The organism is Polaromonas sp. YR568, assembly GCF_943369675.1.
In the GTDB taxonomy this organism is placed as follows: Bacteria; Pseudomonadota; Gammaproteobacteria; order Burkholderiales; family Burkholderiaceae_C; genus Polaromonas.
Window position 1 is genome coordinate 1 of record NZ_CALROB020000033.1, and the last position, 56,569, is coordinate 56,569.

The following is a 56,569-nucleotide window of genomic DNA, read 5'->3' on the forward strand; positions in this document are numbered from 1 at the left end:
CTGCCTTGCCGTGCTGGTGCACTGTCTGCGGCAGCGCGCCTAGCCAGACGGGCTTTTGCGAACGCCCTCCGCGCTTTTTGCTTGTGGTGGGGGCGGGGAGCAGCCCTTCCTTCGCGGGCTGCGGACTGTCTGCGGCGGCGCGCCTAGCCCTGAGGCGTTTTGGGAGAGCGGCCTCCGCGCTTTTTGCTGGCTTTGGGGAGGGGGGAGCAGCCCTTGCTTCGCGGGCTGCGGGGAGGGCTGCGGCAGCGCGCCTGGCCGGACGGGTTTTTGCGAATGCCCTTTGCCCTCGCTGCGCGGGCTAGGGCGGGGACGGTTCGCGGTTGCGGCCTGGGTTGCCGTCGCCGCGGGGGTTGCGGGGATTGGCGGCGTCGCGGGGTGGCTGCTGCTGGCGGGCGTTTTGCTGGTCGCGCTGGGCTTGCTCGCGCAGGGCGCGGGTGCCTATGGATTCTTCGCCTTGGCGGCGTTGCTGTTCCAGCTGCGGGGCCTGCAGCTGTTCCTGCTGCGCCCTCTGCTGGCGTTGCTGGTCGCGCTGGACTTGCTGCTGGTTGCGCTGGGCCTGTTCGGCGGCGTGGCGGTTGGCGGTGGCGCGGGCATCGGCACTCGCGGCCTGGGCGCGCGCGTCGCGCTGGGCCTGTTCGCGCAGGGCGCGGGTGCCTATGGATTCTTCGCCCTGGCGGCGTTGTTGTTCCAGCTGGGGGGCTTGCAGTTGCTCCTGTCGTGTCCTTTCCTGGCGTTGCTGTTCGCGTTGGGCTTGCTGCTGGTTGCGCTGGGCCTGTTCGGCGGCGTGGCGGTCGGCGTTGGCGCGGGCATCGGCACTCGCGGCCTGGGCGCGCGCGTCGCGTTGGGCCTGTTCGCGCAGGGCGCGGGTACCTATGGATTCTTCACCCTGGCGGCGTTGTTGTTCCAGCTGGGGGGCTTGCAACTGTTCCCGCTGCGCGCGCTGGCCGTCACGTCGCTCGTCACGGCTGCTGACCGCCGGACGCAGCACCGCGGCGGGCGGCGGCAGGGCGCCGGCGGCCGCAGGACGCTGCCATTCGCGCAGCTCGGCCGGGCTGGGGCGCTGCGGCAGGGCGGCGCGGTCGGCCACCAGCTGGGCGCGCCCCAGGTCGGCGCTGCTCAGGGCGTGCGGATTGCCGCGCACCGGCCGGCCGCGCTCGAAGTCTTCGCGGCTGACGGCCGTCACGGCGCCGGGCTGGCGCTGGTAGCGGTAAACGTTGGTGACATTGATGGTGTTGTGGACCACCATGTTGTGGTTCACCTGGGTGACGTAGCGCGGGCTCACGCGGTAAGCGGGGCGGAAAGCTTCGCCGGGCGCCAGCGGGAACCAGCCCACGCCGGGGCGCGCGGCGCCGCCGACCGAAATGTTCCAGCTCATGCCGCCGCTGCCGCCTACAAAGGCGACCAGCGCGGGCGCGTACACCGGGCGTGGCGCGAGCCGGCCCGGCACCCAGGCCCAGCGCGGGCCGATCTGCGCCCAGCGGCCGTAGTGAAAGGGCGCAAATCCCCAGGGCGCGTCGTCCACCCAGGTCCAGCCCCAGGGCGAGACCCAAGCCCAGTGGCCCACGCGGTAAGGCGCCCAGTTGGCGGGCACGGCATGCGGCATCCAGACGGCGCCGTAAGCCGGGTCCTGGCTCCAGTTGCCGTAGCTGTCGAGCTGCTGGTAGCCGACGGTTTCGCGCGGTACGTAGCGCGCCGACACCGACTGGTCCTCGAGCCGGTCGCGGTTGGCGGCCCACAGGTCGAAATCGTCTTGCCGTGTGGCGCCGGGGCCGGCCGGCGCCAGTTGCGTGCCGGTGAAGTTGGCCTGCTGCCCGCCCGCCAGATTGACGGAGGCCTGGCCGTCGCCGTAAATCACGCCGCTGCCCGACTGCGCGACCACGCGCGTGGTGTTGCCGGCCGGGTCCACGTCCAGGCGGTAGTCGCCGGGCTGCGACACCACAAACGCCAGGTTGGGTGTGTCGACTTCGAGGCGCTGGCCTTCAAACAGGGTGCGCACGCGCAGCTTGAGCGTGCCCTGGGCCAGGCGAAACTGGGTGCTGTTGTCGTCCAGCGCGATGAAGTCCAGGCTGGTCTGCGCGTTCATGCGCACGGCGGTGGAGCCGGCATAGACCTCGGCGCGGGCCAGGGGCCCGGTCCATAGCCTGTCGCCGGCGGTCAGCGGCCGGTTGGGTTCCGCGAGCGACCAGGCATCGCTGGCATCGCCCGGTGCAAAACTCACGCTGCCTTCGGCCAGGTTGAGCCGGGCCACGCGGCCGGGCGGGTCCGGCGCATCGCCTTGTGGCGCGGACTGCGCCCAGACGACGGGCTGCAGCAGCGCCAGCACAAAGGCAAGCGCCAGCAGCGCGAGGTACCAGTACAGGTCGGAAAGGCGAAAGCCCCGGAACGCGGGGCCGGGGGTATCGCTGTGTGGATGGATGCCGTTGCTGGTCATGGTGCACGCCCTCTTCATGTCGTTATGACCACCATAGCCACCCGAAAGTGCCGGAGGATGGAGGGAGTGCTAACAGGCGGTAAAGATTGCGTGATTTTCGGAGGTGATGAAACCGGATGTAATGCGCGCCTGTGAATGTGCGCCTGTGTGTTCAGTCGCTGCCTTCCACTTCCACCACCAGCACACGCGCTTCGCCCACCGGCGAGGCGACGTGCTCGGTGCCGGCGCTGGCGAAAAAGATGTCGCCGGTTTCCAGCATCACCGAGCATTGGCCGCAGTTGTCGCGGTAGCGCATCTCGACGCGGCCGTCGAGCACGGCAAACACTTCTTCGCCCTCATTGATGTGCCACTTGTAGGGCTTGTCGGTCCAGTGCAGCCGGGTGGTGATGCCCTGCATATTCGCCACCGTCATCGCGCCCCAGGCGCGTTCGGCAGTGAAATCCTTGCTTCGAATGATCTTCATGTCGGTCTCCATCGGGTGGGCGCGTCGCGCAATGAAAGCCACGCCATGCTACGTCGCGGGGCGGCCGCCGACATGAATTCTTCGGCGTGGATTGATTCCATAAGCGCATCACTGAAATGAAGCTGCCCGGGCGCTGCGGCGCTAACATGGCTCCCATGAAAAGCATCTTGTTGCCCTGCGGCGAAGCCGTTCCCGCCCTGGGCATGGGCACCTGGAACATGGGCGATTCGCCGGCACGCCGCGCGGACGAACTCGCGACCTTGCGGCTGGGCCTGAACCTGGGCTGCACGCTGGTCGACACGGCGGAAATGTATGGCGAGGGCCTGTCCGAGGAACTGGTCGGCGAGGCGCTGCAAGGGCGGCGCGACGAGGCTTTTGTCGTGACCAAGGTGTATCCGCACAACGCCTCGAAGGCCGGCGTGGCGGCCGCCTGCGAACGCAGCCTGCGCCGGCTGCGCACCGACCGTATCGACCTGTATTTGCTGCACTGGCGCGGCTCGGTGCCGCTGGCCGAAACCCTGCAGGCTTTCGTGGCGCTGCAAAAGGCCGGCAAGATCCGCCACTACGGCGTCAGCAACCTGGACATCGCCGACATGAAAGAGCTGTGGGCCCAGCCCGGCGGGCAGGGCGTGCAGACGAATCAGCTGCTGTACAACCTCACGCGCCGCGGCATCGAGTGGGACTTGCTGCCCTGGCTGCGCGAGCGGCGCGTGCCCGTCATGGCCTATTCCCCGATCGAGCAGGCGCGCCTGCTGCGCCATGCGGGTCTGGCCGGTTTCGCCAGGCGCCACGGCATGCCGCCGGCCCATGCCGCGCTGGCCTGGCTGCTGGCGCAGGAGGGCGTGATCGCGATTCCCAAAACCGGCCATCCGGACAGGCTGCGCGAGAACGTCGCGGCGGCGGAGATTGAACTCAGCGCCGGGCAACTGGCGGAGCTGGACGAAATTTTCCGGCCGCCGGCGAGGCCTGTGCCGCTTGAGATGCTCTAGCCTGGTTGGCGGCCCCATCGCCGGCCGCGAAGCCGCTCACCTCGGATCGCGGCCCCGGCATAACCCGCGCCTCTGTCTTGTACAGACAGGCCGGGGAATAAAATCATGGGTCAATCCGGCTGCGGCGGGCGTGTCTTTCCTTCACGCCTTATGCTTGCAAGCCCCATAAGGAGACTTTTCCCCATGCTTCGCAAGATTCTGTCCTTCATCGCCCTCGCGCTGGTGCTCTGCGCCGCGCAGGCCCAGACCTACCCGGCCAAACCGATTCGCCTGATCGTGCCTTTCCCGCCCGGCGGCGGCACCGACATCCTGTCGCGCCTGGTGGCCAACAAGCTCACCGAGGTGAGCAAATGGACGGTGATTCCCGACAACCGCGGCGGCGCCGGCGGCACCATCGGCATCACCGAGGCCGTACGCGCCGCGCCCACGGGCTACGACATGGTCATGGGCCAGAAGGACAACCTGGTCGTCGCGCCCTGGCTGTACAAAAACCTGAGCTACGACCCGACCAAGGACCTGGTGGCCGTCGCCCACGTGGCCTACACGCCCGTCGTCATCGTCACGGGCGTGCAGTCGCGCTTCAAGACCCTGGCCGACGTGGTGGCCGCCGCCAAGGCCGCGCCTGACAGCATCACCTACGGCTCGCCCGGCAACGGCACGACGATTCACCTGGCCGGCGAAATCTTCAACAGCGCCGCCAACATCAAGCTGCGCCACGTGCCTTACAAGGGCTCCAACCCGGCCATGATGGACGTGCTCGCCGGCAACGTCGACTTGATGGTGTCCTCGCTGCCTTCGGCCATTGCCCAGATCAAGTCGGGCAAATTGCGCCCTCTGGCCGTCACCTCGGCCCGCCGCAGCACCTCGCTGCCCGACGTGCCCACCGTGGCCGAACTGGGCTACAAGGACTTTGACGTCAGCACCTGGTACGGCCTCTTCATGCCGGCCGGCACGCCCAAGGACATCGTGGCCACGGTCAATGCCGAGGTCAACAAGCTGCTGGCCACGGCCGATATGAAGGCCGCCATCCATGCCCAGGGCGCTGAAGTGCAGAACATGACGCCGGACCAGTTCTCCAGCCTGCTCAAGACCGACTACACCAAATGGAAGAGCATCGTCCAGGCTTCCGGCGCGACCATCGAATAAGCGCTTTACGCTTTCTCCGCATCAAGGCGGCGCCCAGACGGGCGCCGCCTTTTTTTCTGGGTGGCTGGCCAACGCCCGTGAAAACCCCGAGTGCCCGAAGCGTGGTGCCATGCCATGATGAAGTCATCTATAGGACTAGATCAATCATCGCCACTTCGCCTGCCCCCTCCCTGACCGTGGTGCCCGCCGAGCCCGGCCAAAGCCGCTATGCCGCACTTGCGGCCGCCCTGCGCGCACGCGTGGTGGCGGGCGAATGGCCACCCGGCAGCGCCCTGCCGGCCGAGCAGACCCTGGCCGCCGAACACGGCGTGGCGCTGGGCACTTTGCGCCGCGCGCTGGAGTTGCTGGCCGACCAGGGGCTGATAGAACGCATCCACGGCCGCGGCACCTTTGTGCGCGCCGGCATGACGGGCGCCACCATGATGCGGTTCTTCCGTTTTGGCAAAGGCACGGGCGAAATCCCTGTGTCGCGCATCGTCTCGCGCGAGGTGCTGGCGGCGCCCGCCGAGGTGGCACGCCGCCTCGGCCTGGCGCGCGGCGACTCTGCGCTGCGCTTGCAGCGTGTGCGCTCGCTATCGGGCCAGCCCTGTGTTTATGAGGAGATCTGGCTGCCGCTGGCGCTGTTCGCCGGCCTGGCCGAGGGCGATGCCGAAAGCTGGGGTGACCTGCTCTACCCGATGTTCGCCGAGCGCTGCGGGGTGCACGTGGCCCGCGCGGTCGATGAAATCGCCTTCGGCGCGCTGACGGCGGCGCAGGCGAAATTCCTGGCCCTGTCGGCCGACCACCCCTGCGCGCTGGTCACGCGTTACGCCTACGACCTGGCCGGCCACTGCGTCGAAGTGCGCCACACGCGCGGCGATGCGCATGCCTTTCACTACACCGTCGCGATCACCTGATACATCACCAAAAAACCGGAGGAAACCATGCAACACAACGCCAAAAACATTCCCGCCGCGGTCCGGCCGCTGAACCGCTCACGCCGCCTCATGCTGCAGGCCACGGGCGCGGCCGTCGCCGCGCCCTGGGCCTTCGCCGCCCACGCGGCGGGCCAGATCGCCGGCGGCAAGCCGATCACGCTGGTGGTGTCCTATGCCGCGGGCGGCGGCGCCGACCTGATGGCGCGCATGATCGCGCCGCGCATGGCGGAGTTTCTGGGCCAGAGCGTGCTGGTCGACAACAAACCCGGCGCCGGCGGCCAGATCGCCGCGACCCAGGTGGCGCGCGCCGTGCCCGACGGCACGCAGCTGCTGGTCGACGCCTCGTCGTTCGCCGTCAATCCCGCGCTTTACCCCAAGCTGCCCTATGACACCGAAACGGCCTTCGCGCCGCTGGCCGTACTGGCGCAGTTTCCCAACGTGCTGGTGTGCACGCCGGGCTTTGAGGCCAAAAGTGTCAAGGACCTGATCCGCATGGCCAAGGCCAGGCCGGGGCAGATCGCCTATGCCTCCTCAGGCAACGGCTCGGCCCAGCACCTGGCCGGCGCGCTGTTCGAGGACCTCGCCGGCGTCAAGCTGGTGCACGTGCCTTACCGCGGCGGCGGCCCGGCCATGAACGACGTGATGGCCGGCCAGGTGCCGCTGTTCTTCGCCAACGTGGCTTCGTCGCTGGGGCAGATCCAGTCGGGGCGCTTGCGCCCGCTGGCGGTGACCAGCCGGCGCCGCACGCGCTCGCTGCCCGACATGCCGACCATGGAAGAGGCCGGCGTGCCGGCCTACGAGGTGCTCGAATGGAACCCGGTGCTGGCGCCCGCCGGCATAGACCCCAAATCAAAGGCCGCGCTGGTCGCCGCCATCCGCAAGACCATGGCCGACCCCGAAGTGCTGGGCCGCATCCGCAGCCTGAGCGGCGAGGCCTTCCCCGAGGGGCCGGAGGGGCTGACCCAGGCGTTCCTCAAGGCGCAGCAGCTCAAATGGGGCCGCATCGTCAAGGACCGCAAGATCACCGCGGGCTAAGCCATGGATGCGGCGATCAACCAGGTGGCGCCCTGCTGGGACAGCCACGTCCACGTGTTCGACGCCCAGGCGGCGGTGGCCGAGGGCCATTACCGGCCCGCGCACAGGCCGCTCGCCGACATCGAAAAACTGGCCCGCGCCAACGGCTTCGGCCACCTGGTGCTGGTGCAGCCCAGCGTGTACGGCACCGACAACAGCGTGCTGCTCGATGCCCTGGACGCCGGCCAGGGCCGGCACCGCGGCGTGGTGGTGCTGCCGCCGTCCGTCGACGACAGGGCGCTGGAGGCCATGCACGGGCTGGGTGTGCGCGGCGTGCGCTTTAACCTGGTGTCACCCGTCGGCGACAGCCTGAAGGCTGGGGAGGGCCAAAGCGCGCTGGACCGTTTCAAGGCCCTGGCGCCTCGCCTGCGCGCGCTGGACTGGCATGTGCAGTGGTATGCCTCGCCCGAAGACCTGCCCGCCATCGCGGCCCTGCATGCCGGCAGCCCGGTGCCGGCGGTGCTGGACCACCTTGCGGGCATGCACGCCGGCGTGCCGGCCGGCCACCCGGCCTGGCAGGCGCTGGAACAGCTCGCCGCGCAGGGCGCCTGGGTGAAGCTCTCGGGCTGGTACCGCCTGGGCGCCACGGAGCCCTACCAGGCGCTGGACGAGACCCTTTACAAGGTGGGGGGGCTGTTCGGCCGGCATCTGGTCTGGGGTTCCGACTGGCCGCACACCACTTTTGCGCCCGATGCGCTGCCGGCTTATGCCAGCACCTGGGAGCCCCTGGTGCGCGCGCTGACCGCGGCCCAAAAGCAGGACGCCTGGGAGCAGGCGCCGGCCGCCCTGTATGCCTGATTGGCCCTCATGGCGGGCCCCAGGCCCGGAGTGGCTTAAAATCCCAAGTTACGCCATTTTTAACCGGAGTCTTCCATGCCCAAGAAAATCAGAGTCGAAGCCGACATCTGCGCCCCAAAGCCAGTCCCTCCCAAGGGCTACACCATCACGACCGGCCGCGGCCAGAAGATCAGCCTGGAGCGCGGTTCGCACACCCGCAGCAAAAAGAACCCAGGCAAGCGCCCTCACCAGGGTTGAGCCGTGCTGCCGATGCGGCCCCGGGCCGCATCCATGAAAAAAGCGCCTCTTCAGGCGCTTTTTTCATGGCCGGAATGGCCGCCGTCCGTTGAATCGGGTTCAATGTGGCAGCCCCTCCGGACCGAAATTCCTGCCGGCAAGAGCCGGCCGTGATGTTTAATCCATTTTTGATGTCACCGGGGCTCTTCAACATGTTGTCCAGAATTGCGGCTTTTCTCGTCCTGGCGCCGTCCCTGGGACTCGGATGTCTTTCCATTTCAAACGCCCAGCCGGCCGCAAAGCGCATGGCGGCGGTAGGGACAAGAACGCTGCACGCATTTCCTGTCGCCATCTACAGCAACATCAGCGTGCAGGATTTGAACCGGCTGCTGATCGATTCATTCAGGGAATCGAACTTTGCCCTGCTGGCCGCGAAAAAGGATGCGGACGGCGCCACGGCCTACCAGTTTTCCTATCCCATCGAGAACAACGGCAAATCGGGAAGCCTGGTTTTTGCATTCAAGGTCGATGGCACCGTTACCAATGGCAAGTGCATGAACTGTTTTTTGCGGTGGGGGCAAATACAGGACGAGAGCGAGATGGCGAAACTGCCTTGGATGGCCCGGTACGACTTGAGCAGCAGGCTCTACCAGGACATCGACCGGGCGTATGCGTCCATCAAAACCAGATCGCGTGACTACCTGGATCCCCAGCACGGCTTTGATTACAAGGCCCTATGGAGCGGCGAGCGCAATCGCCCCGGTTACGACAACTCCTACGTCAAGGTCAAACTGCCGGACCTGAAGCGGGAGATGGTGCGCGCCTTCACCGATTCCGGGTTCGTCCTGCTGCGCGACAGCAATCCCGCCGCGGATGCGGCCGATTCCGTTCTGGCATTTTCATTTCCGGTTGATGCTGATAAACCCGCCGGGGTGGTTTATTCGATTCAAGTCGCGAGCCAGTTTGACGCCGACGGCCTTTGCTACCCCTGTGAGACGAGGCCGGTGTACGACCCCTACCAGGCATTGCCGCCCGCGGGTTTGTCCGCCATGTCCGGCCGGCTGACGCTGGCGTCGCGGTTTGAGGCCGGCCTGGGCAGCGCCTACGACCAGACCAAGGCGGCCACGGAACGGTATCTCCGGCCCCGAACCCAGTTCATCCGGCCGCCAAAATCAGCTCCGCCGGGCTCTCCGCGGCCGCCTCCAGTCCCCATGGTCGTGACATGAGCCTGCGCTTGCCGGCCGGCGCCCGGATTCAGGGCCCGTTTCTCTACGGGCCGTGGTTTGACAGGCTGTTCATCTTCGGCACCGCCGGCATCGCGCTGGTTCTGGGCGCTTTGGCGATGATCTCGCCGGCGATGTTTGTGGCGGTGGTGCTGGTCGACATCTGGCTGTTTGCCAGCCCCCACGTCATCGCCACCTATACGCGGATCGGGTCTGGCAAAGCCCAGCTCAAAAAACACTGGTTCCTGATTTTTGCTTTGCCGCCCATCGTGCTCGTGCTGGTCACGATGGTGGCGCTGGCCTATGAACTGGGCGGCCTGTTCACCCTGTACTTCATCGCGCAGACCTACCACGTCACCCGGCAGTCCTTCGGCATTGCCCGGGCGTACCAAAGGGCCGGCCCGCAGGCAGCGGGGCCTGACCGCCTGTCGGAGAGCCTGATCTACCTCTTTCCGCTGTGGGGCTTGATGCACCGCTGCACCACGGCGCCCGAATCTTTTTATGGTTATCCGATTTACCTCCCGCCGATTGACGCCGCGCTCACAGGCGCGACAGGCATGGTCGCCGTCTTTCTGTGCGCGTGGTGGGGCTACCGGCAGTTGCGCCTTGCGCTGGCCGGGAGGCTCAACGCGGGTCATAGCCTGTTTGTGGCATCGCACCTGCTTGTCACTGCCGTTGCCTATCTTTGGGTCACCGACATCACCTCGGGGTGGCTGGTGGTCAATATCTGGCACAACCTGCAATACCTGCAGTTTGTCTGGCTGCAAAACGTTCGCCGTGATGCGCAAGGGCGCCTCGACACCCAGGAGTTTCACCGCCTCGTGAAGCCATTCAAAAACGCGGGCAAATACCTCGCCCTTTGCCTGGTGCTGGGCGCGGTGATGTATGAAGCGCTGTCGGTGGCCGGCCGGCAACTGCTCTGGCTGGGCTTGCCCACCGTGTTCATCCTGCATTTCACCGTGAACTTCCATCACTACCTGGTGGACGGCGTGATCTGGAAAAGGCGCAAGACCGCGGCTTGATGCATCCGGCGCAGGAGCGCCGGGCTTGCCTTCGCGCGGGCTCAGGCGTGGCGCACCCCCGCTGGGCCTGCATGAAGTCCTTGCCTGCCGGCTCAGCGCCGGCGAAAACGCGCAGGACTTGCGCAACTGGGTGTTCAGTTGAGCGCCCGGCAAGCTCGCCACCGCCGCAGTGTCCCTCTTCCCTCAGCGCCGTCCCGCTGCGAATTTCGTGGCGGAAGCGGATTGGCAAAAAATTATTCAGAAAAAGAATAGCGCCTCGCCGTTTGCACATACTTTTTCAGCGCGCCTATTTGCCTCTCCGGCGTTCCCGAATCAGAGGACTCTTCTTCGTAGACCATCAGAATTCCGTTGATGAGTAACACCGCCTGCTCCGGCCATTGCCGGGACGGGACAGTGTTGCGAACTTTCTCGATGTTTGCATCCAAAGGAAGAGAGCCAAGAAGTTCAATCCAGTCATCCATAATCTTCGGGGCACTTGTGGCGATCGCAAGCTGCGCGATCAGCGCCTTGTATTCGCCGGCCACGAGTTCATTCAGGGGCCGCCCCGCCAGTCCGGCCTTGATAAGCCGGTAGACGTTGACGAATCTCACTGCACGCCTCGGGGAGCCGCCGGCAAAAGGAGCCATCTTTTGAAGGTATCGCGCCTCTTCGGCAGATACCTCCAGCGTGGCAACGTTGGCGCCGACGATTTGTGGATGATCCGGCGCGCCAGCGTAAATGGTATTGGGTTGATCTTTTCCCGCCGATCGCGATAGCCGGGCCTCCATGAATGCGCTGCTGCTTGCCGGGTCCATCGGCCGCACCCAGTACGGAATCTGAAAAATCTTTTCCAGATAGTCGAGCGGACTTGCCGTGTCGCTGTTCTTGCCGCCGGAAGCATCCAGCAATGTGGAATATTGCTTTTCCAATGCGCGCTGCACCCATCTGACGTCCACAGCGACCATCACAACGAAGATGGGAAATGTCAGTAAGAGGTGAACCGCCTGCAGAACATCGACAACCTTGTCGGGCGGGCAGCGATCGAGGTCATCGATATAAAGAACAATGCGCTCAAATCCAATGTCCTTTGGCCCCTGCGTTTGATCAGGTTGACTGAGTTTTGCAATTTCCTCTTTCGTGAGAAAGTCACGATTCGCATCGACGACGGTGACAACGCGCTTCCTGAATGTTTCCCGCTGTTTGTCCAGGAGTTCTTTTTCCATGGAACGCCCGGGCAATATATTGGAGGACAGTTCCTCAAAATCCTTGCGAATACTGGCTATCAAGCCAAGGTGTTTGGCGTAGTGCCCATCTGCCGCCCTGGAGCGGATGAATTTAATCAGACGATCCGCGCCGGAGTTTCCGGCGTGTTCAAGGGTTGCTCGGGCCAGCCGATTGCTCGCCTCGCTGACCAGTGCTTTGGCTTCTTCAACCTCGGCAGTGATTTTTACCAGTGCATCAGCCTTTTCCGCGACATCATCGGCAGTCTCGGTACTCTGCTCTCTGATTGCCAGGTCCATTGCCGTTTTTGCTTTCTCCAGTTTTGTCAAAGCGGAGCGAACGACGGTCAGAACCCTTGCCGCAAGAGCGGTACCGGCAACAATGCCTATGTTCAGTGCCGTGAATCCCTTCTTGAGACTCTCAAAGTACGGCGGCAGCAGGCCCAAGAGGTGGGAGGCCAATGCGGCGACCGGAACTGCCAGGAAAACTATCCCGGAAAACAGCAACAGGTAGCGCTTCTTCTGCAACTGTTTCAGCAGCCCGCCCGAAAGCAGACTCATTCGCCGCTGTTCGTTTAAAAGTGCGGCAGAAACGCTTCGGAGCTGAATGGTGGATTCCGTGAGCTCGCCAATGCCCAACTCCTTCGTGGCCTCCCTGAAATTTTTGGCGGCATCGACGATCTTGGGATCGGTGTTGGCCTCATCAAGCGCGGCCCGAAATGCCGCCCAGTAAGCTCCGGCGGAAATGCCGGCTTCCTGTTGCTTTTCCTTCAGTGCCGATTCCGCTTTGCTCAGGCGATCTGTTGCATCGCGTTGCTCGCGTCTTCGCATGACCAACTGCTCAACCGACTCCAGGGTAAGTGTTCGCGCCGTGGAAAGATTCTCCAGAAGCTCGTTGGGTTTGTCTGAGCCATTGCGTGCTCGCAGCCAGGCGTCAAGCTCGGTAAACATGTGGTCAATAAGGCTTGCCCACAAGTTCGTTTCGGCATAGTGCCAGGCATTAAACCGGATCTGTACAACTTCCTTGTGAAACACGCCGAGGTTCGCTTCCGGCGCCTTTGTAGACGGATCCCCCTTCGATAGTTGCTCTATATGTGTGTGCACCAAACGCATGAAGAACGATTTACCGGTCCCCCAGTTGCCGAAGACGCCGATTGCCAATGGAGGCGTAAATTCCTTGGCGATGGCCAGGCGCGCAAACGCTTTGGCTTCATCAGTGACGCCCAAGCCGTCATCGAGATTTTCTGACCATGGGTCGTCATTGTGCGGCGTCGCGACAGTGACAAAGGTGGCGTCTGGCGCCGCTTTCCGCACGCGTCGCTTCTTGGTTGGCGAGGAGGTCGATCCGCTTGAACTAGCGCGATTCTCCTTACTTTCAGGCCGGCCTCGTGAAGATGCGAGTTCCTTTTCATATTCTTCGGCTTCTGCCTGCGCAATGCCTTTCGAGTAAAGATATTCAGGGTCTGGATGTACGCCGTATCCGGTTGACGCGCCCGGTGCATTGCTGTTCACGGAAGGAGCTCCGGCAGGGCCGAGAGGTGCCTCTACAGCCGCCTCGTGCCTGGCGCCTGTGTTACCGGCTTGCCGTGATCCAGTGCCGACCGCCGGTTTGCCGTCAGATGGTGGCACGGGCCTGGTCGTGTTGGCCGGCGAAGACGAAGTTGGAGGCGCCTTTGAGGAGGGCGCTGGTGGGGGAGGCGGCGCATTGCTTTGCATACTGTTTTCTCCACTTCCGGCCATAGCCTCACGCACAGTTTGCAGCGCCTGACAGGTATCGCTGTCCCGCGAGTTTCGTTTTCCAAGTTTATGAGGGTGTTGGTAAATTCGCGTCCTCCGAATAGAGGGTTCTTCAGTGCCAGGGCCAGGCCATGCCGCGGCAGGGGAGGTGCGTGACGCAGCGCGCCGGCGCGCTGGCGTCGCCGGGAGCGCGGGCCTTGATTGCGGAGATTCGGAAGGTGGTGGTGGAGCGGGAATTGCCGGGTAAAGACATTTGGCTTTAGGTGGTTGCCGGTAAGGCATGTAAGCCATTGCATTAATTGAATAGTGCCAAAATTATGGCAATTAACTTTTTATATGGATGAAATATTGACTTTTCAGTTGATTTTTGCTGTGTGATCTTTAAAGGGTAAATATTTTGGTCTTAATTTGGCAAAATACATAAAATATCAACCTTATGGCCAAAAAAACTGCTCCTCTTCTCCCCACCTCAGCCGAACTGTTGCATCAGCTCGGTGATCGCTTGCGCCTGGCGCGGCTGCGCAGGCGGCTGCCGGCCAAACAGGTGGCGGAACGCGCCGGCATGGCCCCCATGACCTTGCGTAGCCTGGAGCGCGGTGGTTCCGGTGTCACCATGGGTGCTTACCTTGCCGTGATGCAGGTGCTCGGTATTGAAAAGGATCTCAATCTGGTCGGCCAGATGGACGCCGTTGGCCGTGAACTGCAGGACGCGCAGTTGCCCGCACGCAGCAAGGCAATGCGGCCGAAGACGGCCAGCGCGCCGATGCCGGAGGGTGAGCTCACAGCGGAGCTACGCCGTGCGATCGAAAACCTGCCAGTGGATCAACTGCACAAATTATTCAGTTCCTTGCCCGGTGAGCGAATGCAAAAGGCACTTGCCGCAATGCCATCCTCCCCAGCGAGTGAGAAGGATGACGGGTTGGAGTCTCTGCCCAAGGAAGGCCTGGCCTCGCCGATGGCGTCGGAAGATGTGCGTGACTGGATCAGCAAAGGTGACTTCGCCAGTTCTGAGGCGCTGGCCGGCCTGATTGATCCCTTGGCGCCGCAGAAGAAGGTGCGTTGAGCGCATGCCCGCAACCATCGCCGTCTACGCACACTGGATCGGGCTCGTGCAGCCGCTACGCCTGGGATTGCTGCACGCCAGGCGTGGGGCGGGCCGGGAAGTCTTCGAATTCGAGTTTGACGCCGCCGCGCTTGCGCACCCCACCACCCGGAATCTTCACCTGGATCCCCGGCTTGGCCTCTTTGGGGGCCGGCAACATCCGCCGCAAGGGCACGAAACTTTCGGTGTGTTCGCCGATGCGAGCCCCGATCGTTGGGGCCGTTTGCTGATGCGTCGCCGGCTGGAGCGCGCGCAGCGGGCCGGCCAGGTCGCCAAGGCCGCGCGCCTGCACGAGTCCGATTACCTGCTGGGTGTGCACGACGCCTACCGCTCCGGCGCCCTGCGTTTGCGCCTCAACGATGACGGCGATCTTCTTGACAACCAGGGTGGCACGGCCGCGCCGCCATTCGTACAACTGCGGGAACTGGAAGCGGCCAGCCTGGCGCTGGAGCGGGACGAAGACAACACCTCGGCCGCGGGTGACGACTGGCTGCGCATGCTGATCGCGCCCGGCGGCTCGCTCGGCGGTGCGCGTCCCAAGGCCAGTGTGGCCGATCCGCAGGGGCAGTTGTGGATTGCCAAGTTCCCCAGCGTGCGCGATGAACACGACGTGGGCGCCTGGGAACTGGTGGTGCAAACCCTTGCGAGGGGATGCGGACTGGCTGTGCCGGAAAGCCTGGCGCGAAAGTTCGCAAGCCCCCACCACACTTTTCTTGTCAGGCGGTTTGACCGCACCCTGGAGGGGCGGCTTCATTTCGCTTCGGCGATGACGCTCACCGGCCGCCTGGATGGAGACGATGCTTCAACCGGTGCGAGCTACCTGGAGATCGCCCGGGTGCTGATCGAGCAAGGCGCACAAACCGACGCCGACCTGCGTGAACTGTGGTCGCGCATCGTGTTCAACATGCTGGTCTCCAACACCGACGACCACCTGCGCAACCACGGCTTTATTCTTGTGCCCGGCAAGGGCTGGCGCTTGTCGGAGGCCTACGACGTGAATCCCGTACCCGGGTCGCATGGGCTGAAGCTCAACGTCAGCGAGGCGGACAACGCGCTGGACCTCGATCTCGCGCGATCCGTCGCGCCTTTTTTCCGGGTCTCGAAGAAGCTTGCGGACGACATCATCGAGCGCAGCCGGGCCGTGGTGGCGCAGTGGCCCAAAATCGCCGGCAGCCTGCATATCCCTCCCCGGGAGCAGGAGAGGCTGGCTGCGGCGTTCGGGCTCGCCGGCTGAATATGCTTTACGTCTCTGCGCGTGGTGGCCGTCAGGCGGGCTAGATGTCCAGCCTGAGGATGGGCGTGTGCGAACGCGAGCAACACAGCGTCATCTGGTCGTTCAGCGCATGCTCTCCATCCGTGAGGAACATGTCCCTGTGATCCGGTGTGCCGGCGATGACGCGGGTCAGGCAGGTGCCGCACACGCCTTGTTCGCACGACACCGCGACCTCGATGCCGCGCTGCCGCAAGGCTTCGACGATGGTGACGCCGGGCGCGACCTCCACCATCAGGCCGGATTTCTCCAGCACCACCGAGAACGCTGCGTCACCCGGCGCCGGCGCAATCGGCGCGGCCGAAAAGTACTCGCGGTGCAGTTGTGAATCGCTGAAACCCTGGGCGCGCGCGGCGGTGAGCGTTGCATCGATAAAACCGCCGGGGCCGCAAACATAGATCAGCGAGTTTCGCGGCGTGCCGGCCAGCAGCGCCGTGAGGTCCACACGCCGCGCCGCATCGCCGCCGTCGTGGTGGAAGTGCACCTTGCCCGCCATGTCTTCGGCCGCCCAGCGTGCCGCGAAGGGCGTGTGCGACTGTGAGCGGGTGCACAGGTGGATGTCGAAATCCGACCCGTCCAGCAACAGCTGTTCGGCCATGGACAGCAGCGGTGTGACGCCTATGCCGCCGGCCAGCAAGGTGGTGTGGGACGCTTTCACCAAGGGGAAGTGGTTGCGGGGAACGCTGATGTCAATTTCATCGCCCGCCTTGAGGCCGTGCACGGACTCGGATCCGCCACGGCCGGCGGGGTCCCGCAACACGCCTATCACGTAGCGGTGGCGCTCTGCCGGTGAGTTGGACAGGGAGTATTGGCGCACCATGCCGTTGGGCAGGTGCACGTCGATGTGTGCGCCGGCGGTAAACACCGGCAGCTCGGCACCGGTGGCATGGACCAGCTCCAGCCGGACGATATGCCCGGTTTCCAGGGTCCGGTCGTGGATTCGCACGCGCAGGCTGGCGCTTGTCATAGGGTGGCCAGTCGGAAAAGAGGGGTGGTTTGGCAGCGCAGCCGGGCGGCCATCCATGGATGGGACGCCCGGCGCGGCGTGGTGCTTTATTTGGCGTTGCCGGTCTTCATGAACTCGGCCCATTTGTGTTTTTCGGCTTTGTCAAAAGCCGGAAAGTCGTTTTGCGCGGTGCTGGTGAGGTCCATTCCCATGTCCATGATCTGCTTTTGCACCGCCGGTTTCGCCAGGGCCGCGCGCACCGCGGCGATGATTTTGGCCTGGATGTCCTTGGGCAGTGCCGACTGTGCATACAGGGCATACCACTGGGTCACGTCGTAATCCTTGAAGCCGCTTTCGGCCATGGTGGGCACGTCCGGCAGCATGGCCGAGCGCCTGGCGCTGGTCACCGCCAGCGGCGTCAGGGCGCCGGCCTTCACATGGGCCAGGGCCACCGGCAAACCCGCGGCCATGAAGTCCAGGTGGGCGCCGCGCAGGTCCGTGATGGCCAGTGCCTCACCCTTGTAAGCCACTTCCACGATCTTGATGCCGGATTGCCGGACCAGCATCTCCCCGGAGATTTGCCCGGTGGATCCCGGGCCCATCGACGCCACGCTCAGGCCTTCGGGGGCTTTTTTGGCCGTGTCCACCAGTGCCCGCATGGACTTGATCGGCGAACTGGCATTCACCACAAACACATTGGACAGCGACGCGAGGTGGACAAGCGGCACAAATTCGGCGGGCGAATAAGGCAGCTTGCTGGGCATGGCCGGCGCGATGGCCATGATGCCGGAACTGCCGACAAACAGCGTGTAGCCGTCCGCGGGGGATTTCGCCGAATATTCGGCGGCAATGCCGCCCGCGGCCCCAAGCTTGTTCTCGACGATGACCGGCTGCTTCCATTGGGTGTTCAGCTCCTGCGCCACCAGCCGGGCCAGCAGGTCGGGGCCGCCGCCGGGCGATTGCGCCACGATCAGCCTGACGGGGCGCGAAGGATAGGGCTCTTGCGCAGCGGCCAGCAGCGGTGCGCAGGCGGCCACAGCGGCCATCACGGCGCCGAGGCCGCGTCTGGTGAATGGGAAGTTCAGCATGGTTTGTCTCTTGTCTCTTTGGTTGTGGGGAAATCATGGGCGCCGCCGGCTCTGCAGGCCGGCTATGGCGCCTGGCTTATTTGTTGAGCACAAAAATCGGCTGCGCCTGCGGCTCGGTCTCCGCCTTGATCAGTTCCTTCATCATCCGGCGCACCCGCACGGCGGCCACGTCGGACGCCAGCAGCACGGGTTTGAGCGAATCCAGGTCGGTCGTGCCCATCATTTTTTGCACCGCTTCGAGCATGGGCTTGTCCTGTTCGTGGAAGCCCACCTGCTGCCAGTTCCTGGTTTCCAGGTCGGCCTTGGGGTCGTCCAGCAGGTAGTTGCGTGAGCTGGCATAAAAATAATGCGTGGTCGTGTCGGTCTCGGGCGTCACGATGTGTGTGCCTTGCCTGCGTATGCCTTCCGCGCGCGGGCGGCCGACGGGCACCACGCCGACCTCCAGCTGGCAGGCCCCCGGCGCGTGCCAGCGAATGTTGAGCCAGTAGTCCACCGGCGCGGCCGGGTCATCCAGAAACGGAACGAAGGAAGGCGGCGCGGTCGTCGACGGGATGGAGCGCAGGCTGTCCAGCATCCTGCCTTGTTGCACCACCTCGTGTTTGGCGGCCAGGAAGTCGTCGTTCTTCTGGTACGGTGCATGCAGGTAGTTCACATGCGTGAGGTCCATCAGGTTGTCGACGACCAGTTCGTAGTGGGCCTGTTGCAGCATGAGGTCGCCGATCGTCTTGAGCCTGGGGTCCACGAGGTGGCTGTAGTCTGGAATGTCCGCGGGATTGGCCAGTTCGGGCTTGCCCATCCAGATCCAGACCAGGCCGTGCTGTTCCACCAGGGGATAGGCCTTGACCCTGGCCGCGGAGGGGATCTTGTGGTCGCCGTGCGGATTTTCCACACAGCTTCCCGTGCAGTCGAACTTCAGGCCGTGGTAGCCGCATTCGACGACGTCACCCACCAGCTTGCCGAGGTGCAGGGGCGCGAACCGGTGCGGGCAGCGGTTGCCGATGGCGGTCGCCTCGCCGTTTTCCTTGCGGTAGAAAAGCACCGGCTCGCCCAGCAAGGTGCGCGGTGTCAGTTCACGGGTAATTTCGCAGGCCCAGGCGCCGACGTACCAGGTGTTGCGGAGAAATGCCATTGTTTTCCTTCGTGGGGGCTCGGCCTTTGCAGGCCGTTGAAGTCCCCGATCTTAGGAAGGAGGCGAGCCACGCACAAACGAAAGCTTGGCAGCTCAGAGTTGAGAAAAGCTCAACTCCGGCCGGTTTGCGGTGTGAACTCGCTCAGCAGCCATTCACGAAAAGCCAGCACCTTTCCGGCCAGTTCATGTTCTTCAGGGTAAACGAGGTAATAGGCGCCGGGCCCTTTCGCGGCCAGCGGCCACGGCTGCACCAGGCGGCCGGTTTCCAGTTCCTTGGTAACCATCTCGGGGTCAACGACCGCAAGGCCCAGGCCGGCCTCGGCGGCTTCAATCACCAGGTTGCGGCTTTCCAGTGTCAGCAGCCGCGGCAAGGGGTCCGGCGCAACACCGGCTTTTTGCAGCCACAACTCCCAATCCTGCGGCCGGGGCTTGGCCTCCAGCAGCTGGTGGCCGTGGATGTCTTCGTAGCGCTCAAGCGGCCGCTGCGCCAGGACCGCGGGCGCGCACACCAGCACCAGGTATTCGTCGCGCAAAAAATCCGCCGTCAACCCGCGCCAGCCGCCGTCGCCATAAAACACGGCGCAGTCCACGTTGTCGCGGTCGAAGTTCGCATCGACGCGGGACACCCGGATTTCCGTATTCGCCACCTGCGCCGGGAAACGCGAGAAGCGCGGCAACAACCAACGCGAGGCGAACGTGTGCAGGGCGCTGACCACCAGCGGCCTGTCGCCAGGCTGGCTTGCCGCGTCACGCAGCGCCAGCGCAAGCTGGCTGAGGCTTTCATCCACCTGCGCATGCAGCTTGCGCCCGACGTCGGTGAATTGCAGCCCGCGGCCGTTGCGCGCAAACAGCTTGGTTCCCAGCCGTTCTTCGAGCTGGCCAAGCTGATGGCTCAAGGCAGAGGGCGTCAGGTGCAGTTCTTCAGCCGCGCGGGCCAGGCTCAAATGCTTGCCGATGGCCTGAAAGCTGCGCAGGTGGTTGAGCGGAGGGGTTGGCGTGCGGAATGCCATGGCGAAGGGTGATGACGGAGGTCTCCGTGCTGCCTGAACGGTCAGCGGCTTACGATCATCCGCGCACCCAGCCCGACGAATACGGCGCCGGCCACGCGGTCCAGCCATGCGGCGGCACGGGGCGTGCGGGTCAACCACGCGCCTATGGTGCCGGCGAAGTAGCCCAGCAGGCCGAACACCACGGCTGCCTGCGCCGTGAAGACAAGGCCCAGGATCCCGAGCTGCCACTCGACGTGTCCCTGGGCCTGGTCGACGAACTGCGGCAGGAAGGACAGGAAGAAGAGCACCACCTTCGGGTTGATGGCGTTGACCGCGAGGCCCTTTGCAAAAAGCTCACGGGCCGTTCCCTCCCGGGAATTGGCGGCGGCCGCGGTGCCGGCCCCGGCGTGACGGATAGCCCGGACGCCGAGCCAGACGAGGTAAGCGCCGCCTGCCCATTTCAGGAGCAGGAAGGCTGTGGGGGAGGCCGCGACGATGGCGCTGACGCCAATGACTGCCAGCACGGTATGGCTCAGGCAACCCGATGCGCAGCCCAAGCCGAAGGTCATGCCCAGGCGCCGTCCCTTGGACATGCCCAGTCCCAGCACCATCAGGTTGTCGGGCCCCGGCGTGATCGTGATCAGGAGGGCTGTGAGCAGGAAGGGGAGGAGTTGGGACGCAGTGACCATGGTTTTGATGATACTTCCAGGCGGTACATCGCAAGCCTGGACGCGGTACGCGGGCCGTTCACATATTCCGCCGGTACTGCCCACCCACCTCAAACAGCGCATTGGTGATCTGCCCCAGCGAGCAGACGCGCACCGCATCCATCAGCACTTCGAAGACGTTGAGGTTTTCGATCACGGCCTGTTGCAGGCGTTTGAGCATGGCCGGGGATTCGGCGGCGTGGCGGCGGTGGAAGTCGTCCAGGCGCTTGAGCTGGTTCTGCTTTTCTTCTTCGGTGGAGCGGGCCAGTTCGAGCTTGTCCTGCACGACTTCGCCGTGCGGGTTGCGGAAGGTGTTGACGCCGATGATGGGCAGCTCGCCGGTGTGTTTGAGCATCTCGTAGTGCATGGACTCGTCCTGGATGCGGCCGCGCTGGTAGCCGGTTTCCATGGCGCCCAGCACGCCGCCGCGCTCGGCGATGCGCTCGAACTCCAGCAGCACGGCTTCCTCGAGAAGCTCGGTGAGCTCCTCGATGATGAAGGCGCCCTGTGAGGGGTTCTCGTTTTTGGCCAGGCCCCATTCGCGGTTGATGATGAGCTGTATGGCCATGGCGCGGCGCACTGATTCTTCGGTGGGCGTGGTGATGGCTTCGTCAAACGCGTTGGTGTGCAGCGAGTTGCAGTTGTCGTAGATCGCGATCAGCGCCTGCAGCGTGGTGCGTATGTCGTTGAACTGGATTTCCTGCGCATGCAGGCTGCGGCCGGAAGTCTGGATGTGGTATTTCAGCTTCTGGCTGCGCTCGTTGGCGCCGTACTTTTCCTTCATGGCCACGGCCCAGATACGGCGCGCGACGCGGCCCATCACGGTGTATTCCGGGTCCATGCCGTTGCTGAAGAAGAAACTCAGGTTGGGCGCGAAGTCATCAATGTGCATGCCGCGCGCCAGATAGGCTTCAACAAAGGTGAAGCCGTTGGACAGCGTGAAGGCCAGCTGGCTGATGGGGTTGGCGCCGGCTTCGGCGATGTGGTAACCGCTGATGGAGACGCTGTAGAAGTTGCGCACGCGGTTGTGCACGAAGTACTGGGCGATGTCGCCCATGACTTTGAGGCTGAACTCGGTCGAGAAGATGCAGGTGTTCTGGCCCTGGTCTTCTTTCAGGATGTCGGCCTGCACCGTGCCGCGCACGTTTTCCTGCACCCACTCGCGGATCTTGGCGGCCTCGGTTGCCGTCGGGTCGCGGCCGTTGTCTTTTTTGAATTTTTCCAGGTTCTGGTCTATGGCCGTGTTCATGAACATGGCCAGGATGCTGGGCGCCGGGCCGTTGATGGTCATGGAGACCGAGGTCGACGGGTGGCACAAATCAAAGCCGTCGTACAGCACCTTCATGTCGTCCAGCGTGGCGATGGACACGCCGGAATTGCCGACCTTGCCGTAGATGTCGGGGCGCAGGGCCGGGTCGTTACCGTAGAGCGTGACCGAATCAAACGCAGTGGACAGGCGCTTGGCGGCCATGCCTTCGCTGAGCAGCTTGAAGCGGGTGTTGGTGCGGAAGGGGTCGCCTTCGCCGGCGAACATGCGGGTCGGGTCTTCGCCTTCGCGCTTGAAGGCGAAGGTGCCGGCGGTGTAGGGGTAGCTGCCGGGCACGTTGTCCAGCATCAGCCACTTGAGGATTTCACCGTGGTCTTCGTACTGCGGCAAGGCCACCTTGCGGATGGTGGTGCCCGAGAGCGACTTGGTGGTCAGCGCGGTGCGGATTTCCTTGTCGCGGATTTTCACGACGTATTCGTCGCCGGCGTAGGCGGCCTGCATGGCTGGCCATTGCGTCAGCAGGGCGCGAGCGTCGCCGTCCATGCGGGTGTTGCGTTGGCCTGCCAGGTCCAGCGCGGCCTCGGCGGCCGTGGCGCGTTCGGGCTTGCCTTCCGTGAGCATGGCGGCTGCCGCCTTGAGCTGCTGAACCTCGCGCGCCAGCTGGGCCTGGGCGCGGGCACGCTTCTTGTAGCCGCGCACGGTGTCGCTGATTTCGGCCAGGTAGCGCGTGCGCGCGGCCGGCACCACGGGTGTCTGGTTGGTGCTGTGGCGCACTTCGGCGGCGGGCAGTACGCCGGCTTCAAGCGCCAGGCCCAGCGCGGCCAGGCGCGGCTTGAGCGCCTGGTACAGCGCGGTCACGCCGTCGTCGTTGAAGCGCGCGGCCATGGTGCCGAAGACCGGCATTTTGTCGGCTGGTGTGCCCCAGGCTTCCTTGTTGCGCTGCACTTGTTTGGAGACGTCGCGCAGGGCGTCTAGCGAGCCCTTGCGGTCGAACTTGTTGATGGCGATGAACTCGGCGAAGTCCAGCATGTCGATTTTTTCGAGCTGGCTGGCGGCGCCGAACTCGGGCGTCATGACGTACATGGGCACGTCCACATGCGGCACGATGGCGGCGTCGCCCTGGCCTATGCCCGAGGTTTCGACGACGATGAGGTCAAAGCCCGCGCATTTGCAGGCGGCGATCACGTCGGGCAGGGCCTGGCTGATTTCGGAGCCAAAGTCGCGTGTGGCCAAGCTGCGCATGAACACACGCTGGCCGCTGTCGGCGTTCTTTTGCCCGGCGAGCGGCACCGTCCACGGGTTGATGGCATTCATGCGGATGCGGTCGCCGAGCAGCGCACCGCCGCTCTTGCGGCGCGAGGGGTCGATGCTGATGACGGCCACGCGCAGCTTGTCGTTCTGGTCCAGGCGCAGGCGGCGTATCAGTTCGTCTGTCAGCGAGGACTTGCCGGCGCCGCCGGTGCCGGTGATGCCGAGCACGGGGATCTTGCGGGTGGCGGCTTGCGTGCGCACCTTGTCGACCAAGGCTGAATCTGCTTTTCCGTTTTCCAGCGCAGTGATCAGCTGGGCCAGCGCCCGCCAGTTCATCTCGCCGTGGCCTTCAATGGCCTTGACGGTTTTGGGCGCGAAGCCGGTCAGGTCCTTGTCGCAGCGCATGACCATCTCGCCGATCATGCCGGCGAGGCCCATCTTCTGGCCGTCTTCGGGGCTGTAGATGCGCGTGACGCCGTAGGCATGCAGTTCGCGGATTTCGGGCGGCACGATCACGCCGCCGCCGCCGCCGAAAACCTGGATGTGCTCGCCGCCGCGGCTTTTGAGCAGGTCGACCATGTACTTGAAGTATTCGACGTGCCCGCCCTGGTAGGAACTGATGGCAATGCCCTGCGCGTCTTCCTGCAGGGCGGCTGTCACGACTTCGTCGACGCTGCGGTTGTGGCCCAGGTGGACCACCTCGGCGCCCATGCTTTGCAGGATGCGCCGCATGATGTTGATGGCGGCGTCATGGCCGTCAAACAGGCTGGCCGCCGTGATGAAGCGCACCTTGTGGGTGGGGCGGTAGCTGGCGAGCGCTTTGTATTCAGCGGACATGTCGGTCATGCGTGTCTCCGGGCGGGCGATGGAGCCCGCTGATCTGTGATCTGTTAAGTTGACGTTTACGTAAACGTCAATCTTAGCCGGTAAGCCGGCACCGATCAAGTGTGCGCCCGCAGGCCTTTTTCCGCCAATGCGGCGGGGATCAAGGGGGAAACCGGGAAAAGCAGGCTTGCAGCGCCTCATCCGCCTTGGCCCTGCCTTTGCCCGGTGTGCCGCGCGGCGGCAATGGTGCTTCCGCCTGGCGCCTGCGCCTGCCGACTGTGCCGGCGCAAAACCAGTTGGACCTGGCCCTGGGCATCGCGGTGTTTGCGCCGGGGATTTCGGCCACCTCGTTTGTGTTGTCGCTGGGGCCGGCCCTGCTGTCGGGGCTGCTGCATGTCGGCAGTCCGCTGGCGGCGGGCGGCACGGTTTGCTTGATGTTGATGAGCGCGACCGGCGTGCAGTTCGCCGTCAAACGCCTGTCCATCCGTACGGTATTGCTGCTGGGTGCGGCGGCGACGGCCCTGGCGATGGCCGCATGGTCGTGGCTGTCCAGGCCGTGGCGCCGGCCATGCTGCTGGCCGCCGCCGTCTTTGCGGGCATGGGCCAGGGGCTGGGCCAGCTGGGCGGGCTGACGGCGATCGGCATGAAGGTGCCGGATGGGCAGCGGGCCCAGGCCAATTCGCTGCTGAACATCGGCGCCTACATTCCGGCGGGCTTGCTGCCGGTGGCCACCGGTTTCCTGGTCGACCGGGCCGGGCTGGCGGCGGGTGCGACGGCCTTCTCCATGGTGCTGGCCGCCGCCGCCGCCGCAGCGGCAGCGTGTTTTGTCACGGCGCGTATGCCGCGATGAACCAGATGAAATCCCCACATTTTTTGAGGACGCCATGAACAAACAGGATTCAGTGAAGATCGTCGAGGCCTTCTGGGCCGCGGTATGGCAGGGCAAAGACTTTGATGCCATAGACCGGTTTTGCGTTGAGGACTTCGTCATCACCTCTGGCGGCGTGGACGTCGTCTCACGGGAAAGCTTCAAGGCGTGGGCGAAACAATTCAACCGCCTTGTCGGCGATCTTCAATTCGACGTCATCGAAACCTTCCAGAGCGAGGATGGAAGCCGGGTCGCTTCGCGCTGGCGCGAGAGCGGCCGGAACAACGGCATGTTCGGCCTGCCGGCGGCAGATTCGCGAGGACGGCAAGCTCATGCACAACTGGGTCGAGCGCGACGGCTGGGAGGCGTACAGCGCGCTGGCCAGGGCGCCGGCGTGACATAAAAAAAGGGGCGCCATGCGCCCCTTTCCTTGCGTTCACAGCTTCCGCAAGGTCAGCGGCTGTACAGCAGCTGCGGCAGCCACAGGCCGATGCCGGGGAACAGGTACAGCATCACGATGGCCAGGATCTGGATGCCCATGAAGGGCAACATGCCGAGGAAGATCTGGTTCAGCGACACGTGCGGCGGACTGACTCCTTTCAGGTAAAAGGCCGCCATGGCCACCGGCGGCGACAGGAAGGCGGTCTGCAGGTTCAGCGCCACCAGCAACCCGAAGAACAGCGGGTCCACGCCGAAGTTGTCCAGCAGCGGGATGAAGATGGGCATGAAGATCACGATGATCTCGGTCCATTCCAGCGGCCAGCCCAGCACGAAGATGATGACCTGCGACAGGATGAGGAACTGGGTCTTCGTCAGGTCCATGGACAGCACCCAGCGCTCCACCAGTTCCTGCCCGCCCAGCAGCGCGAAGGCCGCGGAGAAGATGGCGGAGCCGACGAACAGCCAGCACACCATCGCCGAGGTTTTCGCGGTGAGGAACACGCTTTCCTTGACCACGCTGAAGGTGAGTTGCCGGTACGCGATGGCCAGCAGGAAGCCGCCAAGCGCGCCGACGGCGGCCGCCTCGGTCGGTGTCGCCAGGCCCATCACGATGGAGCCGAGCACCGCCAGGATGAGGACCAGCAGGGGGAAAAAGCTGGTCAGCAGCATCTTGAAGATTTCGAGCCGCGTGAAGCTCAGCAGCGCATAGAACGCGACGAGGACGGCGGCGCCCACCCCGAGGCTGATCCAGTAGGCGGCGGGCGCCGGCACCTTTTCGGCGGCAAGGGTTTCGCCGGCCTGTACCGCGGGTGCGGCTGCGGGCGCGGCGCCCGGGGGCTCTTTCACGCCCTCGGCCACGGGTTCTTTCACGCCTTCGGCGGGAGGCGCGTTCAAGGCGCCTTCCACCGGCGGTTCCTGCAGGCCGCTTTCGGCCGGCGGTTCTTTCAAGCCTCCTTCGCTGGGCGGCTCGGCGAGCCCGCCGCTGCGTTCCGCGGCCGGCGCGTCGCCGATGCGCTGCAGGGTGGACACCTCCTCAACCACCGGGTTGGTGACGCCCTGGTAGCTCCACAGGGCGACAAAAGCAAACAGGATGGCCGGCAGCGCGACGACCAGCAATTGCCTGAGCACATAACTTGTCGGCACATCGGCGTTGCGCTTGCCTTTCAAGGCCTTGAGCAGTGTGGGCAGGGCCAGGCTGGCATGCGAGGGCGCGATCTTCTCGGACAGCGGCGGCAAGGGCACGAAACGGTCTTCGGCCGAAAGAGGCGGGGCCATGGAGGGCCGCAGCTTGGCGATGATGATCACATAGAGGATATACAGCCCCGCCAGCATCAGGCCCGGGAAGAACGCGCCGGCGTACAACTGCACCACCGAAACGCCGGCGGTCGCACCGTAGACGATCAGCAGCACCGACGGCGGAATAAGAATGCCCAGGCAGCCGCCGGCCGTAATGGCGCCGGCGGACATCTGCACGCTGTAGCCCGCACGCAGCATGGCCGGAAGGGCCAGCAAGCCCATCAGCGTCACGACCGCGCCTACGATGCCCGTCGCCGTCGCGAAGATGGCGCAAGTCACCAGCGTCGCCACGGCAAGTGCGCCAGGGAGGCGCGACATGGCCAGGTGCAGGCTGCGAAACAGTTTCTCGATCAGGTTGGCGCGCTCCACGAGGTAGCCCATGAACACGAACAGCGGGATCGAGATGAGCACGTCGTTGCTCATGGTCTTGAACGCGGCCTGCACCATCAGGTCCAGCGTGTGCGTGGTGTTGCGGTCGTACGCCAGCCACGTGAAAATCATGCCCATGCCCATCAACGTGAACGCGGTGGGGAACCCCAGCATGATGGCCACGACCACCAGTGAGAGCATCAGCAGGCCGATGTGGCCGCGCTCGATGACCGGCACGGCAAAAAGCATGTAAATGGCGGCGAGGACGATCAGCGCCATCAGGCTGAAGCCGAACCACAGTTCCTTGCGGATTTTCATCGGGGAGCCCCTTCCTTGACCACGTACTTGTCCAGTGCCTGGATGTCTTCATCCCTGACGTTGACCATCGCCTTGAGTTTGCCCACATCCACTTCCTCGACGTCCTCGCCCCGGGAGGGCCAGTAACCCTGGCGTATGCAGATCACGCAGCGGGCGATCTCCACCAGGCCCTGCATCAACAGGATGAGGCCGGCGAACGGGATGAAGAATTTGAACGGGTACAGCGGGATCGGATCCGCGTTGAAAGTCTGCTCGCGGATGGCGAGTGAGTCGGTGAAATAGTTCCAGCCGGCCCAGGTCAGCGCGACCACGCCGGGCAGGAAGAACAGGATGTACAGCGCCAGGTCCAGCGAGGCCTGCGTGCGGGGGCGAAAGAAGCCATAAAGCACGTCGCCGCGCACGTGGCCGTTCTTGGACAGCGTATAGCCGCCGGCCATCATGAACAGGATGCCGTACATCATGATCTGCGCGTCCAGCATCCAGCCGTGCGGCTTGCCCAACACGTAGCGGGAGAAGACTTCCCAGGAAATAGCCACCGTCAGCACGACGATCGACCAGGCGAACAGCTGGCCTATCCAGGTGGACAGCCGGTCCACCGCCAGCAGGAGTTTTTGCATGTTATGTATTTCCAATCAAAGAAAAGGGCGGCTGTCCCTTCAGGCAGCCGCCCCAGCCTGTCAATCCGTCATCAGGCTTTCTTGGCGCCCTTGCCGAAATAGCGGTCGTACGCCATGCGGAAGTTGATGTTGTAGTCGTTGTCCCAGGCCACGGCGCGTTCGGCGAAGGCGCGCTGCGAATCCAGCACCTTCTTGAACAGCGGGTTCTCCCCGGCCTTCTTGCCGATCACCTTGTCCCACGCGTCCAGCTGGGCCTTGAGGATGGAGTCCGGCGTCTTGTAGAAGTTGACCTTGGCCTTTTTCAGCTCGATGTAGTCGCTGGAATTGCGGTCGATCATCTTCCAGCTCATGTCGGCGCTGGCGGCCTGCACGCCATAGGTGATGATGGCCTTGAGTTCGGCGGGCAGCGCGTTGTACTTCGTCTTGTTGAAGAGGATCTCGAACTGTTCGCCCGACTGGTGGAAGCTTTGCAGCATGCAGTTCTTGGCCACGTCCGGGAAGCCCAGCACACGGTCGGAAGATGCGTTGTTGAACTCGGCCGCGTCGATCAGGCCGCGGTCCAGCGCGGGGACGATCTCGCCGCCGGGCAATGGGTTCACCGCGGCGCCCATGTCGTTGAACACGTCCACGGCCAGGCCGACGGTGCGGAACTTCAGGCCCTTCATCTGGGCAACCTGCGACACAGGTTTCTTGAACCAGCCCAGGGGTTGCACCTGCATCGGGCCGTACAGGAAAGAGACCACGTCCATGTTGATGGACTTGTAGATTTCTTCCAGCAGGGCCTTGCCGCCGCCGTACTCGTGCCAGGACAGGACCATGTTGGAGTTCATGCCGTAGGCCGGGCCGGACCCCCACAGGGCCAGCGCCGAATTCTTGCCGTAGTGGTAGGCCACCACACCGTGGCCGCCGTCCAGCGTGCCCTTGTTTACGGCTTCCAGCAACTGGAAGGCCGGCACCACCGCGCCGGCCGGCAGCACTTCGATCTTCAGGCGGCCGCCGGCCATGTCATTGACCTTCTTCGCGAAGTCGTTGGCGTACTCATGAAAGATGTCCTTGGCCGGCCAGGTGCTCTGGAAGCGCAAAGACGTTGTCTGCGCCATGGCGACCATGGGGGCGGACATGGCGCCCGCGGCGATCGCGGCGCCTTTCAGCAGGCCGCGCCTGCGGGGGCTTTTGCTCTCGGTCATGACTTGTCTCCTGTTGTTGAAAAACGTAAGAGCACTCATCATTCCGCCTTGCCCAAGGCTTACAAAGAGGGTTTCCACCAACGCACGCCGCTGATTGCCCGTTCGATTACCCCTGCTCAGGGTGAAACAGTTTTTGCAACCCAAGCAGGAATCGGCTGCAACTTGCCCGACGCGGTGTCGGACTCCTTGCAATCTTCTGGACCAGCAGACGCGGGCGAACCGGCTCCGCCGGGCGCCTCGCGTCGCCCCCTGCAAGGGGGGAGGGAACTACACGAAGCGCAGCGAAGTGAGGACGACGGGGGTGTGCGGCGTACTCCCCTGCAAGGGGGGAAGGAACTACACGAAGCGCAGCGAAGTGAGAACGACGGGGGTTATTGAAATTTCAGTCCATTGAGCGAGGGATCGCCGAGTGGAAAGCGCAGGCCCAGTTGCACCAAGGTGGCGCGCACCACGGTGGCGATCATCAGGTTGCGGTGGGTTTTGGAGTCGGACGGCACGACCGTCCACGGCGCCCACGGCGTGCTGGTGGCGCCCAGCAGGTCTTCGTAAGCCTGCTGGTATTGTTTCCACTGCTTGCGCGCTTCGAGGTCGTCCATGTTGAATTTCCACTGCTTGGCCGGATCGTCCAGCCGCGCCTGCAGGCGCTCACGTTGCTCGTCTTTGCTGATGTGCAGCATGAACTTGAGGATGACCGTGCCGGTCTGCGCCAGCAGGCGCTCGAAGTCGTTGATGTGGCGGTAGCGCTCGGCGGTCTGCGCCGGCGTGATCCAGCCCTTGACGGGCGGCACCAGCACGTCTTCGTAGTGGCTGCGGTTGAAGATGGTGATCTCGCCGGACGCCGGCACCTGCCGGTGGATGCGCCACAGGTAGTCGTGCGCGCGTTCTTCCTCGCTGGGCGCCTTCCAGCTCACGGTGTGCACGCCCAGCGGGCTGATGCGCCCGAACACGCCGCGCATGGTGCCGTCCTTGCCGGCGGTGTCCGTGCCCTGCAGGATGACGAGCAACTTGAAGCGCTTGTCGGCGTAGAGCAGGTTCTGCAGTTCGTCGAGCTCCACCGCCAGGGTGTCGACCACGGCCTTGTCGCGCTGCTTGTCGCCGTTTGAAAAAGGTTTGGCCGCCGGGTCGAAGCCGGCCAGCGACCAGGCCTTGCCGGTTTTTTTGCCTGCCGGCGCAAGGCCGTCCGCGCCGGTTTGCGGTGGCTGCCATTTGGCCAGCATTTTGGCCAGGGCCTTCAGCGCAGCCTTGCCGGCCGGGGTATCGGGCGCCGCAGAGAAGTCAACGGGGTCAGTGGGCATGGGGGTCTCCGGTTGTGGGCGGGCTTGCCGGACTGATTGTGCATGCGCGGCGGTGCGGCCGCGTTGGCTTTTCCCCTGATGGTTTCGCGGAAGGCGGCGGGGGAATAAACTTGGATTTTGAGGGGGCCGCGTTCGCGCGCCGGCTCCCGGTTTCACATTCCTTCACGCTCACATGACAAGGTGCCGACATGACAAGCCCAACTCCCGCGAATGATTCCTCCCCGCTTCAGGTCCGCCCGGCCGCCGGCTACGCGGGCGATGTTCCCGCGCGCCTGGCGCTGGCGTGGGTGCAGTCGGGCGAGGCCGTGCTGGTGGACGTGCGCACGGACGCCGAACGTGAGTGGGTGGGCTACGTGCCCGGCGCGGTGCCCCTGGCCTGGAAGCAGTGGCCGGGCATGGCCATGAATGCGGGCTTTGACGAAGGCTTGAAAGCGGCCGTGCCGCCCGGCAAGAAGGCGGTGCTGTTGTGCCGTAGCGGGGTGCGCTCGGTGGCGGCCGCCAAACGCGCTGCTGAATTGGGCCTGGAGGCCTACAACATCCTCGAGGGCTTTGAAGGCGATGCCGATGAACAAGGGCAGCGCGGCCGCAAGGGTGGCTGGCGTTTTCAGGGCCTGCCGTGGAAACAGGGCTGAATACCGCAAGCCCTGTCCAGGCCCGGTAATTTCCTGGCTTTTCCGTACCTTTGGTAACTTGAGTATGTAAGTGAATAGCCTAAGCAGTTTTAAAAATGAAGTGAATAGTTCACACCACGTAGGCTGAATTTTGGTGTATTGGCGCACCCCCTGTCAGAACTGACAGGGGGTTACACGTATCAATTTGTTTGAGCGCTTTCAATGGGGGTTCCTCTTTCTAACGGAGCTTCCATGCAAGTACTCGAACGCGAACAATCCCCTGCCGCCAAGGCGCCTTCCAACCCCGCCCTCGGCTCCCGGCTGACCCAGCGTATCGCGCGCGATTTCAAGCCGCGCTGGGACCAGCAGTGGGGCGGTAAGTTCATGCTCCACGGCCGCACGCCGGACTCCAATGCCATACGCCTCGACGGCAACGACTACCTCAGCGTGACGGGCCATCCGCAGATCGTCCATGCGCAGGTCGAGGCCTTGCGCAAGGAGCAGGAGTTTGTCGTCCAGTCCGGCGTCTTCCACCTGAACCAGCACCCGACGCACACGCTGGAAATGGCGCTGGCCGGCTGGGTCGGCAAGGACGACGGTTTTATCTGCCAGTCGGGCTACGCGGCCAACGTCGGCCTGCTGCAGGCGATCGCCGACGCGCAGACGCCGGTCTACCTGGACACCCTGGCGCATGCCTCGCTCTGGGAAGGCGCCCACGCGGCGCGCGCGCCGGCCTTCGCCTTCCGCCACAACGACCCGGGCCACCTGGCGCGCATGATCGCGCGCAACGGCCCGGGCATCGTGGTGGTGGATTCGGTCTACAGCACCACGGGCGCCGTCACCCCGCTGGTGGAGATCGTGGACGTGGCCGAGCAGAACGGCTGCATGATCCTGGTCGACGAATCCCATTCGCTGGGCACGCACGGGCCGCAGGGCGCGGGCCTGTGCGCCGAGCTGGGCCTGACGGACCGGGTGCACTTCATCACCGCCAGCCTGGCCAAGGCTTTCGCGGGCCGCGCCGGCTTTTTCACCGCGCCGGCGCACATGCGTTACTACATCCTGTGCTCGAGTTTTCCCAATATCTTCAGCTCCAGCCTGCTGCCGCACGAGATCGCCGGCCTGGCGGCCACGCTGGATGTGATCCGAAAGAGCGACGATGCGCGCGTGCGCCTGCATGCGAACACCCGGCGCCTGCGCGGCAGCTTGAGCGAACTCGGCTACCCCATCCACCAGGGCACGCAGCAGATCATCGCGCTGGAAGTCGGCTCGGAAAGCGACACCATGGTGCTGCGCGACCGGCTGGAGGAGCGCAACGTGTTTTCCTCGATGTTCTGTGCGCCGGCCACCAGCGCCAAGCGCGCCATGATGCGCATGACGCTGAGCGCCGGCCTGATGGATTCGGAACTGGACCACGTGGAGGCCGTGGCCCGCGAGATCGCGCCCATCGTGAAGCCCTGGGACTGGCCTATCGCGCGGCGCGCCCGGGCCGGCCAGGCCGACGCTTGAGCGGCTGGCCCCAGGAGTCTGCGCGGCAGAAGGAACATCCGCTGCAAAGCGATCGCAGCGGTCCATTTTTCAACGGTTTTTTGCCCCATGGCTGGGCTATGGGCCTGCAAACCCGGCAAAAACTGTCCTCGCCGGGCTCGCTTTTCGCTTCGATGCCTTCTGCCGCCCAGACTCCTAGTCCTGCAGCTGCCTCTCGCCGGAGGTGGCGATAAAGCGCTCGTGGCTGGTCATGAAGCCCGGGCTGAAAGGCTCGCCGATGGCAAAAAGGGCGGCATGCAGCACGGCCGGGCCGGAGGAGATGGCAAACGCCTGGCGCGGCTGCGGCTTGTGGCCGGAGCCCAGCGCCAGTTGCAGCTCCAGGTCTATGAGCTTTTTGCCCGCGGCCACGTCGCGCACGGTCGCGGCATCCCATCCCTGGGACTCGGTGATCTCCGCAAGCTCGCGCAGGTTGGCGGCCGGCTCCAGCTGCAGCCAGCTGGCGCTGCCCTTGCGGTCCAGTGCCAGCACGCCGAAAGGCGCGCCTATGACCACGTGCTCTATCCAGCCCTGGCGCAGCGCCAGGTTTTCGAGTTCCTGCGCGATGGCCGGTTCGCACAGCAGGGCATGCTGGTCGCGCGACAGCGTGGAGCGCCAGGTCTGCTGGTGCCGCCCGTCGGACTGGCGCAGCAGCGCCTGGATGGCGTCGGTCAGCCGCAGCCGGATTTCAGGGGACTGCTTGGGAATGAATTGCTCGATCAGCCCGCGGTTGAAGGCCGAGACGGCCAGCTGCTCGTCGGCGCGCCCGGTCAGCAGCACGCGCGCGCCCGACCAGCCCGTCAGCTCGCTCAGCACGCGCAGCCCGCTCATCGCCGGCATGGAATAGTCCACCACACAGACCTGCGTGAGCGCAAAACGCGCCGTGCCGTCCTCCCGCCAGTACTGCAGGATTTGCGGGATCAGCGCCGCGCCTTCGCGCCAGCGGTTGATGATTTCCTGCTGGCGCCAGGCGTCGGCTTCCCAGCGCGCCGGCTCGCGCAGCAGCAGTTCGATGCAGGCCACCGGGCGAAGGAAGAGCCGCACGTACCAGTCCAGGGGCATGACCTCGGCCAACATCTCAAGATAGTCAGGGTCGTCATCCAGGAAGACCACGCCTCCTGGCCGGCGGTAAAGGGAAAAGGACATGGGTGTCGTTTTAGGGAGTAATCAAAAATAGTTATACGCAAGGCGATCAAGGGGCGATGGGCAGCTCAATGGTAAAAACAGCCCCGACAGCAAACTCTGATTTCACATGAATGTTGCCACCCGCACTTTGTACCACTTGCTGGCAAAACGCCAAACCCAGGCCATGGCCCGTGCCGCGGTTGCTGGAAAAAAACGGCTTGAAAATCTGCGGCAGCAAGGCGGCGTCTATGCCCATGCCTTCGTCCGCCACGACGATGCGGCCGCGTTCCTTCAGCCGGCTCACCTCGATGCGCAGCGCGCCGGCCGGGTATTTCGAGTCGGCGGCCATCAGCGAGTGCAGGGCGTTCTTGATCAGGTTGTCCAGCACCTGCGAAAACTGCGTGGCCGAGGAGCGAAAACTGAAGTCGTCCTGAATGACGACCTTGACGCACTCGCGCTGGCGGCTCGATTGATAGGGATAGCCCACCACGACCTCCTGCACCAGCGTGCTGGCCCAGACCCGCTCGGTGTAACGCGGCAGCTGCAGCAGCTTGGCATTGGCGATCTGCGTGTCGATCTGGTGGTTCATGTTGCGCACCAGCGCGTGCAGGCGCAGCGCCAGCTTGTCCAACTGCGCCCCACGCGGGTTGTCGGGCTGGCGCTGCACCTCGAGCTGGATCGCGTCGCCCAACAGCGCGGCCGTCGACAGCGGTGTGCGAAGTTCGTGCGCCATGATGCCGATGGTGGCCAGCGTGCTGGAGAGCTGCTCGCGCCTCAGGTTGGCCGAAGACAGGTTGAGCACCAGCGCGATCGACCAGGCGAAGGCGAACACCACGGCGTGCACGGCGCGCTGCTCCGGCGGCAGCAGGGGAACCGCGGGCCCAATGGCCATGAAGGCCGCGAATGCCAGCAGCCCGCCCGTGATGGTGCCCAGCGTGGCCAGGCGCCAGTCGGTGACGTGGTAATAAATCAGCACCATGGCCGCCATGGTGGCCAGCCACACCGTGTTGCCGCCGTTGCACAGGTACATCCAGCTGAACAGCACCGGCAGCTCCAGCCAGAACACCAGGCCGAACACCCGCTGCGCCAGGCGGCTGCCCGGGTCGTGGTTGACGCGCCGCGTCATCAGGCTGTAGCCCAGCAGGCTGGCCACCACGCGCAGGGGCAGGTTTTCGTAGGGCTGCGGCAGCCAGGCCGACCAGATCCAGGCGAACAGGGCATTGCCCGAAAAAAAAGAAAGCCCCAGCCACCACAGACGCCGCGGCGATGGATGCAAAATGGGCTCCAGCGGGGCGAGTACCAGTTCCTCCCGCAGCCACTGGAGCAAGGGACGTTGTGCCAGCCACGCATGGAAGCGGGCGCTCCTCACTTTAGAACTCTCTCCAGCACGAACAGGGACCTGACTGATGATGCATTTGACATGTGACTGTATTGTCCCGGTTCTTTTTCCGTCAAGCTAATGCTGTTACCTGCCAACTTTGACAGCGTGAGCCTGGACGGCGTCATCAGCGACTGGCTGTGCGCCCTGCGCGAGTTCTCGGTCGAGGCCCTCATGGTGCTGGGGCCGGACCCCTTCGCGGGCCAGGAAGACCGGCTGGTGCTGGCCATCCATCCACCGCGCCTGCTGGACGCCGCCGAGGCCCTGGCCGAGAGCCACGACTTCGGCGCGCCCTGGCGCGACTCCGACGCGCCCCTGGTGGCCTGGCAGGACATTTCCAAATCGGCTTTCGAAAACCTGGGCCGCTGGCGCCGCCTCTGGCTGGCCCACGGCTACCAGAGCGTGGTCCGCATCGCCTTTCCCCTGACCGTGGGGCGCGCCTTCGAGTGCTACCTCTTCAGCCCGCGCCAGTGGCACGACCGCAGCGAGGCGGCTTTGCTGGCCTGGTCGGCGCTCAACATCTGGCCGCTGCTCAAGCGCGCGCTGGCCGAGGCGCGCAGCCCGCTCAGCCCGCGCGAACTCGAATGCCTGAGCCTGGCCTTCCAGGGCATGACGGCGCGTGAGAGCGGCGAGCGCCTGGCCTGCAGCGAGCGCACGGTGAACTTCCACCTCTCCAATGCCATGACCAAGCTCAGGGTCGACAACAAACTCGCCGCCATCCAGCGCGCCTGCTGGTTTGGCCTCATTTGACGCCGTGTTCCCCCAGAGCGCTCTACTGGAAAACCTTTAGGCCGGTCTACGCGGGCGGGCGCCAAACCTGTTCATAATCCGCCAAATGACCTTTCTAGCGCTTGACGTGGGTAACACCCGCCTGAAATGGGCCCAGTACGAAGCGCCCACAGCGGGCGCCAGGTTGCTGGCACAGGGTGCGGTGTTCCTCGAGAACATCGACAAGCTCGCGGAGGAGGAGTGGAATGCGCTGCCCGTGCCCACGCGCATCCTGGGCTGCATCGTCGCCGGCGACGCCATCAAGCGGCGTGTGGCCGAGCAGATGGAGCTCTGGGACGTGGCGCCGCGCTGGGTCGTCTCCAGCCCGCAGGAGGCCGGCGTCACCAACGGCTATGACCACCCGGCCCGCCTGGGCGCCGACCGCTGGGTCGCGATGATAGGCGCGCGGCATCGCCTGCTGGGGCGCGGCGTGCAAAAACCCTGTGTGGTCGTTATGGTCGGCACGGCGGTCACCGTCGAGGCCATAGACGCCTCCGGCAAGTTCCTGGGCGGCATCATCCTGCCGGGCCACGGCATCATGCTGCGCGCACTCGAGTCCGGCACGGCCGGCCTGCACGTGCCCACCGGCGAGGTGCGCGATTTCCCCACCAACACCAGCGACGCGCTCACCAGCGGCGGCACCTTCGCCATCGCCGGCGCGGTGCAGCGCATGGTGGAAAACATCACGCGCCACTGCGGCGAGATGCCCGAATGCATCATGACCGGCGGCGCTGGCTGGAAGATGGCGCCCAGCATGTCGGTGAAGTTCGAGCTGGTGGACAGTCTGATTTTTGACGGGCTACTCGAGATAGCCTCTCGCCGCTTTGCTGCGTGACATCTGAAAATCTCCTTCCAGCGGGGGCTGCGGAACTGGCTTTGCCAGGCCGCAGGCCCCGTCCCCTGCAAGGGGAGAGGAGGCTACACGAAGTGAGCCTCAACAGGGGTGAGCTATTTACTCGCCCCAGGGCAGCATCAAGGTCACGATAGACAGCTTGGCGAATTCGGGAACGAATTCGTCAATGATGCGCTGAGGCTCGGGGCACAGCGTGCTGTCGGTGATCACGCCGAACTGCACGCCGCCGCCGTAGCTCAGGATGGACACGCCCAGGCCCACGTCACCCGACTGCGGCACCCAGAACATGCTTTGCTCCAGCGTGGAGCCGCAGAACTTGAGTTTTTCGCGCGGGCCCGGCACGTTGGTCATCACCGCCGTGGTCTTTTTGGCGAACAGGTTGAGCATCACGTCCTGCGCCGGCTTGATCAACAGCCCCGCCACCGCCAGCAGGCTGAATGCCAGCAAGGGCTGGTAGCTGCCCTTGAGCGCGGCCATGCGGCGGCGCACTTCGTAGACGCGCTCGATTGGGTTGTCCACGCCTATGGGCAGCACCAACGGCACCAGGCCGAAGCGGTTGCCCAGCTTGTGCGCCTGGTCCAGCGGCCGCAAATTCACCGGTACCATGGCGCGGATTTCCTGGCCCGCCACGTCGTCGCCGAAAGTCTTCAGATATTCACCCAGCGCGCCGGCCACGCAGCTCAGCAGCACGTCGTTGATGGAGCAGTTGAGCGCCTTGCCCACGGCCTTCACTTCATCCAGCGGGATCGGGTGGCACCAGGCCACCTTTTTCGCGCCGCCGGGCTTGCCCTTGAGCCGGGTCTTGGAGTCGTCCGGCATCAGGGCCAGCGCGGCGCCGTCCTTGAGTACCTGCATCAGCACCTTGGCCATGTCGAAGGAGCCGCTCATGCCTTGCTCCATGCCTTTTTTCGGGTCGCCCAGCATGCCCAGCGAACGCGCCGCGCCTTCGCCCACCGCGCCCAGCGCCTTGACGGTGATGTCGGTGAAGGGCTTGAGCAGCGTGTCGGCGATCCAGTCTTCCGAGCCGGCGGCCGCCGCGGCTTTTTTGCGCCGCTCCGGCGGCGGCGCGCCGCCGTCGACCAGCGACATGGTCACCGAAATCAGCGCGATGCCGTCGGCGATGCAGTGGTGGATGCGCACGATCATCGCGCTGCCCTTGACGCCGTCGGGCCCGGTGTAGTCCTCGATCAGGTGGATTTGCCACAAGGGGCGTTTCGGGTCCAGGCGCTGGGTGGCCAGCTGGGCCACGCGGTCCTGCAGGGCTTGCTCCTGGTTGGCCGACTTGGGCAGTTTCTCCGGCACCACGTGGTTGGCCAGGTCGAAGTTGCGGTCCATCACCCAGGTCGCGCCGGCCGCATCTTCCATCACACGCTGCTTGAAGCGGTCGTATTTGAGCAGGCTGTTTTCGATCCGCTCACAGACCGCCGCGTGCTTCACGCCCGGCGCCAGCTGCCACACGCCCACGATCATCATCAGGTTGGCATCGTTGTCCATGCGCAGCCAGGCCGTGTCGACCTTGCTCATGCGCTCCCCTGAAATTCCCAGGGTTCCCGAGACAGCCCGCTTGACGTTCTTCTGGACGTTTTTTGCCACTTTCCGGCCGGCGGCCTGGGCGGTAACGCGTGTAACCATGAGCACTCCCGATGCAAAACTTCTGAGAATCCGCCCCGGATGGGGTAAGTTCCCTATTTTGGCGGGAACCGCCTCGCTAAGATACCGGGCAGTTACCCCAAGCACCGTCATTGGTGACCCACTTCTAAAAACGGAGATCCCTCATGTCAGACCTGAAAGCCGCCTTCGACAAAGCCATGGCCGATTCGAAAAACCTCAGCGAGCGCCCTGACAACGCCACGCTGCTGAAGCTCTACGCGCTGTACAAACAAGGCAGCAGCGGCGACAACAACGACAAGAAGCCCGGCTTCGGCGACATGGTCGCGCGCGCCAAGTGGGACGCATGGAATGGGGTCAAGGGCACGTCGCAGGACGATGCGATGCAGCAGTACATTGATCTGATTGCCGACCTGAGCTGAGTTGAGTCAAATCGGGGCTTAGCGCGGACTTGACGTCGCGACCTTCCTGTTTTTTTCTTCGATGTCGCAATCGAGTTCCTGCATTTGGCCGTTGCCTGCCTGGATTCGTTTGGGCTGAAATGGCAAAACCTTGGCCCTAGGGGCGGGGTCTGGAATGGATCCTTCACTGGTTGTTACCACAAGAGCTACCTCCGTCTCCAGTCCGCCGCTGTGCGACGCCGTCACAACTGGCCAATGCACACAATTGAACTTGGCGATGATGCCTTTCATATCGGGGAGCACTTCAATGGAGTCCGCCTGCTGTTCTCCGAGCAGCACCACCGGCGAGCGCCACAGGCGGGTGCCGGGAATGCGGATGGCACCGGGGCGTCCTGCTTCGACCAGGGGTGGTGCAGTGAGATAGATGGAAGGCGCTTTTTCCACGAAGAAGCGCAGATTTTCCATGAGATCCACATTGCCGCTGGGGCTCTGCAAGCGAATGTCAAACCGGTTGGTATCGGCCTCGGCAAACGAGCCGCAAAATTTGTCCAGGTCCTGTTGTGGCCGCAGGTCGGATTGGGCTACCCAGCAGGTTCTGACCTCCAGGTGTGCGGTCTTCCACCAGCCCGGCAAGGCAACCAGCGCACTGACCGCGTAACTTTCGGGTTGCTGCGCCTTCACAAACCCATTACCTTCGCTCGATTGCGGCAGTATGGCCCAGCCGAAGCGCGCGCGCGCGGGCTCCTGCACGCTGGAGGCTTGACTCGTTTCGGCCCAGTCCCGAAACCCCAGCACCAGCGGTGAGCGTTCCATGCCGCTGCCACTGACGGCATCACTCATCCGCATGCCGCCCTGCTGAGCACTCACCTCGGACGCATACGCACGCGCCTGCGCAAGCCGCGTGTCGTTGCCGAATACTGCATAGGTGTGGGCATAGGCTCGGCGGCACATCAACGAACGCAGTTGTTCGGCCAGACCTTGCGTATTCATCGGCTTGGGTGGAAAGCTCACCTTGATGGTTGCAGTACCGTAGTCAACTTCGAAATCGTAGAAATTCCCTAGTTCCAATGACTTCGATAGTCGGGGTGCCGCTTGCGTCGGCTGTGGGAAAATCCAGTCCATCAGGCGTTGAACTGTGGTGTTGGTCGTCTTGCATCGTCGACTTGGATCGCAATCGCAACGGTCCCCGCCAGCGTTTGCATCAATCTTTGCGCGTTGCGTTTTAAGATAGTACGCATACCATTCGGCGATCGCCTGTTTTCTCAAAAATTCAAGAGAAGCAGGTAATTCGCGCAAGGCGGCGAGTGGTTCCTCTCTCCCCGTGCATGGCCATGCTAATTCTGCTGGCGCCTGCCAGACGGTGGCCTGCATAAGCGCCGCGAGCCTTGCCAGGGAAAGTTCGTTCTTCCGGCGCTGATCGGCTGGTGGTGCTTCGCTTGCGGGGGTACCGCAGCTTATGTCCGGTCGGTTCAGTAAAACGGCCAAATCAAGTATCGCCAGCTCGGGGATCAGTAATTCAGGACACTTGACCTGGATGCTGGCCTCCTCGGCGTCCCGGTCGTCCAGGCGAATGCCAGGGTGGAGCGCGTCAAGCAGGGATACATCGCCCCGCCCCTGGGCCCGGCACAGCTGATGGATCCGTGCCGCTGCCTGCTTTCTACCTTGGGACTCGCTGGAAATTCTCTGGAGATTCAACCGGATACGCGCAATGGCAGCTATTCGTGAGCGCAATATATCTATCGGATTCGCTGTCATTGGTGCAGGTTCTTCGGGACTCGAGGCCTGTGAAGTAATTGAGGCGATTACGGCGGTCAGAGCGCGGCCAGCGTCTTGAGCGTTCTTGCTGGTGCTTTCAACCGGACCGCTGGATTTTGTCGATCTATCCATGTGCTTATAAGCCTGCGCCTCGGCTTTTTCGCGCTCCTGCGCGAGGCGTTTGGCCAGCATGGCGACTTTGCTTTCGAACGAGGAAAGCTCCCGGAGGAATTCTGCCTCCCAGTCATTTTTCAAGAGCTGGTAGTGCGCCAAGTTGGCAAGTTCGATGTAACGTTCAATGGAAAAATTGCTTTGCAATGGCGTGTTTGTAAAAGCTACTCCCTTGGAGTTTTTCAGTTTTTCAGAGATCCAGTGATTGAGTTCTTGAGCTTGATTCGCCATCAAGCGATTGGTTGAAGAACCGCCCAAGAGCGTTTTCTCGGCGCTGTTTCTGCCTCGCTCTGCAATAGACTCCAGTTCTTTTCGCCAGTCATGCAGGAGTTCTATATAAACCTTGCGTCTGTCATCGGGGCTGACGGAATGGTCATCTCTAAATTCCCTGATGCTGGCCACCAGCAGGGCTACTTTCTTGCTGCCTTTGCGCGGTAGAACTGTGGCGTTGAAGTTGAGGCGGTAGATCGAGTTTCCGTCAATGTCGTGACGATCATCCAGGACCGTCGACATGATCTTGTTCCTGATGGTTTCACGATAGTTGCTCGCCAGCACAAATTCGTCAATCGGACCAGGACTTGGAACGAGGGGTGCCGCCTGCGATTTATCCGCCGGTGGAGCGGCCGATTGGGTCTCGGCCGCTTGCCAGCCCAATTTGCGGTCGCTGGTGTAGCGGTTCTGGACGCCACGAAATCTTTCCTCCCGCAAAAGTTGGTTTGTACGCCCTAGCTGCTCAGATAGCCAGTCGGCTTCCTTGGTGCGGTCGTTCACCAGCCTGCCCCGGGTGAAGACCTGCGGCGTGTCCAGCAGAATCAGCCCTTTGGAGTCGCCACCCAACAGGCTCCAGCTCCAGGGCCAGTCGAGGTGCACTTCGTAGGCGTCCAGCCTACTTCGGACGACGTCTGGATACAAAAGCAGGAAGGCCAGAACAAGCAGTGCGCCCGTAAAGACTTTTGTCCATGTCAGTTCGATAAGTTGTCGGATGTGCCGCAACCATTGCCGAATAACAAGAACGGTCCTGGTGTTTGAGAGCCGAATGACATCGCCTGTGATCTTTCCGGGCAGGCTTTTCAGGAAGTCAAGCCGCCATGGGCTGTGCCATAACTTCTGGCGCGGACCGGTCTTGCGGTTATGCCCTATGGGTGCATGCCGCCGCGGGGTGTTGCGGGACAGGGTTCGGCGAGCCGTTCGTGTCATAGGGTTCCCCTTAGCCGCGGCAATGGCCGGCTTCCAGTTCATCCAGCACCGTCTCCAGCAAGACCTTGCGGGTCAAGCGGCAGTACAGGGTTTCGGTGGCCTTGAGGTCGCCTGTTTCGAACCATTTGTTGGCCGGAGCGCCACCGCCGCACCACTGAAACCATCGGCATTCGCGTTCGCAGGCGGCAACGCCGCTGGCGATGTCGGCAGCCGCGCCCCGCAGGCTTTCCGCTTCCAGCATGCCACTGATGCCGCCAGTATGGATATTGCCGAAATTGAAATCGTCGTAGGCAGGTGCGCGTGCGCCAGGCAGTTCCGGTGAGAAGGTCGACAAGGCGCCATCCACACCTACAGACAGCATGGCCAGGGTTTGGACCTGGGCGTTGTCACCCTTCAGGTCGGCCGGTGCCATGAGGCTGGACACAGCGCCCGCCAGTTCGCGCACCCAGGGCGGGTCTGCCATGGCCGAGCAGCGCTGGATGAAACGCCGCAGAAAGGCGGCAAAGTCCGCTTCCCTGGCTTTTCCAGCCATCGAAGACGCCACATGAGGCCCTTCGATTTCCTCGACGTTGAAGCAGATGTGGCGTATGCCTTCCGCGGCATAGAAGTCAAACAGTTCATCGGCCATGCGCAGGCTGCGAGCGCTCAGGACGCTGATCACATGGAAGGGCAACCCGGCTTCACGTACCCGCCGCAAGCCTCGCATGCCCTGTTCAAAACTGCCTTGTCCAGAGCGCCCACGCCGCCTTTCGTCGTGCACTGCTTTCGGGCCGTCTATGCTGATGCCGACCCGCGCCTGGTGTTGTCTGAAAAACTCAACCCACTGCGTGTCAATCAGCGTCCCATTGGTCTGGAATGCATGTGTGAGTTTCACCCGCGAAAGCCCGTGCGCCGCCAATACCGAAAAAGCTTGCTGGTACCAGTCGATTGGAACCACGAGGGGCTCGCCGGCATGCCAGATGACGGTGAGTTCTGGGGCCGTCAGGCCCCGTGCCAGGACTTCACGCCCGACTGCGTCCACCGTTTCCAGCGCCATGCGCCGTTTGTCGGAACGATCAGGGAGGTAACAGTAGCTGCAATCAAGATTGCAAAACGGCGTCGGCTGCAAAATGAGCAGCTTCACCTGATGCGGCGTTATCGCCTGACGATGCCGTGAAGGCGAAGCCGGCGCCCGTTTGAAGAAGGTGATGGGTTCGCTCTGCACGGGGGAATTCCGGTGCGTCGGGGCGTGGGCGGATAGCTACGATTTTCTCTAGAAGTTGCGCCAGAGATTGCCCCAATTTCTCCAACCGTTGCCCCAGTTATTCCAACCGTTGCCCCAGTTGTACCACTGACTCAGGAGGTCTGAACCGGGCTTGTCTGGCTGCAGTGCATCAGAAGAAAAATCAGTACTTCCCTGACGCATCATGCTGCTTCGCACCGCATCTATTCTCACTTGCAGGCGGTTGATATCTTCCCGCAGCTCCCTGCTTTTGGCTTGCGCTACCGGTGCAGCAAGCAGCATGCCGCCGCATGCCAGAAGCAGCACCTTTCGCGCCAAGCTCAAGATGCGTTGGATGGAAAAACGAAGGAGAAAATGTTTCATACAACCTCCCTGGGTGCAAGAGATGCTAGTCAGGTGGGTTGTAAAAACAAGTGAACTATTACCAATTTCCTCAGGTCGGAACTAGATCAGGTGCGGATTCGGGTACGAGTCGCGAAATAGACGGCTGGCGTTCCCTTTTAAGGAGTTAGTCTGCTTTGATATTGGCCAGCTTGACGATGCGCGCCCACATCTTGCGTTCGTTGTCGCCCAAGGCGGCCAGCTCGGCGCCGCTCATGACGACCGCCTTGGCGCCTTGCTCTTCGGCGCGTTTCCTGAAGTTCTCCGACTCCACCACCTGCTTGATCGCCAGCGAGAGCCGGCCTTGCAGGTCGGCGGACAGGCCCGTCGGCCCGTAGACCGCGAACCACGATGAGGCCACCAGCGGCACGCCGGCTTCGGTGGCGGTCGGCACGTTGGGCTGGGCGGCCAGGCGTGTGCGGCCGGTCACCATCAGCGCCTTGAGTTTGCCGGCGCGTATGTGCGGCAGCAGCGGCGGCGGCGTGGTGATGGTGAAGTCCACCGTGCCGGCCAGCAGGTCGTTGAGCGCCGGGCCGGTGCCGCGGTAAGGGATGTGCACCATGAAGGTCTTGGTCAGGTCCTTGAGCAGTTCGGTGGTCACGTGCTGCAGCGAGCCGTTGCCGCTGGACGCGTAATTGACCTTGCCCGGATTGGCCTTCACGTACTTGAGGAAGTCCGCGAAGTTGTCGGCCGGGAAGTTGCCGCGTACCACCAGCAGTTGCGGCGCGTCGATCAAATGGCCCAGGGGCTTGAGGTTGGTCGCCGGGTCGAAGCCCGGCACCGGCTGGATCAGCGGCGTGATGCACTGGTAGCCGGAGTACTGCACCAGCAGGCTGGTGCCGTCGGCCGGGCCGCGCGCCACCATCTGGCCGGCGATGTTGCCGTTGCCGCCGCCGCGGTTGTCCACGACCACCGTGGTCTGCAAAATTTTGCCGAGCGGCTCGGCCAGCATGCGCGCCGCAATGTCGGTGGTGCCGCCGGCCGCCGTGGGAACCACCAGCGTGATGGGCTTGCCGGCAAGCTGGGCGCGAACCGGGTTGAGCCAGGCGGCCGTGCTGAGCCCGGCAACGGTCAGCAATGTTCTGCGGGAAATGAAAGTCATGGGTTTGTCTCCAGTCGTAGTTTTAGGGTGGCCTTTTCAGGCAAGTTCGAAAATCTCTGTCAATTAATCAGGCGGAGGCAGCCCTCAGCTCGGCCACATAAGGCGGCGGTGCATGCAGGTCGGTGATGCGGCCGGCCTTGGCGACCTGGCCGGGCACCTCATGGCCGACGATGTCGGGCATTTGCCGCGCCACGTCCAGCAGTTTGCTGATGTCCATGCCGGTGTCGTAGCCCATGGCGTCCAGCATGTGGACGGCGTCCTCGCTGCTGATGTTGCCGCTGGCGCCGGGTGCGTAAGGGCAACCGCCCAGGCCGCCCAGCGAGCCGTCAAAGCGCGTGATGCCGCCCTGCACGGCGGCCAGCACATTGGCCAGGCCCATGCCGCGCGTGTTGTGGAAGTGCAGCGTCAGCTGCAGGCCGGCAAAGCGCTCTTGCAATACCTTCACTATGCGTGCCACCTGCGCCGGGTGCGCCATGCCGGTGGTGTCGCAGATCGTGAGGCCGCGCACGCGGTCCGCGCCGAAGGCGGCGAAACGGTCGCTCCAGCGCAGCACTTCCTCCTCAGCCACTTCACCTTCCATCGGGCAGCCGAAGCAGCAGGACAGCGAGACGTTGACAGGCGTGCGGCCGTCCACGTGGCGGATCACGTCCGACAGTGCGGCAAAACTTTTCTCGCGCGGCATGCGCAGGTTGGCCAGGTTGTGGGTTTCCGAGACCGACATCACGAGGTTGAGCTCGTCGGCGCGCGACTCCAGCGCGCGCTCGGCGCCGCGCAGGTTGGGCACCAGCACCGTGTATTCGACACCCGGCACGCGGCATATGCGGCCCATGACTTCCTCGGCATCGCGCAGCATGGGGATGGCCTTGGGCGACGTGAAAGACGTCACCTCGATCTTGGCGTAGCCGCAGCCGCTCAGCGCATTGACCAGCGCGACCTTGTCGTCGGTTGGGATAAAAGTAGGTTCGATCTGGAAGCCGTCGCGTGTGGCGACCTCATTGAAGAAGATCCTGGCCCCCACGCTTTTCACTTCGTGTGCCTTCGGCGTTGCGCTGCCCCTTTCACTTGCTAAAGGGGCTGTGCTTGCTTGGGGCGGCCCGGCGCGGCGCACTGCGTTTTTCATACCGCGTCCTTTCCGGCCACGATGCCTTTGTCTTTCAAGGCCTGGATCTGCGCGGGCGTCAACCCCATTTCACTGAGCACCGCATCGGTGTCCTGGCCCACCTGCGGCGCATTGCGGCGGTGGCTGCCCGGCGTGCGCGAGAGCTTGGGCACGATGCCTGGCACGGCCAGCAAGCTGCCGTCGTCCATACGCACTTCGCCGAGCATGCCGCGCGCCTGGTAGTGCGGGTCGGCGGCGATGTCGGCCACGGTGTAGATGCGGCCGGCGGGCACCGAGACCTTGTCGAGCGCGGCCAGCACCTCGTCCACCGTGAGGCCGGCGGTCCACTGGCCTATGGCTGCGTCGATTTCTTCCACGCGTGCCACGCGGCCGGCGTTGTCAGCCAGGGCCGGGTCGCTTCCCAGATCATTGCGGCCTATGGTGGCCATCAGGCGCTTGAAGATGCTGTCGCCGTTGCCGGCCACCAGCGCGTAGCCGCCGTCCTTGCACAGGTAGGCATTGCTGGGCGCGATGCCGGGCAGGGCGCTGCCGGCCGCGCCACGCACCGCGCCGAAAGCGCTGTATTCGGGCAGCAGGCTTTCCATGCAGTTGAAGACCGCTTCATAAAGCGCCACGTCGATCACCTGGCCCTTGCCGGAGCGCTGGCGCTCCTGCATGGCCAGCAGAATGCCGATCACGCCATGCAACGCGGCCAGCGTGTCGCCAATGCTCACGCCCACGCGCACCGGCACGCGGCCCGGCTCGGCCGTCAGGTGGCGCAGGCCGCTCATGGCCTCGGCGACCACGCCGAAGCCCGGCTTGTCGCGGTAAGGGCCGGTCTGGCCGTAGCCGCTGATGCGCAGCATGATGAGGCGCGGGTTAAGCGCCAGCAGTTCCTCGGGCCCCAGGCCCCAGCCCTCCATCGCGCCGGGGCGGAAGTTCTCGATCAGCACGTCAGCATCGGTAGCCAGCCGGCGCACAATGTCCTGCGCCTCGGGGCTTTTGAGGTCCAGCGCCACGGAGCGCTTGTTGCGCGACTGCACCTGCCACCACACCGAGGTGCCGTCCTTGAGCAAACGCCATTTGCGCAGCGGGTCGCCCGCGCCCGGAGTTTCGATCTTGATGATGTCGGCGCCGAAGTCCGCCAGCGTCTTGGCCGCGAAGGGCCCGGCGATCAGTTGGCCCAGCTCCAGCACTTTGAGGCCGGCGAGCGGGCCGGAGGCGGCGGGGACGGGAAGGGATTGTTCAGTGGCCATGGCCGGCAGTGTGCCGCCCGCGGCCCGCCCCGTCCATTACCGCTTTGGGGCCCTGGCTTTCGCGTTTTGCGAAGGCTGGGCGCCTTTCGCTTTCGACTTGCCAGGCCCGGAGGGTGCCACCAGAAAGTCCACCAGCGCCGCAACGGCCGCATCAGGCTGCCCCGCCATGGTGGCCGCCAGCAGGCGACGCTGGGCCCAGGCGTCGGCCAGCGGCCGCCAGCCCAGCTTCATGCTTTTGATGATGGGCAGGGTGGCGCCTTTGGGCAGGATGGCCACGCCCAGGCCCGAGGCCACCATGTGGCAGACTGCGTCAAAGCTGCGCACCTGCATGCGCAGCTTGAGCGGCCGGTTCGCGGCCAGTGCGGCCTGCTGCTGCTTTTGCAGCATGGCGGCGCCGGCCGTCAGGCTGATCCATTCCTCGTCGAGCGCATCGGCAAAGGCCAGCGGCGTCTGGCCCGCCAGCGCGTGGCCGGCCGGCAGGATCAGCACCAGCTCGTCCTCGCGAAAGAGGCGCGTGTCCAGCCCCGTGGTGTCCGGGCCCTCGACAAACACCGCCGCGTCGGCCCGGCCTTCGCGCAAAGTGGCGACCACGGCTTCGGACACCTGCTCTTCCAGGTCTATGTGCACCTGCGGGTGCAGTTCGCCGTAGCGCGCCAGCAGCGGCGGCAAAAACTGGCTGATGGCGGCGCTGCTGGCGCACAGGCGTATGTGGCGCGCGGTGCCGCGCCGCAGGTCCGCCAGCTCGCCGCCCAGCTGCTCCATGGTTTGCAGCAGGGTCAGGCCGTGCTTGACGAAGACGCGGCCGGCGGCGGTGGGCAGCAGGCCGCGCGCATGGCGCTCGAACAAGGCCTCGCCCAGCGCGTCTTCCAGTTCGCGGATGCGCCGGCTGGCCGCGGCCAGTGCCAGGTGCGAGTCGCGCGCCGCCGCGGTCAGGCTGCCGGTCTGCGCGCAGGCCACCGCCAGGCGCACGGACACCAGGTCGAAGCGGGCGAGGTTGTAGTTCACGCTGAGAGGCGGGCCTGAGGCCTGAAGGGCCGTGAAGGGCTCAGGCGCTTTTCTTTTTGGCCGGCGCTTTTTTGGCGGCGGGCTTCTTCGCGAGCAGCGCGTCCAGGTTTTTCACGATCTCGGTTTCTATGGTGTCCTTGAAGGCACCCAGCAGGAAGCCCAGCTTGGCGTTGAACTCAAAGCTGTCCTTGGTGACGGCCAGCGTGCCGTTGACGCCGGAGCGCGTGAAACTCACCAGGTCCTCGGTCTTGCCCTCTTCGTAGGTGCATTCCATGTCGAATTTTTCTTCGGCCTGCTCGGCCCACTTGAAGGCGATCTTGCGCGCTTCGGCAAGGCCCAGGGTGTGTTCGCGCAGGATCTGGATGTCAGCCATGGGAAGTCTCCGTGTTGATGTTGTTGTGCATGTCCAGCGCTTTGCGGCGCTCGTCTTTGGGCAGCCTGGCCAGCCCTTTGACCGCATCATAAAACCGTTGCCAGTCGCGGCCCTCGCGCTCGAACAGGGCCTCGAAACCGGGCACCAGCTCATCATAGGCGGCCTGCGCGCCGAAGGCCGCGTTGTTGGCGCGCGCCACCCAGGGGTCGTAGCCCGCGAAGCCGCCCCAGGAGGCCTTGAGCGCCGCGTAGCCGTCGCGAAAGCGCTGAAGTGCCTGGGCCTTCAGCGCCGCCTGCCCGGCCTTGCCGGCATCCGTCGCCGGCTTGTTCCTGTAGACATCAGCCAGTTCCAGCCGTGTGGCCAGCGCCAGCGCGCGGAACTGCCGGCGCCTGTCGTCGAACTGGAGATAGTCCTGGCGGGCTTTGCCGTTGCCCCGCGCGGCCTCGCTGTCCAGCCAGCGCTGGCTGCCCAGGCGCTCGACGGCGGTGGCGAAGGATTCGTTGAACATGGTGTCGCCGCTGGCGTAGACCACCTGGTGTGCGAGTTCGTGAAAGATCAGCCGCGCGAGTTCTCCCTCGGGGTAGCCGATGAAGGTGTTGAGCAGCGGGTCGCCGCCGGCCCAGTTCATCCAGCCCAGCGTGGAATAGGCGGGCACGCCGTAGACGCTGGTCTCCAGCCCCTGGGCCTTGAGGCTTTCGGCCTCGGCGCGCGCCTCGGCTTCGTTGAAATAGCCGCGGTAGCCCACGCAGCCCGTGACCGGGAAACACCAGGTCTTGAGCGTCAGCGAGAACTCGGGCGCGGCCACCACGTTCCACACGACGGCGCTGCGGTGCAGGTCGGCATACCGCCGGTAGCTCGGGTTGTCGGGCAGCTTGAGTTCGCTCACGGCGAAGCTGCGTATGCGCTGCGACAGCGCCAGCCGGCTTTTGAGCTGTTCGGAGGCCTGGGCGTCGCTCAGCCAGTCGTCGACAGGCCGTGCCGCGTTGAGCATCTGCATGTGGCCGCTGACCGACTGCCAGTAGTAGCCCAGGTCGGCGCAGCCCGCCAGGCCCAGCGTCGCGGCCAGCGCCACGGCCAGCGTTCGTTTCAGCGTGCTGCGTTTCACCGCGCAATCCGGTCAGGCGGCCTGCGCCTCGCGCTGCACCTGCACCAGGCAGTCATAGAACACCGGGCCGCGGCCCATGTCGGTCAGGTGCTGGCTGGTGAGTTCATTGACGTTGGTGCCGTCCAGGCCCAGCTTGCGCCACCAGATGCCCAGGCCGTTGACGACGCCGGGCCGGGCCCGCGCGGACACCTCGGCCTTGGCGCGGTACTCGCCGCGCTGGTTGAAGACCTTGACGACGGCGCCCGTGGTGATGCCGCGCGCGGCGGCGTCGTCGGCGTGGATTTCCAGCACCGGTTCGGCCTCGATGTCGCGCAGGCTTTTGACGTTGACGAAACTGGAGTTCAGGAAGTTGCGCGCCGGCGGCGAGATCATGGCCAGCGGGAATTCGTCGGACGTGCCCGCGGCTTCATGGTTGGGCACGTGGCCGGGCAGGCCGTCCGCGCCTTCGGCCGCCAGCCGCGCGCTGAAGAATTCGCAGCGGCCCGAGGCCGTCGGGAAATTGCCTTCGGCAAAAGGCGCATCGGGCAGCTCCAGCGTGGCAAAGCCTTTGTCCAGCAGTTGCTGGAAGTCCACCTTGTCGCCGAAGACCGCGCGGCACAGCTGCTCGTCGCTGTCGGAAAAACACGGCTCGGCCAGGCCCATGTGGGCGGCCAGCTCGCGGAATATCTGGGTGTTGGGCTTGGCCTGGCCCAGCGGCGCGATGGCCGGGCGGTTCAGCAGCGCGTCGGTGTGGCCGTAAGAGCCGTGCACGTCCCAGTGCTCAAGTTGTGTGGTGGCCGGCAGGATGTAGTCGGCGTAGTCGGCGGTGTCGGTCTGGAAGTGCTCCAGCACCACGGTGAACAGGTCTTCGCGCGCAAAGCCCTGCACCACCTTGCCCGATTCCGGCGCCACCGCCACCGGGTTGCTGTTGTAAACGATGACGGCCTCGACCTGGGGGCCGAACCGCAGCGAGGCCGGCTCCAGCAGCGCGTTGCCTATGGTGCTCATGTTGATGGTGCGCGGCTGCCGGCCGCCCAGCAGCTCGGGCTTTTGCAGCGCCGCCTTGTCCACCGGGAACTGGCCGGAACTGCTGAGCAGCACGCCGCCGGCGCGGTGCCGCCAGGCGCCCGTCAGCGCCGGCAGGCAGGCGACGGCGCGGGCCGCATTGCCGCCGCCGTGCACGCGCTGCATGCCGTAGTTCAGGCGTATGGCCGCGGGTTGTTGCTTGAGCATGCATTCACCGTAGTCGCGCGCCAGCGAGCGGATCTGTTCGGCCGGCACGCCGCAGACGGCGGCGGCGCGTTCGGGGCTCCACTGCAATGCGCGCTCACGCAGCCCGCCGTCCGGCGATTCCCAGCCCAGGGTGTGGCGCGCGATGTAGTCGTGGTCCAGCCAGTCGTGGTTGATCAGCTCGTGCATCAGCGCCAGCGCCAGCGCGGCGTCGGTGCCGGGCAGCAGCGCGATGTGCTCGTGGCATTTTTCGGCGGTTTCGCTTTTGCGCGGGTCTATGCAAATGAGTTTGGCGCCGTCGCGCTTGGCCTGCTGCGCATAACGCCAGAAATGCAGGTTGCTGCCGATGGAGTTGCTGCCCCAGATGATGATGAGTTTGGACTCGGCGAAAAATTCCACCCGCATGCCGACCTTGGCGCCCAGCGTTTGCACCAGGGCCTCGCCGCCGGCCGATGAGCAGATGGTGCGCTCCAGCAAGGACGCGCCCAGCCGGTTGAAGAAACGCCCGGCCATGCTTTCGCCCTGCACGTAGCCCATGGTGCCGGCGTAGCTGTAGGGGAGGATGGCTTCGGGGTCGCGCGCGGCGATGGCCTTGAGGCGCGCCGCGATGTCGGCCAGCGCCGACTCCCAGCTCACCGGCTCGAACTGCCCGCTGCCCTTGGGGCCGCTGCGCTTGAGCGGCCGCAGCAGGCGCTCGGGGTGGTAGGTGCGTTCGGTGTAGCGCGAGACCTTGTTACACAGCACGCCGCCGGTGTGGGGATGCTCGGGGTTGCCCTGCACGCGGGTGGCCACGCCGCCTTCCACCGTGGTCAGCAGCGAGCAGGTGTCGGGGCAGTCGTGCGGGCAGGCACCCAGCACCTGGTGGGCGGCCGGCTTCGCGCCCGCATCAGGGTTAGCGATAGGGGAGATGCTGATGGTATTGCTCATGGTAAGACTTTATATTGACAGGCATAGCGGCACACCGGGGGAGACAACATGACAACAACAATCAAGGTCGCGGGGGCATTGCGCGCCTTTGCCAGAATCACGATGGTAGCGGCCTTCGCCGCCCTGGCCGCGGCAGGGGTCAAGGCCCAGGACGGGGTCAGCAAGACCGCCATCAGCCTGGGTCAGTCGGTGGCGATGACCGGGCCGGGTGCCACGCTGGCGCTGCCCTTCGCGCAGGGCGCGCGCCTCTACTTCGACCGCGTCAACGCGGGCGGCGGCATCAACGGCCGCAAGATCGAGCTCAGCACGCTGGACGACATGGGCAAACCCGACACCGCGGTGGCCAACACCAAAAAGCTGCTGGAGCAGAAGGTGTTTTCGTTGTTTGGTTATTACGGCTCGCCGCAGGTCACCGCCGTCAATGCGCTGCTCAAGGACACCGACGTCCTGCTGTTCGCGCCCATGGCCGGCGCCGACGAGCTGCGCGGCTCGCTCTACCCCAATGTCTATTCGGTGCGGCCCGGCTATTCGGAAGAAGCCGCCGTGATCACGCGCCATGCGGAAACCCTGGGCATGCGCAAGCTGGCCATCCTGCATGCCAAAGACCCGGAGTCGCTCGCGGCGCTGGATTCGGCCGAACGCACCATGGGCGGCCTGGGCGCCAACCTGGTGGCCAAGTCGGCGCTGTCGGGCGGCAGTGTCGCCTCCAGCGTGGACCAGGTGCTGGACAAGAAACCCGAGTCGGTGCTGGTGATCAGCGACGCCGCGGGCGCCGCCAGTGCGATACGCGACCTGCGCGCCAAGGGCTTTCGCGGGCCGGTCTACGGCTTTTCCACCACCGGCGAAAGCCTGCTGGCCGAGCAGCTGGGCGCGGCCGGCGCCGGCGTGGTGGTGGCGCGCGTGACGCCCAAGTCGGACAACGCCAAAAGCGTGCTGGTGCGTGAACTGCAGGCCGACGCCCTGGCGGCCAAACTCGGCAAGTCCAACGTCTACATGCTCGAAGGCTATATCGCCGCCTGGACCTACACCGAAGCCTTGCGCAAGGTCGGCAAGGACCCCACCCGGGCCAAGCTGCGCAAGGCGCTGGACAGCCTGCAGGACCTGAACCTGGGCGGTTTTCGCATCCACTTTGACGGCGACCGCGTGGGCTCCAGGCTGGTGGAACTGAGCCTGATCGACGGCACCGGGCGGGTGCGCGAGTAGCGGCGGCAAGGCGGTGTGTTGGGTGGACGCCGCAGAAGCTGACAAATTGCTGGCAATCCAGCCGCTGCGGACGGCAAAAGTTGTGATCTATCTCACAGGGTTTCCTGCTGTTACGAAAGAGGTAACCAGTCTGTAAGTTGTGTCGCGAGAATCAAGCCATGAACCTTACGCGCAGAAAATTCTCCATCGCCGCCGGCGCTTCCATGCTGGCCGGTTTCAACGTCGCCCATGCCCAGGCCGACAAGATCATCCTGGGCCAGTCGGCCGCCTTCACCGGCCCGGCCGCGCAGTTGGGCATCCAGTTCTACCAGGGCGCAAAAGTCTATTTCGACCAGGTCAACGCCCAGGGCGGCGTCGGCAAGCGCCTGATCGAGATCCGCAACCTCGATGATGGCTACGAACCCGACCGCTGCGCCGAAAACACCCGCAAGCTGATCGCCGACGACGTGTTCGCGCTGTTCGGCTACATCGGCACACCCACCAGCATCGCCGCGCTGCCGTTGGCCACCAAGGACAAGGTGCCCTTTTTCGCCCCCTTCACCGGCGCCATGGCGCTGCGCGACCCGTTCAACAAATACGCCTTCCATGTGCGCGCCTCGTACAACGACGAGACCGGCCTGATTGTCAAACAGCTGACCAGCCTGGGCCTGAAAAAAATCGCCGTGTTCTACCAGAACGATGCCTACGGCAAGGCCGGCCTGGACGGCGTCACGCTGGCCCTGTCGGCGCAGAACCTCAAGCCCGTGGCGCAGGCGACGGTGGAGCGCAACACGGTGAATGTGGCCGCAGCGGTCAAGACCCTGGTCGCCGCCGGGCCCGACGCGGTGGTGCAGATCGGCGCCTACAAGGCCTGCGCGGCCTTCATCCGCGAGGCCCGCAAGGCCGGCTACGGCGGCACCTTCTACAACGTGTCCTTCGTCGGCACGCAGGCGCTGGCCGACGAGCTCGGCAAGGACGGCGCGGGCGTGGTGGTGTCGCAAGTCATGCCTTCGCCCTACAACACGGCGCGCCCGATTGCGCGCGAGTTTGTCGATGCGGTGAAAGCGGCGGGCAAGGACGCCCAGGCCAACTTCTCCAGCATGGAGGGTTATGTGGCCGCCAAGGTGATGGTCGACGGCCTCAAGCGCGGCGGCGCCAAGATCAGCCGCGAGTCCTTGATCAGCGGGCTGGAGGGCATGGGCAGCCAGTCGCTGGGCGGTTTTTCCGTGTCCTTCTCGCCGACGGACCACGTGGCGTCGAGCTTTGTGGAGCTGTCGATGCTGACCGGCGACGGCCGCGTTAGAACTTAACTCCCCCCGAAGCGGCCTGCGGCCGCCCCGTACCGCCGCCAGAGGCGGCGGCTCTTCCGAGCCGTCCAAGCCTGCGCGGGCAGGCTTGGAGCCGCGGCTCTCAGCCCCTCAAGGGGGCGCCACTGGCGGCCCGGCAAAGCCGGTTCCGCGGTGGCCCCGCGTGAAGCCCGCCCTTTAGCGAAGTTCGCTCGTTTTCGTCAGGCCTGCCATGAACTCCTGGCAACGCGCCAGCTGCTCCAGGCTCACAAACTCGTCGGGCTGGTGCGCCTGGGTGATGCTGCCGGGGCCGCACACCACGGTGGGAATGCCCGCACCCTTGAAGATGCCCGCTTCGGTGCCGAAGGCGACCAGCGTGGTTTCCCGGCTGCCGGCCAGGCGCTGCGCCAGTTTGGTCACGTCGTCGCCGGCCGAGCCCAGGAAGGCCGGCACTTCGCAAATCGTTTCAAAGCTGAAGCCCGCGTCGGGCGCGACTTTTTTCATCGCCGGTTGCGCGCGTTCGGCGTAGGCCCGTATTTCCTGCTGCATGGCCAGCGCGTCGGCGCCGGGCAGGTTGCGGAATTCATAGCGGAACTCGGCGTCGCGCGGCACCACGTTGTCGGCGATGCCGCCGTGGAACTGCCCGACGCTGGCGGTGCTGAAGGGCACGTCAAAACCCTCGTAGCGCGGCTCGTTGGCCTCAAAGCCCTCGGCCATGTCGCGCAGCTTGCCGACCACGCGCGCCGCCATCTCGATGGCATTGACCGACTGCGGCGTGAGCGAGGAGTGCGCCTCCTTGCCGCGCACGCAGCATTTGTAGCGGTAGACGCCCTTGTGCGCGGTGGCCGGCACCATGCTGGTGGGCTCGCCCACGATGCAGGCCAGCGGCGCGATGCCGGCGTCCTTCATGTCGGCGATCAGCCCGCGCACGCCCAGGCAGCCGACTTCCTCGTCATAGCTCAGAGCCAGGTGCACCGCGAAGGGCGCCTGGCTGTTCAGGAAATCACCGGCGTGGGCCAGCGCCATGCCGATAAAACCCTTCATGTCGCAACTGCCGCGGCCGTAAAGCCTGCCGCCCTCGATGGCGGCAGACAGCGGGTCCAGCGTCCAGTCCTGGCCGTCCCAGGGCACGGTGTCGGTATGGCCCGAGAGGATGATGCCGGCCGGCTTGCCCTCGCCCAGCGTGGCGAACAGGTTGGCCTTGGTCTTGCCGGCATTGGTGGTGATGCGGCTGGCCACGCCCAGCCGGGCGAGCTCGTCGCGCACGAAATGGATCAGTTCCAGGTTGCTGTTGTCGCTGACCGTGTTCATGCGCACCAGGGCCTGGATCAATTCCAGGGCGCGGGGCGAGACGGCGGGCAGGGTGGCGGGAGTGGGGGCGAGGGTGGGGGAGGGTGCGAAGGACATGGCTTCATTCTGGCCGTATTCGGGAATGTCCGTGGCCTGCCCGTCAGTTATGCTTGAAGCCCGCTTCCCCACGGGGTGTTTCCCCCCTTCCTGATGGCATCTTCGTCCTCCTCCCCGCTGGCCCTGGTTCGCCTCATGCGGCCGCACCAGTGGCTCAAGAACGTCTTCGTCTTCGCCGGCCTGGTGTTCAGCCAGAACTGGCGCGACACCACGCTGGACTGGCGCGTCTTCTACGCCTTTGCGGCGTTTTGCTGCCTCTCCAGCATGGTCTACATCATCAACGACTGGCATGACCGCGCCAGCGACGCCCTGCACCCCACCAAACGGAATCGCCCCCTGGCCAGCGGCGCCGTGGCGGTGCCCGTGGCGCTGGTGCTGGCCGGCCTGCTGCTGGTCGCGGGCCTGCTGCTGGCGGCGGGCAACCGCACGCTGCTGCTGCTGCTCGCGGCCTATGTGGTGCTGAACCTGGCGTATTCGTGGCGGCTCAAACAGGTGCCGGTGGTCGACGTGTCCATCATTGCCTCGGGTTTCATGCTGCGCCTGCTGGCCGGCACCGTGGCCGTCGGCATACCGCCCTCGCGCTGGCTGCTGCTGACCGGCATTTTTGTGGCGCTGTTCCTGGGTTTTGCCAAACGCAAGGCCGAGAGCTTCCATGAGGAAGCCAGCCGGCGCGCCGTGATGGCCCACTACCCGTCCGCCCTGCTGGACACCTTCATGGCCGTGACCATGACCGCCACGCTGACCACCTACAGCCTGTTCGCCACCAGCCCCGAAGCGCAGCTGCAGCACGGCGAACGCCTGCTCTACACCGTGCCGGTGGTGATCTTCGGCATGCTGCGCTACACCTACCAGGTGCACCGCGGCCACGGCGAAGACGTGGCGCGCGACATGCTGCGCGACCCCTGGATACTGGGAGCCGGCGTGTTGTGGCTGGCCATCTTCCTGAGCCACCGGCTGTGAACCCTTCACCCGCCCCGTCCACGCCGGCCGCGGCGGGCGGCCTGCCCTTCAAGCGCCTGCTGCTGGTGCTGGGCGTGGTGGCGACGGCCTACGCGGCCGCGTTGCTGGTCTGGGGCGACAGCCCCAAGGCCTCGCTCGCGCTGCTGTGGTCCTGGACGGGCGCGCAGGCCGCGGGCCTGTGCCTGCTCAATTACCTTTTGCGCGGCCTGCGCTGGCGGCTCTGGATGGCGCACTACGGGCGGCATTTCGGCTGGCTGCAGGGCTTGCGCCTTTACCTCGCGGGTTACGCCTTCACACCCACGCCCGGCAATGTCGGCGAGGCGGCGCGCGGCCTGATGCTGGCGCGCCAGCCCTTGGGCGCCGGGCAAAGCCTGGCCATCTTCGGTGCCGAACGCCTGGCCGACCTGCTGTGCCTGCTGCTGTTGTGCCTGCCGGCCGCCGGCTGGGTGCTGCGGCATCCCGCGACGCAGGCCGCGTCCACCCTGAT

49 protein-coding genes (1 of these 49 cut by a window edge) are annotated in these 56,569 nt (G+C 64.7%); 22 read left to right on the plus strand and 27 right to left on the minus strand.

Annotated features, from left to right (window positions below; translation table 11 throughout):
- Window positions 1-298: 298 nt before the first annotated feature.
- Together ACLV8F_RS17355 and ACLV8F_RS17360 are read right to left on the minus strand one after the other, a co-directional pair.
- The gene (locus ACLV8F_RS17355) at window positions 299-2,431 is read right to left on the minus strand and encodes a DUF6600 domain-containing protein (protein ID WP_411885451.1); all 2,133 of its coding nucleotides are present in this window, start codon (window positions 2,429-2,431) and stop codon (window positions 299-301) included.
- 151 nt (window positions 2,432-2,582) lie between these two features.
- Window positions 2,583-2,894 carry a cupin domain-containing protein gene (locus tag ACLV8F_RS17360; RefSeq protein WP_092130131.1) on the minus strand — a complete coding sequence of 104 codons (312 nt, stop codon included), beginning with the start codon at window positions 2,892-2,894 and terminating at the stop codon, window positions 2,583-2,585.
- A gap of 155 nt (window positions 2,895-3,049) precedes the next feature.
- Between ACLV8F_RS17360 and ACLV8F_RS17365 the strand changes: the two genes are divergently transcribed.
- From ACLV8F_RS17365 to ACLV8F_RS17400, 8 genes are all read left to right on the plus strand, one after another.
- Window positions 3,050-3,883: an aldo/keto reductase gene (locus ACLV8F_RS17365; protein WP_411885452.1), complete on the plus strand. Its 834-nt coding sequence runs from the start codon at window positions 3,050-3,052 to the stop codon at window positions 3,881-3,883.
- Window positions 3,884-4,066: 183 nt separating this feature from the next.
- On the plus strand, window positions 4,067-5,029 hold the full coding sequence (locus tag ACLV8F_RS17370) for a Bug family tripartite tricarboxylate transporter substrate binding protein (RefSeq protein WP_411885453.1): 963 nt from the start codon (window positions 4,067-4,069) through the stop codon (window positions 5,027-5,029).
- 179 nt (window positions 5,030-5,208) lie between these two features.
- Window positions 5,209-5,925: a GntR family transcriptional regulator gene (locus ACLV8F_RS17375; protein ID WP_411885454.1), complete on the plus strand. Its 717-nt coding sequence runs from the start codon at window positions 5,209-5,211 to the stop codon at window positions 5,923-5,925.
- 27 nt (window positions 5,926-5,952) lie between these two features.
- Window positions 5,953-6,981 (plus strand): tripartite tricarboxylate transporter substrate binding protein, encoded by a 1,029-nt coding sequence (locus ACLV8F_RS17380; RefSeq protein ID WP_411885455.1) that lies wholly within the window; start codon window positions 5,953-5,955, stop codon window positions 6,979-6,981.
- 3 nt (window positions 6,982-6,984) lie between these two features.
- Window positions 6,985-7,818, plus strand: coding sequence for an amidohydrolase family protein (locus tag ACLV8F_RS17385; protein WP_411885456.1), 834 nt, complete (start codon window positions 6,985-6,987; stop codon window positions 7,816-7,818).
- Window positions 7,819-7,893: 75 nt separating this feature from the next.
- Window positions 7,894-8,055, plus strand: coding sequence for a hypothetical protein (locus ACLV8F_RS17390; RefSeq protein WP_007863796.1), 162 nt, complete (start codon window positions 7,894-7,896; stop codon window positions 8,053-8,055).
- Between the two features lie 152 nt (window positions 8,056-8,207).
- Window positions 8,208-9,260: a hypothetical protein gene (locus ACLV8F_RS17395; RefSeq protein ID WP_411885457.1), complete on the plus strand. Its 1,053-nt coding sequence runs from the start codon at window positions 8,208-8,210 to the stop codon at window positions 9,258-9,260.
- The gene (locus ACLV8F_RS17400; RefSeq protein ID WP_411885458.1) at window positions 9,257-10,279 is read left to right on the plus strand and encodes a hypothetical protein; all 1,023 of its coding nucleotides are present in this window, start codon (window positions 9,257-9,259) and stop codon (window positions 10,277-10,279) included. The genes ACLV8F_RS17395 and ACLV8F_RS17400 overlap by 4 nt, the downstream gene beginning before the upstream one ends.
- 233 nt (window positions 10,280-10,512) lie before the next feature.
- Here the strand turns inward: ACLV8F_RS17400 and ACLV8F_RS17405 are convergent, their stop codons facing one another.
- The gene (locus tag ACLV8F_RS17405; RefSeq protein ID WP_411885459.1) at window positions 10,513-12,990 is read right to left on the minus strand and encodes a P-loop NTPase fold protein; all 2,478 of its coding nucleotides are present in this window, start codon (window positions 12,988-12,990) and stop codon (window positions 10,513-10,515) included.
- 661 nt (window positions 12,991-13,651) lie between these two features.
- On the opposite strand from ACLV8F_RS17405, the gene ACLV8F_RS17410 reads away from it, so the two are divergent.
- Window positions 13,652-14,278 carry a helix-turn-helix domain-containing protein gene (locus tag ACLV8F_RS17410; protein WP_411885460.1) on the plus strand — a complete coding sequence of 209 codons (627 nt, stop codon included), beginning with the start codon at window positions 13,652-13,654 and terminating at the stop codon, window positions 14,276-14,278.
- 4 nt (window positions 14,279-14,282) lie between these two features.
- Window positions 14,283-15,551: a type II toxin-antitoxin system HipA family toxin gene (locus ACLV8F_RS17415; RefSeq protein ID WP_411885461.1), complete on the plus strand. Its 1,269-nt coding sequence runs from the start codon at window positions 14,283-14,285 to the stop codon at window positions 15,549-15,551.
- A gap of 40 nt (window positions 15,552-15,591) precedes the next feature.
- Here the strand turns inward: ACLV8F_RS17415 and ACLV8F_RS17420 are convergent, their stop codons facing one another.
- The 6 genes from ACLV8F_RS17420 to icmF form a co-directional block, all read right to left on the minus strand.
- Window positions 15,592-16,554 carry a PDR/VanB family oxidoreductase gene (locus tag ACLV8F_RS17420; protein ID WP_411885462.1) on the minus strand — a complete coding sequence of 321 codons (963 nt, stop codon included), beginning with the start codon at window positions 16,552-16,554 and terminating at the stop codon, window positions 15,592-15,594.
- Window positions 16,555-16,640: 86 nt separating this feature from the next.
- A complete protein-coding gene (locus ACLV8F_RS17425) occupies window positions 16,641-17,621 on the minus strand; it encodes a tripartite tricarboxylate transporter substrate binding protein (RefSeq protein WP_411885463.1) in 981 nt (326 codons plus the stop codon).
- Window positions 17,622-17,697: 76 nt separating this feature from the next.
- Window positions 17,698-18,750 carry a Rieske 2Fe-2S domain-containing protein gene (locus ACLV8F_RS17430; RefSeq protein ID WP_411885464.1) on the minus strand — a complete coding sequence of 351 codons (1,053 nt, stop codon included), beginning with the start codon at window positions 18,748-18,750 and terminating at the stop codon, window positions 17,698-17,700.
- Between the two features lie 110 nt (window positions 18,751-18,860).
- Window positions 18,861-19,760, minus strand: coding sequence for a LysR substrate-binding domain-containing protein (locus ACLV8F_RS17435; RefSeq protein WP_411885465.1), 900 nt, complete (start codon window positions 19,758-19,760; stop codon window positions 18,861-18,863).
- A gap of 41 nt (window positions 19,761-19,801) precedes the next feature.
- A complete protein-coding gene (locus tag ACLV8F_RS17440; protein WP_411885466.1) occupies window positions 19,802-20,428 on the minus strand; it encodes a LysE family translocator in 627 nt (208 codons plus the stop codon).
- Between the two features lie 58 nt (window positions 20,429-20,486).
- Window positions 20,487-23,810, minus strand: a complete 3,324-nt coding sequence (gene icmF, locus ACLV8F_RS17445) for a fused isobutyryl-CoA mutase/GTPase IcmF (RefSeq protein WP_411885467.1) — start codon at window positions 23,808-23,810, stop codon at window positions 20,487-20,489.
- 185 nt (window positions 23,811-23,995) lie between these two features.
- On the opposite strand from icmF, the gene ACLV8F_RS17450 reads away from it, so the two are divergent.
- Genes ACLV8F_RS17450 through ACLV8F_RS17460 form a run of 3 tightly spaced genes read left to right on the plus strand, consistent with a single transcriptional unit; the run spans window position 23,996 to window position 25,060 of the window.
- Window positions 23,996-24,421: a hypothetical protein gene (locus tag ACLV8F_RS17450; protein ID WP_411885468.1), complete on the plus strand. Its 426-nt coding sequence runs from the start codon at window positions 23,996-23,998 to the stop codon at window positions 24,419-24,421.
- Window positions 24,358-24,639 carry a hypothetical protein gene (locus tag ACLV8F_RS17455; protein WP_411885469.1) on the plus strand — a complete coding sequence of 94 codons (282 nt, stop codon included), beginning with the start codon at window positions 24,358-24,360 and terminating at the stop codon, window positions 24,637-24,639. Before ACLV8F_RS17450 ends, ACLV8F_RS17455 begins: the two co-directional genes overlap by 64 nt.
- Window positions 24,640-24,673: 34 nt before the next feature.
- A complete protein-coding gene (locus ACLV8F_RS17460; protein WP_411885470.1) occupies window positions 24,674-25,060 on the plus strand; it encodes an ester cyclase in 387 nt (128 codons plus the stop codon).
- 50 nt (window positions 25,061-25,110) lie between these two features.
- On the opposite strand, the gene ACLV8F_RS17465 is transcribed toward ACLV8F_RS17460, so the two are convergent.
- From ACLV8F_RS17465 to ACLV8F_RS17480, 4 genes are all read right to left on the minus strand, one after another.
- Window positions 25,111-27,081 carry a TRAP transporter large permease gene (locus ACLV8F_RS17465; RefSeq protein ID WP_411885471.1) on the minus strand — a complete coding sequence of 657 codons (1,971 nt, stop codon included), beginning with the start codon at window positions 27,079-27,081 and terminating at the stop codon, window positions 25,111-25,113.
- On the minus strand, window positions 27,078-27,698 hold the full coding sequence (locus tag ACLV8F_RS17470; RefSeq protein WP_411885472.1) for a TRAP transporter small permease subunit: 621 nt from the start codon (window positions 27,696-27,698) through the stop codon (window positions 27,078-27,080). The genes ACLV8F_RS17465 and ACLV8F_RS17470 overlap by 4 nt, the downstream gene beginning before the upstream one ends.
- 71 nt (window positions 27,699-27,769) lie before the next feature.
- Entirely contained in the window at window positions 27,770-28,885 is a 1,116-nt protein-coding gene (locus tag ACLV8F_RS17475) for a TRAP transporter substrate-binding protein (RefSeq protein ID WP_411885473.1), read from the minus strand.
- A 371-nt stretch (window positions 28,886-29,256) separates the two neighbouring features.
- The gene (locus ACLV8F_RS17480; RefSeq protein WP_411885474.1) at window positions 29,257-30,180 is read right to left on the minus strand and encodes a PPK2 family polyphosphate kinase; all 924 of its coding nucleotides are present in this window, start codon (window positions 30,178-30,180) and stop codon (window positions 29,257-29,259) included.
- Window positions 30,181-30,368: 188 nt separating this feature from the next.
- Here ACLV8F_RS17480 and ACLV8F_RS17485 point away from each other — a divergent pair, with 188 nt between their 5' ends.
- Window positions 30,369-30,812, plus strand: a complete 444-nt coding sequence (locus ACLV8F_RS17485) for a rhodanese-like domain-containing protein (protein WP_411885475.1) — start codon at window positions 30,369-30,371, stop codon at window positions 30,810-30,812.
- A gap of 231 nt (window positions 30,813-31,043) precedes the next feature.
- Complete coding sequence (gene cqsA / locus ACLV8F_RS17490) at window positions 31,044-32,297, plus strand: alpha-hydroxyketone-type quorum-sensing autoinducer synthase (protein WP_411885476.1); 1,254 nt, start codon at window positions 31,044-31,046, stop codon at window positions 32,295-32,297.
- Window positions 32,298-32,471: 174 nt separating this feature from the next.
- On the opposite strand, the gene ACLV8F_RS17495 is transcribed toward cqsA, so the two are convergent.
- Entirely contained in the window at window positions 32,472-33,458 is a 987-nt protein-coding gene (locus tag ACLV8F_RS17495) for a response regulator (RefSeq protein ID WP_411885477.1), read from the minus strand.
- 46 nt (window positions 33,459-33,504) lie between these two features.
- Complete coding sequence (locus ACLV8F_RS17500) at window positions 33,505-34,713, minus strand: sensor histidine kinase (RefSeq protein ID WP_411885478.1); 1,209 nt, start codon at window positions 34,711-34,713, stop codon at window positions 33,505-33,507.
- A 183-nt stretch (window positions 34,714-34,896) separates the two neighbouring features.
- Between ACLV8F_RS17500 and ACLV8F_RS17505 the strand changes: the two genes are divergently transcribed.
- Together ACLV8F_RS17505 and ACLV8F_RS17510 are read left to right on the plus strand one after the other, a co-directional pair.
- Window positions 34,897-35,565, plus strand: coding sequence for a LuxR C-terminal-related transcriptional regulator (locus tag ACLV8F_RS17505; RefSeq protein ID WP_411880543.1), 669 nt, complete (start codon window positions 34,897-34,899; stop codon window positions 35,563-35,565).
- 85 nt (window positions 35,566-35,650) lie between these two features.
- Window positions 35,651-36,418 (plus strand): type III pantothenate kinase, encoded by a 768-nt coding sequence (locus tag ACLV8F_RS17510; protein WP_411885479.1) that lies wholly within the window; start codon window positions 35,651-35,653, stop codon window positions 36,416-36,418.
- Window positions 36,419-36,535: 117 nt separating this feature from the next.
- Here the strand turns inward: ACLV8F_RS17510 and ACLV8F_RS17515 are convergent, their stop codons facing one another.
- On the minus strand, window positions 36,536-38,068 hold the full coding sequence (locus ACLV8F_RS17515) for a wax ester/triacylglycerol synthase family O-acyltransferase (protein WP_411880545.1): 1,533 nt from the start codon (window positions 38,066-38,068) through the stop codon (window positions 36,536-36,538).
- Between the two features lie 143 nt (window positions 38,069-38,211).
- On the opposite strand from ACLV8F_RS17515, the gene ACLV8F_RS17520 reads away from it, so the two are divergent.
- Entirely contained in the window at window positions 38,212-38,466 is a 255-nt protein-coding gene (locus ACLV8F_RS17520) for an acyl-CoA-binding protein (protein ID WP_411885480.1), read from the plus strand.
- 18 nt (window positions 38,467-38,484) lie between these two features.
- On the opposite strand, the gene ACLV8F_RS17525 is transcribed toward ACLV8F_RS17520, so the two are convergent.
- From ACLV8F_RS17525 to ACLV8F_RS17570, 10 genes are all read right to left on the minus strand, one after another.
- On the minus strand, window positions 38,485-41,610 hold the full coding sequence (locus tag ACLV8F_RS17525; RefSeq protein ID WP_411885481.1) for a hypothetical protein: 3,126 nt from the start codon (window positions 41,608-41,610) through the stop codon (window positions 38,485-38,487).
- Window positions 41,579-42,772: a cyclophane-forming radical SAM/SPASM peptide maturase GrrM/OscB gene (grrM, locus tag ACLV8F_RS17530; protein ID WP_411885482.1), complete on the minus strand. Its 1,194-nt coding sequence runs from the start codon at window positions 42,770-42,772 to the stop codon at window positions 41,579-41,581. The genes ACLV8F_RS17525 and grrM overlap by 32 nt, the downstream gene beginning before the upstream one ends.
- A 48-nt stretch (window positions 42,773-42,820) precedes the next feature.
- A complete protein-coding gene (locus tag ACLV8F_RS17535) occupies window positions 42,821-43,153 on the minus strand; it encodes a hypothetical protein (protein ID WP_411885483.1) in 333 nt (110 codons plus the stop codon).
- Window positions 43,154-43,298: 145 nt separating this feature from the next.
- A complete protein-coding gene (locus ACLV8F_RS17540) occupies window positions 43,299-44,273 on the minus strand; it encodes a Bug family tripartite tricarboxylate transporter substrate binding protein (RefSeq protein WP_411885484.1) in 975 nt (324 codons plus the stop codon).
- Window positions 44,274-44,340: 67 nt separating this feature from the next.
- On the minus strand, window positions 44,341-45,291 hold the full coding sequence (locus ACLV8F_RS17545) for a hydroxymethylglutaryl-CoA lyase (RefSeq protein WP_411885497.1): 951 nt from the start codon (window positions 45,289-45,291) through the stop codon (window positions 44,341-44,343).
- 98 nt (window positions 45,292-45,389) lie between these two features.
- Window positions 45,390-46,628: a CaiB/BaiF CoA transferase family protein gene (locus ACLV8F_RS17550; protein WP_411885485.1), complete on the minus strand. Its 1,239-nt coding sequence runs from the start codon at window positions 46,626-46,628 to the stop codon at window positions 45,390-45,392.
- A gap of 36 nt (window positions 46,629-46,664) precedes the next feature.
- Complete coding sequence (locus ACLV8F_RS17555) at window positions 46,665-47,633, minus strand: LysR family transcriptional regulator (RefSeq protein WP_411885486.1); 969 nt, start codon at window positions 47,631-47,633, stop codon at window positions 46,665-46,667.
- A 40-nt stretch (window positions 47,634-47,673) separates the two neighbouring features.
- Complete coding sequence (locus ACLV8F_RS17560) at window positions 47,674-48,006, minus strand: polyhydroxyalkanoic acid system family protein (protein WP_411885487.1); 333 nt, start codon at window positions 48,004-48,006, stop codon at window positions 47,674-47,676.
- Window positions 47,999-49,111 carry an aminopeptidase gene (locus tag ACLV8F_RS17565; RefSeq protein WP_411885488.1) on the minus strand — a complete coding sequence of 371 codons (1,113 nt, stop codon included), beginning with the start codon at window positions 49,109-49,111 and terminating at the stop codon, window positions 47,999-48,001. Before ACLV8F_RS17565 ends, ACLV8F_RS17560 begins: the two co-directional genes overlap by 8 nt.
- Window positions 49,112-49,123: 12 nt before the next feature.
- Window positions 49,124-51,247, minus strand: coding sequence for a molybdopterin-dependent oxidoreductase (locus ACLV8F_RS17570; RefSeq protein WP_411885489.1), 2,124 nt, complete (start codon window positions 51,245-51,247; stop codon window positions 49,124-49,126).
- A gap of 48 nt (window positions 51,248-51,295) precedes the next feature.
- On the opposite strand from ACLV8F_RS17570, the gene ACLV8F_RS17575 reads away from it, so the two are divergent.
- Together ACLV8F_RS17575 and ACLV8F_RS17580 are read left to right on the plus strand one after the other, a co-directional pair.
- Window positions 51,296-52,450, plus strand: a complete 1,155-nt coding sequence (locus ACLV8F_RS17575) for an ABC transporter substrate-binding protein (RefSeq protein ID WP_411885490.1) — start codon at window positions 51,296-51,298, stop codon at window positions 52,448-52,450.
- A gap of 158 nt (window positions 52,451-52,608) precedes the next feature.
- Entirely contained in the window at window positions 52,609-53,739 is a 1,131-nt protein-coding gene (locus ACLV8F_RS17580; protein ID WP_411885491.1) for an ABC transporter substrate-binding protein, read from the plus strand.
- A 174-nt stretch (window positions 53,740-53,913) separates the two neighbouring features.
- On the opposite strand, the gene argE is transcribed toward ACLV8F_RS17580, so the two are convergent.
- Window positions 53,914-55,122: an acetylornithine deacetylase gene (argE, locus tag ACLV8F_RS17585; RefSeq protein ID WP_411885492.1), complete on the minus strand. Its 1,209-nt coding sequence runs from the start codon at window positions 55,120-55,122 to the stop codon at window positions 53,914-53,916.
- A gap of 93 nt (window positions 55,123-55,215) precedes the next feature.
- On the opposite strand from argE, the gene ACLV8F_RS17590 reads away from it, so the two are divergent.
- Together ACLV8F_RS17590 and ACLV8F_RS17595 are read left to right on the plus strand one after the other, a co-directional pair.
- A complete protein-coding gene (locus ACLV8F_RS17590) occupies window positions 55,216-56,082 on the plus strand; it encodes a decaprenyl-phosphate phosphoribosyltransferase (RefSeq protein ID WP_411885493.1) in 867 nt (288 codons plus the stop codon).
- On the plus strand, window positions 56,079-56,569 hold the 5' portion of the coding sequence (locus ACLV8F_RS17595; protein ID WP_411885494.1) for a lysylphosphatidylglycerol synthase transmembrane domain-containing protein. Its footprint extends 466 nt past the window's final position; the window shows 491 of its 957 coding nt (coding positions 1-491); it begins with the start codon at window positions 56,079-56,081; its stop codon lies off the right edge, out of view. Before ACLV8F_RS17590 ends, ACLV8F_RS17595 begins: the two co-directional genes overlap by 4 nt.

Coding starts and splice junctions, on each gene's coding strand:
- ACLV8F_RS17505 (WP_411880543.1), top strand. CDS start 34,897: ATGCTGTTACCTGCCAACTTTGACAGCGTGAGCCTGGACGGCGTCATC.
- ACLV8F_RS17470 (WP_411885472.1), bottom strand. CDS start 27,698: ATGCAAAAACTCCTGCTGGCGGTGGACCGGCTGTCCACCTGGATAGGC.
- ACLV8F_RS17355 (WP_411885451.1), bottom strand. CDS start 2,431: ATGACCAGCAACGGCATCCATCCACACAGCGATACCCCCGGCCCCGCG.
- ACLV8F_RS17475 (WP_411885473.1), bottom strand. CDS start 28,885: ATGACCGAGAGCAAAAGCCCCCGCAGGCGCGGCCTGCTGAAAGGCGCC.
- ACLV8F_RS17480 (WP_411885474.1), bottom strand. CDS start 30,180: ATGCCCACTGACCCCGTTGACTTCTCTGCGGCGCCCGATACCCCGGCC.
- ACLV8F_RS17420 (WP_411885462.1), bottom strand. CDS start 16,554: ATGACAAGCGCCAGCCTGCGCGTGCGAATCCACGACCGGACCCTGGAA.
- ACLV8F_RS17390 (WP_007863796.1), top strand. CDS start 7,894: ATGCCCAAGAAAATCAGAGTCGAAGCCGACATCTGCGCCCCAAAGCCA.
- cqsA (WP_411885476.1), top strand. CDS start 31,044: ATGCAAGTACTCGAACGCGAACAATCCCCTGCCGCCAAGGCGCCTTCC.
- ACLV8F_RS17560 (WP_411885487.1), bottom strand. CDS start 48,006: ATGGCTGACATCCAGATCCTGCGCGAACACACCCTGGGCCTTGCCGAA.
- ACLV8F_RS17460 (WP_411885470.1), top strand. CDS start 24,674: ATGAACAAACAGGATTCAGTGAAGATCGTCGAGGCCTTCTGGGCCGCG.
- argE (WP_411885492.1), bottom strand. CDS start 55,122: ATGTCCTTCGCACCCTCCCCCACCCTCGCCCCCACTCCCGCCACCCTG.
- ACLV8F_RS17495 (WP_411885477.1), bottom strand. CDS start 33,458: ATGTCCTTTTCCCTTTACCGCCGGCCAGGAGGCGTGGTCTTCCTGGAT.
- ACLV8F_RS17365 (WP_411885452.1), top strand. CDS start 3,050: ATGAAAAGCATCTTGTTGCCCTGCGGCGAAGCCGTTCCCGCCCTGGGC.
- icmF (WP_411885467.1), bottom strand. CDS start 23,810: ATGACCGACATGTCCGCTGAATACAAAGCGCTCGCCAGCTACCGCCCC.
- ACLV8F_RS17455 (WP_411885469.1), top strand. CDS start 24,358: ATGCTGCTGGCCGCCGCCGTCTTTGCGGGCATGGGCCAGGGGCTGGGC.
- ACLV8F_RS17575 (WP_411885490.1), top strand. CDS start 51,296: ATGACAACAACAATCAAGGTCGCGGGGGCATTGCGCGCCTTTGCCAGA.
- ACLV8F_RS17515 (WP_411880545.1), bottom strand. CDS start 38,068: ATGGTTACACGCGTTACCGCCCAGGCCGCCGGCCGGAAAGTGGCAAAA.
- ACLV8F_RS17425 (WP_411885463.1), bottom strand. CDS start 17,621: ATGCTGAACTTCCCATTCACCAGACGCGGCCTCGGCGCCGTGATGGCC.
- ACLV8F_RS17430 (WP_411885464.1), bottom strand. CDS start 18,750: ATGGCATTTCTCCGCAACACCTGGTACGTCGGCGCCTGGGCCTGCGAA.
- ACLV8F_RS17550 (WP_411885485.1), bottom strand. CDS start 46,628: ATGGCCACTGAACAATCCCTTCCCGTCCCCGCCGCCTCCGGCCCGCTC.
- ACLV8F_RS17440 (WP_411885466.1), bottom strand. CDS start 20,428: ATGGTCACTGCGTCCCAACTCCTCCCCTTCCTGCTCACAGCCCTCCTG.
- ACLV8F_RS17590 (WP_411885493.1), top strand. CDS start 55,216: ATGGCATCTTCGTCCTCCTCCCCGCTGGCCCTGGTTCGCCTCATGCGG.
- ACLV8F_RS17570 (WP_411885489.1), bottom strand. CDS start 51,247: ATGAGCAATACCATCAGCATCTCCCCTATCGCTAACCCTGATGCGGGC.
- ACLV8F_RS17360 (WP_092130131.1), bottom strand. CDS start 2,894: ATGAAGATCATTCGAAGCAAGGATTTCACTGCCGAACGCGCCTGGGGC.
- ACLV8F_RS17415 (WP_411885461.1), top strand. CDS start 14,283: ATGCCCGCAACCATCGCCGTCTACGCACACTGGATCGGGCTCGTGCAG.
- ACLV8F_RS17510 (WP_411885479.1), top strand. CDS start 35,651: ATGACCTTTCTAGCGCTTGACGTGGGTAACACCCGCCTGAAATGGGCC.
- ACLV8F_RS17580 (WP_411885491.1), top strand. CDS start 52,609: ATGAACCTTACGCGCAGAAAATTCTCCATCGCCGCCGGCGCTTCCATG.
- ACLV8F_RS17485 (WP_411885475.1), top strand. CDS start 30,369: ATGACAAGCCCAACTCCCGCGAATGATTCCTCCCCGCTTCAGGTCCGC.
- ACLV8F_RS17410 (WP_411885460.1), top strand. CDS start 13,652: ATGGCCAAAAAAACTGCTCCTCTTCTCCCCACCTCAGCCGAACTGTTG.
- ACLV8F_RS17380 (WP_411885455.1), top strand. CDS start 5,953: ATGCAACACAACGCCAAAAACATTCCCGCCGCGGTCCGGCCGCTGAAC.
- ACLV8F_RS17435 (WP_411885465.1), bottom strand. CDS start 19,760: ATGGCATTCCGCACGCCAACCCCTCCGCTCAACCACCTGCGCAGCTTT.
- ACLV8F_RS17370 (WP_411885453.1), top strand. CDS start 4,067: ATGCTTCGCAAGATTCTGTCCTTCATCGCCCTCGCGCTGGTGCTCTGC.
- ACLV8F_RS17400 (WP_411885458.1), top strand. CDS start 9,257: ATGAGCCTGCGCTTGCCGGCCGGCGCCCGGATTCAGGGCCCGTTTCTC.
- ACLV8F_RS17385 (WP_411885456.1), top strand. CDS start 6,985: ATGGATGCGGCGATCAACCAGGTGGCGCCCTGCTGGGACAGCCACGTC.
- ACLV8F_RS17540 (WP_411885484.1), bottom strand. CDS start 44,273: ATGACTTTCATTTCCCGCAGAACATTGCTGACCGTTGCCGGGCTCAGC.
- ACLV8F_RS17465 (WP_411885471.1), bottom strand. CDS start 27,081: ATGAAAATCCGCAAGGAACTGTGGTTCGGCTTCAGCCTGATGGCGCTG.
- ACLV8F_RS17395 (WP_411885457.1), top strand. CDS start 8,208: ATGTTTAATCCATTTTTGATGTCACCGGGGCTCTTCAACATGTTGTCC.
- ACLV8F_RS17535 (WP_411885483.1), bottom strand. CDS start 43,153: ATGAAACATTTTCTCCTTCGTTTTTCCATCCAACGCATCTTGAGCTTG.
- ACLV8F_RS17525 (WP_411885481.1), bottom strand. CDS start 41,610: ATGAACTGGAAGCCGGCCATTGCCGCGGCTAAGGGGAACCCTATGACA.
- ACLV8F_RS17520 (WP_411885480.1), top strand. CDS start 38,212: ATGTCAGACCTGAAAGCCGCCTTCGACAAAGCCATGGCCGATTCGAAA.